This window comes from Arthrobacter sp. B6, from assembly GCF_001663775.1.
Classification (GTDB): domain Bacteria; phylum Actinomycetota; class Actinomycetes; order Actinomycetales; family Micrococcaceae; genus Arthrobacter.
Genome location: NZ_KV467169.1, coordinates 393877 through 451547, shown reverse-complemented (window position 1 = coordinate 451547; position 57671 = coordinate 393877). Strand labels below are relative to the sequence as shown.

At 65.0% G+C, this 57671-nt stretch carries 56 protein-coding genes, 1 tRNA gene and 1 riboswitch (2 of these 58 only partly in view); of the genes, 44 read left to right on the top strand and 13 right to left on the bottom strand.

The features are described from left to right. The 3 genes in view from AU175_RS16750 to rsmD are tightly spaced (at most 45 nt apart) and all read left to right on the top strand, a layout consistent with a single transcriptional unit that may run on beyond the window. Positions 1 to 441, top strand: partial view of a DAK2 domain-containing protein gene (locus AU175_RS16750; protein WP_066292239.1) — the final stretch only. Its footprint begins 570 nt before the window's first position; 441 of the gene's 1011 nt are visible here — the last part of the coding sequence; its start codon lies beyond the left edge, outside the window; its stop codon occupies positions 439 to 441. After that, entirely contained in the window at positions 431 to 2698 is a 2268-nt protein-coding gene (locus AU175_RS16745; RefSeq protein WP_066292237.1) for an ATP-dependent DNA helicase RecG, read from the top strand. Before AU175_RS16750 ends, AU175_RS16745 begins: the two co-directional genes overlap by 11 nt. Before the next feature lie 45 nt (positions 2699 to 2743). Continuing rightward, positions 2744 to 3370: a 16S rRNA (guanine(966)-N(2))-methyltransferase RsmD gene (gene rsmD / locus AU175_RS16740; RefSeq protein ID WP_066292235.1), complete on the top strand. Its 627-nt coding sequence runs from the start codon at positions 2744 to 2746 to the stop codon at positions 3368 to 3370. Between the two features lie 17 nt (positions 3371 to 3387). Here rsmD and AU175_RS16735 read toward each other — a convergent pair whose 3' ends face one another. Next, positions 3388 to 4176 carry a spermidine synthase gene (locus tag AU175_RS16735; RefSeq protein ID WP_066292233.1) on the bottom strand — a complete coding sequence of 263 codons (789 nt, stop codon included), beginning with the start codon at positions 4174 to 4176 and terminating at the stop codon, positions 3388 to 3390. Beyond that, a complete protein-coding gene (locus tag AU175_RS16730; protein WP_066292228.1) occupies positions 4176 to 5405 on the bottom strand; it encodes an aminotransferase class I/II-fold pyridoxal phosphate-dependent enzyme in 1230 nt (409 codons plus the stop codon). Before AU175_RS16730 ends, AU175_RS16735 begins: the two co-directional genes overlap by 1 nt. Before the next feature lie 43 nt (positions 5406 to 5448). Between AU175_RS16730 and coaD the strand changes: the two genes are divergently transcribed. The 9 genes from coaD to ftsY all read left to right on the top strand — a co-directional run bounded on the left by coaD (position 5449) and on the right by ftsY (position 16083). After that, positions 5449 to 5949, top strand: coding sequence for a pantetheine-phosphate adenylyltransferase (coaD, locus tag AU175_RS16725; RefSeq protein WP_066292225.1), 501 nt, complete (start codon positions 5449 to 5451; stop codon positions 5947 to 5949). A gap of 123 nt (positions 5950 to 6072) precedes the next feature. Beyond that, positions 6073 to 6597 carry a YceD family protein gene (locus AU175_RS21470; protein WP_082979262.1) on the top strand — a complete coding sequence of 175 codons (525 nt, stop codon included), beginning with the start codon at positions 6073 to 6075 and terminating at the stop codon, positions 6595 to 6597. A gap of 36 nt (positions 6598 to 6633) precedes the next feature. Then, positions 6634 to 6837: a 50S ribosomal protein L32 gene (rpmF, locus tag AU175_RS16710; protein ID WP_009356569.1), complete on the top strand. Its 204-nt coding sequence runs from the start codon at positions 6634 to 6636 to the stop codon at positions 6835 to 6837. A gap of 21 nt (positions 6838 to 6858) precedes the next feature. Beyond that, complete coding sequence (gene rnc / locus AU175_RS16705) at positions 6859 to 7587, top strand: ribonuclease III (protein ID WP_066292217.1); 729 nt, start codon at positions 6859 to 6861, stop codon at positions 7585 to 7587. Between the two features lie 8 nt (positions 7588 to 7595). Continuing rightward, complete coding sequence (gene mutM, locus AU175_RS16700; RefSeq protein ID WP_066292215.1) at positions 7596 to 8546, top strand: bifunctional DNA-formamidopyrimidine glycosylase/DNA-(apurinic or apyrimidinic site) lyase; 951 nt, start codon at positions 7596 to 7598, stop codon at positions 8544 to 8546. 132 nt (positions 8547 to 8678) lie between these two features. Continuing rightward, positions 8679 to 9965, top strand: coding sequence for an MFS transporter (locus AU175_RS16695; protein WP_231938636.1), 1287 nt, complete (start codon positions 8679 to 8681; stop codon positions 9963 to 9965). A 65-nt stretch (positions 9966 to 10030) separates the two neighbouring features. Continuing rightward, entirely contained in the window at positions 10031 to 11110 is a 1080-nt protein-coding gene (locus AU175_RS16690) for a hypothetical protein (RefSeq protein ID WP_331711957.1), read from the top strand. 106 nt (positions 11111 to 11216) lie between these two features. Beyond that, positions 11217 to 14804 carry a chromosome segregation protein SMC gene (smc, locus tag AU175_RS16685; protein ID WP_066292211.1) on the top strand — a complete coding sequence of 1196 codons (3588 nt, stop codon included), beginning with the start codon at positions 11217 to 11219 and terminating at the stop codon, positions 14802 to 14804. A gap of 67 nt (positions 14805 to 14871) precedes the next feature. After that, positions 14872 to 16083 (top strand): signal recognition particle-docking protein FtsY, encoded by a 1212-nt coding sequence (ftsY, locus tag AU175_RS16680; RefSeq protein ID WP_066292209.1) that lies wholly within the window; start codon positions 14872 to 14874, stop codon positions 16081 to 16083. A gap of 60 nt (positions 16084 to 16143) precedes the next feature. On the opposite strand, the gene AU175_RS16675 is transcribed toward ftsY, so the two are convergent. After that, entirely contained in the window at positions 16144 to 17385 is a 1242-nt protein-coding gene (locus tag AU175_RS16675; RefSeq protein ID WP_066292207.1) for an MFS transporter, read from the bottom strand. A 226-nt stretch (positions 17386 to 17611) separates the two neighbouring features. Between AU175_RS16675 and AU175_RS16670 the strand changes: the two genes are divergently transcribed. Continuing rightward, positions 17612 to 18970 (top strand): ammonium transporter, encoded by a 1359-nt coding sequence (locus tag AU175_RS16670; RefSeq protein WP_066292205.1) that lies wholly within the window; start codon positions 17612 to 17614, stop codon positions 18968 to 18970. Continuing rightward, positions 18967 to 19305 (top strand): P-II family nitrogen regulator, encoded by a 339-nt coding sequence (locus tag AU175_RS16665; RefSeq protein ID WP_066292201.1) that lies wholly within the window; start codon positions 18967 to 18969, stop codon positions 19303 to 19305. The genes AU175_RS16670 and AU175_RS16665 overlap by 4 nt, the downstream gene beginning before the upstream one ends. A 75-nt stretch (positions 19306 to 19380) precedes the next feature. On the opposite strand, the gene AU175_RS16660 is transcribed toward AU175_RS16665, so the two are convergent. Further along, positions 19381 to 20784: a glucose-6-phosphate dehydrogenase gene (locus AU175_RS16660; RefSeq protein WP_066292197.1), complete on the bottom strand. Its 1404-nt coding sequence runs from the start codon at positions 20782 to 20784 to the stop codon at positions 19381 to 19383. A 144-nt stretch (positions 20785 to 20928) separates the two neighbouring features. On the opposite strand from AU175_RS16660, the gene ffh reads away from it, so the two are divergent. Further along, on the top strand, positions 20929 to 22500 hold the full coding sequence (ffh, locus tag AU175_RS16655; protein ID WP_066292194.1) for a signal recognition particle protein: 1572 nt from the start codon (positions 20929 to 20931) through the stop codon (positions 22498 to 22500). A gap of 116 nt (positions 22501 to 22616) precedes the next feature. Next, the gene (locus tag AU175_RS16650; RefSeq protein WP_066292193.1) at positions 22617 to 23348 is read left to right on the top strand and encodes an alpha/beta hydrolase; all 732 of its coding nucleotides are present in this window, start codon (positions 22617 to 22619) and stop codon (positions 23346 to 23348) included. 70 nt (positions 23349 to 23418) lie between these two features. Here AU175_RS16650 and thiC read toward each other — a convergent pair whose 3' ends face one another. Then, complete coding sequence (thiC, locus tag AU175_RS16645; RefSeq protein WP_066292187.1) at positions 23419 to 25227, bottom strand: phosphomethylpyrimidine synthase ThiC; 1809 nt, start codon at positions 25225 to 25227, stop codon at positions 23419 to 23421. Next, positions 25222 to 25329: riboswitch (TPP riboswitch) on the bottom strand. It overlaps the preceding gene by 6 nt. Before the next feature lie 74 nt (positions 25330 to 25403). Here thiC and AU175_RS16640 point away from each other — a divergent pair. From AU175_RS16640 to AU175_RS16560, 17 genes are all read left to right on the top strand, one after another. Next, positions 25404 to 26486 carry an amidohydrolase family protein gene (locus AU175_RS16640; protein WP_066292185.1) on the top strand — a complete coding sequence of 361 codons (1083 nt, stop codon included), beginning with the start codon at positions 25404 to 25406 and terminating at the stop codon, positions 26484 to 26486. A gap of 107 nt (positions 26487 to 26593) precedes the next feature. Continuing rightward, complete coding sequence (locus AU175_RS16635; RefSeq protein ID WP_066292175.1) at positions 26594 to 27469, top strand: VOC family protein; 876 nt, start codon at positions 26594 to 26596, stop codon at positions 27467 to 27469. Positions 27470 to 27586: 117 nt separating this feature from the next. Next, a complete protein-coding gene (locus tag AU175_RS16630; protein WP_197497164.1) occupies positions 27587 to 28024 on the top strand; it encodes a hypothetical protein in 438 nt (145 codons plus the stop codon). 205 nt (positions 28025 to 28229) lie between these two features. Next, positions 28230 to 28643: a 30S ribosomal protein S16 gene (gene rpsP / locus AU175_RS16625; protein WP_066292171.1), complete on the top strand. Its 414-nt coding sequence runs from the start codon at positions 28230 to 28232 to the stop codon at positions 28641 to 28643. A gap of 1 nt (position 28644) precedes the next feature. Next, complete coding sequence (locus tag AU175_RS16620; RefSeq protein ID WP_066292169.1) at positions 28645 to 28887, top strand: RNA-binding protein; 243 nt, start codon at positions 28645 to 28647, stop codon at positions 28885 to 28887. Between the two features lie 110 nt (positions 28888 to 28997). Beyond that, a complete protein-coding gene (rimM, locus tag AU175_RS16615) occupies positions 28998 to 29543 on the top strand; it encodes a ribosome maturation factor RimM (RefSeq protein WP_197497163.1) in 546 nt (181 codons plus the stop codon). After that, complete coding sequence (trmD, locus tag AU175_RS16610) at positions 29544 to 30344, top strand: tRNA (guanosine(37)-N1)-methyltransferase TrmD (protein WP_066292162.1); 801 nt, start codon at positions 29544 to 29546, stop codon at positions 30342 to 30344. 251 nt (positions 30345 to 30595) lie between these two features. Then, positions 30596 to 30955, top strand: a complete 360-nt coding sequence (rplS, locus tag AU175_RS16605; protein ID WP_066292160.1) for a 50S ribosomal protein L19 — start codon at positions 30596 to 30598, stop codon at positions 30953 to 30955. 84 nt (positions 30956 to 31039) lie between these two features. Then, entirely contained in the window at positions 31040 to 31717 is a 678-nt protein-coding gene (gene lepB, locus AU175_RS16600; RefSeq protein WP_066292156.1) for a signal peptidase I, read from the top strand. Further along, positions 31718 to 32578 carry a signal peptidase I gene (lepB, locus tag AU175_RS16595; protein WP_066292154.1) on the top strand — a complete coding sequence of 287 codons (861 nt, stop codon included), beginning with the start codon at positions 31718 to 31720 and terminating at the stop codon, positions 32576 to 32578. It abuts the gene before it with no gap. A 2-nt stretch (positions 32579 to 32580) separates the two neighbouring features. Then, positions 32581 to 33318 carry a ribonuclease HII gene (locus AU175_RS16590; protein WP_066292148.1) on the top strand — a complete coding sequence of 246 codons (738 nt, stop codon included), beginning with the start codon at positions 32581 to 32583 and terminating at the stop codon, positions 33316 to 33318. Between the two features lie 54 nt (positions 33319 to 33372). Next, a complete protein-coding gene (locus tag AU175_RS16585) occupies positions 33373 to 33699 on the top strand; it encodes a DUF2469 domain-containing protein (protein ID WP_056335405.1) in 327 nt (108 codons plus the stop codon). A gap of 134 nt (positions 33700 to 33833) precedes the next feature. Continuing rightward, the gene (locus AU175_RS16580; protein WP_066292147.1) at positions 33834 to 34190 is read left to right on the top strand and encodes a YraN family protein; all 357 of its coding nucleotides are present in this window, start codon (positions 33834 to 33836) and stop codon (positions 34188 to 34190) included. After that, positions 34191 to 35735: a YifB family Mg chelatase-like AAA ATPase gene (locus tag AU175_RS16575; RefSeq protein WP_066292145.1), complete on the top strand. Its 1545-nt coding sequence runs from the start codon at positions 34191 to 34193 to the stop codon at positions 35733 to 35735. Positions 35736 to 35745: 10 nt separating this feature from the next. Next, positions 35746 to 36930, top strand: coding sequence for a DNA-processing protein DprA (gene dprA, locus AU175_RS16570; protein ID WP_066292142.1), 1185 nt, complete (start codon positions 35746 to 35748; stop codon positions 36928 to 36930). Between the two features lie 49 nt (positions 36931 to 36979). Further along, complete coding sequence (locus AU175_RS16565) at positions 36980 to 37906, top strand: tyrosine recombinase XerC (RefSeq protein ID WP_066292140.1); 927 nt, start codon at positions 36980 to 36982, stop codon at positions 37904 to 37906. Positions 37907 to 38191: 285 nt separating this feature from the next. After that, positions 38192 to 38695: a DUF3145 domain-containing protein gene (locus AU175_RS16560; protein WP_066292139.1), complete on the top strand. Its 504-nt coding sequence runs from the start codon at positions 38192 to 38194 to the stop codon at positions 38693 to 38695. Between the two features lie 103 nt (positions 38696 to 38798). Here the strand turns inward: AU175_RS16560 and AU175_RS16555 are convergent, their stop codons facing one another. From AU175_RS16555 to aceE, 6 genes are all read right to left on the bottom strand, one after another. Then, a complete protein-coding gene (locus AU175_RS16555) occupies positions 38799 to 40034 on the bottom strand; it encodes a beta-ketoacyl-[acyl-carrier-protein] synthase family protein (protein ID WP_066292137.1) in 1236 nt (411 codons plus the stop codon). A gap of 162 nt (positions 40035 to 40196) precedes the next feature. After that, a complete protein-coding gene (locus tag AU175_RS16550) occupies positions 40197 to 40442 on the bottom strand; it encodes an acyl carrier protein (protein WP_066292130.1) in 246 nt (81 codons plus the stop codon). 81 nt (positions 40443 to 40523) lie between these two features. Then, complete coding sequence (locus AU175_RS16545; protein ID WP_066292128.1) at positions 40524 to 41585, bottom strand: beta-ketoacyl-ACP synthase III; 1062 nt, start codon at positions 41583 to 41585, stop codon at positions 40524 to 40526. Further along, complete coding sequence (locus AU175_RS16540) at positions 41582 to 42511, bottom strand: ACP S-malonyltransferase (RefSeq protein ID WP_197497162.1); 930 nt, start codon at positions 42509 to 42511, stop codon at positions 41582 to 41584. Before AU175_RS16540 ends, AU175_RS16545 begins: the two co-directional genes overlap by 4 nt. Positions 42512 to 42599: 88 nt before the next feature. Next, positions 42600 to 43844, bottom strand: a complete 1245-nt coding sequence (locus AU175_RS16535; RefSeq protein ID WP_066292122.1) for a PucR family transcriptional regulator — start codon at positions 43842 to 43844, stop codon at positions 42600 to 42602. Positions 43845 to 44079: 235 nt separating this feature from the next. Then, entirely contained in the window at positions 44080 to 46848 is a 2769-nt protein-coding gene (aceE, locus tag AU175_RS16530; RefSeq protein WP_197497161.1) for a pyruvate dehydrogenase (acetyl-transferring), homodimeric type, read from the bottom strand. Between the two features lie 397 nt (positions 46849 to 47245). Between aceE and AU175_RS16525 the strand changes: the two genes are divergently transcribed. From AU175_RS16525 to AU175_RS16495, 7 genes are all read left to right on the top strand, one after another. Next, the gene (locus AU175_RS16525; RefSeq protein ID WP_066292120.1) at positions 47246 to 47665 is read left to right on the top strand and encodes a DUF3052 domain-containing protein; all 420 of its coding nucleotides are present in this window, start codon (positions 47246 to 47248) and stop codon (positions 47663 to 47665) included. Beyond that, complete coding sequence (locus AU175_RS16520) at positions 47662 to 48180, top strand: peroxiredoxin (protein WP_442855333.1); 519 nt, start codon at positions 47662 to 47664, stop codon at positions 48178 to 48180. The genes AU175_RS16525 and AU175_RS16520 overlap by 4 nt, the downstream gene beginning before the upstream one ends. 6 nt (positions 48181 to 48186) lie before the next feature. Continuing rightward, positions 48187 to 49107 carry an NAD-dependent protein deacetylase gene (locus AU175_RS16515; RefSeq protein ID WP_066292117.1) on the top strand — a complete coding sequence of 307 codons (921 nt, stop codon included), beginning with the start codon at positions 48187 to 48189 and terminating at the stop codon, positions 49105 to 49107. A gap of 89 nt (positions 49108 to 49196) precedes the next feature. Then, positions 49197 to 49272, top strand: a tRNA-Val gene (locus AU175_RS16510). Between the two features lie 121 nt (positions 49273 to 49393). Next, on the top strand, positions 49394 to 49684 hold the full coding sequence (locus AU175_RS16505) for a hypothetical protein (RefSeq protein WP_066292110.1): 291 nt from the start codon (positions 49394 to 49396) through the stop codon (positions 49682 to 49684). 300 nt (positions 49685 to 49984) lie between these two features. Continuing rightward, positions 49985 to 50782 (top strand): IclR family transcriptional regulator, encoded by a 798-nt coding sequence (locus tag AU175_RS16500; RefSeq protein ID WP_066292108.1) that lies wholly within the window; start codon positions 49985 to 49987, stop codon positions 50780 to 50782. Between the two features lie 162 nt (positions 50783 to 50944). After that, positions 50945 to 52294, top strand: coding sequence for an MFS transporter (locus AU175_RS16495; RefSeq protein WP_066292105.1), 1350 nt, complete (start codon positions 50945 to 50947; stop codon positions 52292 to 52294). A 356-nt stretch (positions 52295 to 52650) separates the two neighbouring features. Here AU175_RS16495 and AU175_RS16490 read toward each other — a convergent pair whose 3' ends face one another. Further along, positions 52651 to 53715 (bottom strand): D-2-hydroxyacid dehydrogenase, encoded by a 1065-nt coding sequence (locus tag AU175_RS16490; protein ID WP_066292103.1) that lies wholly within the window; start codon positions 53713 to 53715, stop codon positions 52651 to 52653. Positions 53716 to 53785: 70 nt separating this feature from the next. Here AU175_RS16490 and AU175_RS16485 point away from each other — a divergent pair, with 70 nt between their 5' ends. The 3 genes from AU175_RS16485 to AU175_RS16475 are packed head-to-tail and all read left to right on the top strand — an operon-like array spanning position 53786 to position 56591. Then, on the top strand, positions 53786 to 54709 hold the full coding sequence (locus AU175_RS16485; RefSeq protein ID WP_082979260.1) for an NAD(P)-dependent oxidoreductase: 924 nt from the start codon (positions 53786 to 53788) through the stop codon (positions 54707 to 54709). A 2-nt stretch (positions 54710 to 54711) separates the two neighbouring features. Then, positions 54712 to 55482, top strand: a complete 771-nt coding sequence (locus tag AU175_RS16480; RefSeq protein ID WP_066292098.1) for an SDR family oxidoreductase — start codon at positions 54712 to 54714, stop codon at positions 55480 to 55482. Beyond that, a complete protein-coding gene (locus AU175_RS16475; RefSeq protein ID WP_082979259.1) occupies positions 55482 to 56591 on the top strand; it encodes an L-idonate 5-dehydrogenase in 1110 nt (369 codons plus the stop codon). The genes AU175_RS16480 and AU175_RS16475 overlap by 1 nt, the downstream gene beginning before the upstream one ends. A gap of 63 nt (positions 56592 to 56654) precedes the next feature. Here the strand turns inward: AU175_RS16475 and AU175_RS16470 are convergent, their stop codons facing one another. Then, positions 56655 to 57383, bottom strand: coding sequence for a FadR/GntR family transcriptional regulator (locus AU175_RS16470; RefSeq protein ID WP_066294325.1), 729 nt, complete (start codon positions 57381 to 57383; stop codon positions 56655 to 56657). 243 nt (positions 57384 to 57626) lie between these two features. Here AU175_RS16470 and gndA point away from each other — a divergent pair, with 243 nt between their 5' ends. After that, positions 57627 to 57671: the 5' end (the start) of an NADP-dependent phosphogluconate dehydrogenase gene (gene gndA, locus AU175_RS16465; RefSeq protein ID WP_066292096.1), read on the top strand. The gene runs 1392 nt beyond the window's last position; 45 of the gene's 1437 nt are visible here — the first part of the coding sequence; it begins with the start codon at positions 57627 to 57629; the stop codon falls past the right edge of the window.

Here is a 57671-nt window from a genome sequence, read left to right as displayed (position 1 = left end):
CACGTCGTAGACGCAGGTGGTGTGGGCATGCTCCTCATTCTGGACTGCCTCCGGTCCGCCGTCCTGGGGGAGGAACTCCAAAGCGAGCTCCTCGACGGGCTGCACGGCTACGACGTCCAGGACCCGCACATCCACACGAGCATGCCTGACGACGACGGTGTTGAGGTAATGTGCACCATCAGCCTGTCCCCCCTTAACGCCGCCACCCTGCGGCAGCGCCTGGATGAGATCGGGGAATCCGTCATCATGAGCCAAGTGGGCAGTGCGGCGGAGGCAGACGGCAATTACCGCTGGCGCGTCCACGTCCACGTACCGGACGCCGAACCTGCCGTCCGGCTCATCCGTTCCCTGGGTGAACCCACACAGATCACGGTCAGTGAGCTCGCCCTGCCCCGCGAGAGCAAAGCCGACCCGGTGAACTCCAGTGGGCATGAGCTCTGAACTCGACCTGGGCCTGGAACGATTGGTCGGCAAGCGTTCCGCCGGCGTCATTCAAAAACACCTTGGCCTGACCACCGTCGGCGCACTGCTGAATTACTTTCCACGCCGATACCTGGACCGGGGTGAACTGACGCCCATCAGCGAGGTCCCCCTGGATGAGGATGTCACCCTTATTGCCAGGGTCGTGTCCAACAGCACCCGTTCCATGAAGGCACGCCGCGGCACCATCACCGACGTCGTCATCTCGGACGACGACGGGACGCCGGGGCTCCGGATGGTGGGTGGCAGCGACTATCGCGGCAAAGTCCCGGGTACGCTCAAAGTCAGTTTCTTCAACGGTTACCGCGCCAAGGCGGAGCTCCTGCAGGGACGGCGGGCCCTGTTCTCCGGGAAGGTCACACGCTATGGTGGGCTGCTGGGACTCACCAACCCGGACTTCCTCCTGCTGGACGAGGATCCTTTCACACAGGGAAAGGATCCGGAGGCACTCGCCCAGATGCCCATCCCGGTGTACCCGGCTACAGGCAAACTCACCAGCTGGGCCATCCAGAAGGTTGTCGCCGCGCTGCTCGAAACAGCCGACCTCGACGCGTTGCCGGACCCGATTCCGCCAGCTGTTGCGGCACGTGAAAAGTTCCTGCCGGTCGCTGATGCGTACCGGCTGATCCACTCACCGGAGTCGACGGCGGACTGGCAGCGGGCACGGGACCGGTTCCGCTACCAGGAGGCGTTGGTCCTGCAATCAGCGCTGGCCAGGCGGCGTGCGCAGCTGGCGGCCGAGGAGGCCACCGCGCGGCGACCCATACCGGACGGCCTGTTGGCCGCCTTCGACCGGCAACTCCCGTTCACGCTGACTGCCGGCCAGGCGGCCATCGGCAAGACGCTGTCCACCGAGCTCGCCCAGGACGGCCCCATGAACCGGCTGCTGCAGGGCGAAGTGGGTTCGGGAAAAACGGTCGTGGCGCTCCGGGCCATGCTGCAGGTAGTGGACGCCGGGGGCCAGGCCGCCCTCCTGGCACCCACTGAAGTCCTGGCCGCCCAGCACTTCGAATCCATCAGGCGGACCCTGGGTCCCCTGTCCCGGGACGGGCTGCTTGGAGGACTAGGCGACGACGCCGTCCAGGTAACCCTCCTCACCGGGTCCATGCCCACAGCGGCCCGCAAGCAGGCATTGCTGGACGCCGCCTCCGGAACAGCCGGAATCGTGATCGGCACCCACGCCCTGCTCAGCGGCAATGTGTCCTTCTACGACCTTGGCCTGATCGTGGTGGACGAGCAGCACAGGTTCGGCGTCGAGCAGCGCGATGCCCTGCGGTCGAAGGCAAACAAGCCCCCGCATCTGCTGGTCATGACAGCCACGCCCATTCCCCGGACGGTAGCAATGACTGTCTTCGGAGACCTTGAAACGTCCGTGCTTGATGAGCTGCCCGCGGGCAGGGCCCCCATCTCCACGCACGTCGTGGGCCTGGCCGAGAATCCTGGCTGGGCCGGCCGCATCTGGTCCCGTTCCCGGGAGGAGATCGACGCCGGACACCAGGTCTACGTCGTTTGCCCAAAGATCGGAACGGACGACGACGGCGACTTCAGTCCCGGGGAAACGGAACCCACCGCGGCGGACCTGGAAGAGGATGGCCCGGCCCGAGAACTCGCATCGGTAACAGCCGTCGTCGAGAATCTCCGGCAGGAGCCGGCACTGGCCGGCGTGCCGTTGGCTCCCCTTCACGGCCGCCAGGACCCCTCTGTAAAGTCATCAGCCATGGCTGAATTCACGGCCAACCGGACAAGGCTCCTAGTCTCCACAACGGTGATCGAGGTGGGCGTCGATGTCCACAATGCGACGCTCATGGTCATCCTCGACGCCGACCGTTTCGGTATTTCCCAACTCCACCAGCTTCGTGGGCGCGTTGGCCGCGGCGGCTTTCCCGGTACCTGTCTGCTCGTGACCACCCTGGAGCCGGGCCATCCGAGCCGGCGCAGGCTGGACGCCGTGGCCTCCACCACCGATGGGTTTGAGCTGTCGCAGGAGGACCTGAAGCTGCGGCGCGAAGGGGACATCCTGGGCGCCTCGCAGTCCGGCGGCCGGTCCACGCTGAAACTCCTCAGGGTGCTGGAGCATGAGGATGTCATAGCCAGAGCACGTGACGACGCCCAAAAAATTGTGGGTTCGGACCCATCGCTGCTGCACCATCCCCAACTGGCCGAAGCCATCGACGAATACCTTAACCCCGAGAAGGAGGCGTTCCTTGAACGCGGATAACGCGGCGCAAGCCGGCAAAAGGGCGCGGCGCGGGGGGTGCCGGAAATGAGCCGGATCATTGCCGGGGCCGCCGGGGGCACACCCCTGCTCAGTGTGCCCGGATCACTGACGCGGCCCACCACGGACCGGGTGAAGGAAGCCCTGTTTTCGCGGTTGGACGCCTTCGACGTCATCTCCGGCGCACGGGTCCTTGACCTCTACGCCGGCTCCGGGTCGCTCGGTGTGGAGAGCGGCAGCAGGGGTGCGGGATCCGTTGACCTCGTCGAATCCGACGCCAAGGCCAGCGGCGTGTGCCAGCGCAATGCAGACCTGGTCAACGGCGTCGTGGGCCGCAAAGTGGTCACCGTGCACCGCTCCAAGGTGGAGTCCTTCCTCGAACGTGCCACCCTCGACGACAACTGGGACCTGGTCTTCCTGGACCCGCCGTATCCGCTCGATGAATTAGCCCTGTCGGCGGCGCTGGCCAAGCTCAACCCCCACCTGGCGCCGGGCGCCGTGGTGGTGGTCGAACGGTCGTCGCGATCGTCGGAACCGGCATGGCCGGAGGGCATGGAGCGTTTTGCCGAGAAGAAGTACGGGGAGACGCGGCTTTGGTTTGCAGAGCCGTCCGTTCCGGACGCGATACAGACCGATGAGGCTCCCGACGAGCACGCGGACGCCGGCGGTAACTGAAACTCCGGCGCTGAGAGTCACCCTGCCAGGCTGTCCAGGTCAACGCCTGCCAGCACCCTGGCAGGGTGCGGTCCCCGGGCCGTCAGCTCCACTGACCATCCAGGGGGCCACGGGAACTGTGTTCCGGCGAGGATGATGTTGCCTGGATAACGCCCGGCGAACATCCCGGCTTCCGCGAAGGCGGCGACGTCCTCCATTGCCCGGCGCAGCGCAGCGGCCTGGCTGCGCACCAGGGTGAGTCCTGGTTCATCCCCGACGTTCACTATCAGAAGCCCGTTCGCTGTGAGGCGGCCGCGGGCCTCCTGGTAGAACTCCGTGCAGGCGATGTGGGCAGGAGCTTCGGGTCCAGAGAAAATGTCCAGGATCACGACGTCGAACTGCAGTTCCGGATCCAGCGCGGCGAGGGAGTCACGGGCGTCGCCGATCACCGGTCGCAGGTCCGTCCCGTCGGGCAAGGGCAGCTGTTGAAGCACAAAGTCCAGCAGCTCCCGCTCCAGCTCAACGGCGTACTGGACGGAGCCTGGCCGTGTGGCCTGGACGTAGCGGGCCAGGGTCAGGGCACCGGCCCCAAGATGGAGCGCCCTGATCGGCTGCCCTTCCGGAGCTGCGAGGTCCACCAGGTGACCGATGCGGCGCAAGTACTCGTAGAAGATTTCCTCTGGATGCGCCACATTGACGTGGGACTGTTCGGCACCGCCGATGCTCAGGATATAGGCGCCATCGATATGGTGGTCGGCCTCGATGGAGGCATGTTGACCCGTGGTACGCAAGAACCTGGTTGCCGTGTGCCGGCCGTCCGGCGGCATCAGAGCTTTCCGCGGAGTCCGGCCAGCCGCCCGGCGGCCTCTTCGAGGACTTCCACTTTCTTGCAGAACGCGAACCGGAGCAGGCTGCGCGTCCGTTCGGCTCCGTGGGGGTGGCAGAAGACCGGAACAGGGATTGCGGCCACTCCTACGAGTGCGGGAAGCCGACGGGCAAGCTCCACTGAGTCATTGATGCCCAGTGGCGCGGTGTCCACGTTCACGAAGTAGGTGCCCTGCGGAGTGAAGACGTCGAACCCTGCCGCGCGGAGCCCTTCACTGAGGATGTCGCGCTTATGGCGTAGCGTGGCCGAGATTCCCGCGTAGAAATCATCCGGGAGGGCGAGAGCCGTGGCGATGGCTGCCTGGAACGGCGTGCCCGAACTGTACGTCAGAAACTGCTTCACAGTACGGATGGCGGCCACCAGGTGCTCTGGACCGGTCAACCAGCCAATTTTCCAGCCAGTGAAAGAAAAAGTCTTGCCGGCCGAGGAAATGGTGACGGTTCGCTCCGCTGCCCCGGGCAGGGTGGCCACCGGAATGTGGCGCGCGCCAAACGTAAGGTGCTCATACACCTCGTCAGTGATGATCAGGCAGTTGTGCCTCGTCGCAAGGTCGACGACGCGCTGGAGCACCTCCCGCGGGAAGACAGCACCCGTGGGATTGTGCGGATTGTTGAGCAGCACAACCCTCGTGCGGCTGCTAAAGGCGGATTCGAGGGCAGCCATATCGGGAAGGAAATCAGGGGCGAGCAGTTGAGCGGTGACATGGGTGGCTCCGGTCAGCCCGATCATGGCGCCGTAGGAGTCATAAAAGGGCTCGAACGTAAGGACCTCATCGCCGGGACCGGTCAGGGCGAGCAGCGAAGCGGCGATGCCTTCCGTGGCTCCCGTCGTGATGATGATTTCGGTCTGCGGGTCCGGGACCAGGCCATAGAACCGTTCCTGATGCGCCGCCACCGCCTCACGAAGTTCCGGGATGCCCTTGCCCGGAGCATACTGGTTGGCTCCGGCGGCGATGGCTGCCTGTGCTGCCGCCCCGATCTCCGCCGGGCCGTCCTCATCCGGGAACCCCTGGCCCAGGTTGATAGCGCCGGTCTGCAGTGCCAGCGTCGTCATCTCTTCAAAAATCGTGACCCCCAGTCCGCCGTCCTGTCCGAGCAAGTTGGCCCCGAGGGCCGCGCGCTGCCACGGGGCAGGCGCAGTGGGCGTGAAAAGGTCCCGTGGTGGATGCATTCAGTCATGGTATCCCGGCGTCCGGATGCGGTAGGTTCGGACCATGAGACGCGCTGTCTGCCCAGGATCCTTCGACCCCATCCACAACGGCCATCTCGAGGTTATCGCGCGGGCGGCCGGCCTCTTTGATGAGGTCATCGTGGCGGTGTCCACCAACTACGCGAAGAAATACCGGTTTAGCCTGGGGGACCGGATCGACATGGCACGGGAAACCCTCGCGTCCCTTAAAGGGATTGTTGTTGAACCTGTCGGGGAAGGGCTGCTGGCTGAATATTGCCGCCAGCGGGGAGTGTCCGCGATAGTCAAGGGGCTCCGGTCCTCGTCGGATTTTGACTATGAACTGCCTATGGCCACCATGAACCGCCAACTCAGCGGTGTGGAAACAGTCTTCCTGCCCGCCGAAGCCCATTACCTGCATTTGTCCTCCACCCTGATCAAGGAAGTGGCGGGCCTGGGCGGCAATGTCTCGGACTATGTGCCCCGGTCAGTCCAAAAAAGGATGCTGGCTGGCGAGTCTTCGCCCGATCAGCCGCCAAGAGGGTAGGCTAGTCCGGTACTCGGCGGCCTTCGGTGGCCTGGTTTGAGTCCATACGGGTCTTCAGGCTAAGATGGTACGTCGGTCATATGTTCAACAGGAGTTCTCATTAAGCGAGATGCTAGTTCGCCCTTGGCGTTCGACGTCAAGGACCTCGGGCGCAGCCCGGGAAGCATGCGGACACTGACGGAACATGTACCCGCACCAGGTGATCTTGGTGTGGCGCTCATTGGCGTTCAGGAAGGCTCGGATATCGAGCTGGATCTGAGGCTTGAGGCCGTACACGAAGGAATTCTGGTATCAGGAACCGCAGTCGCTGCAGTAACGGGCGAATGCGGCCGATGCCTGGATCCCCTTGCGTATGACCTTGAGGTCAATGTGCAAGAACTTTTCTTCTATGAAGGCGTCCTGCTTTCGGATGAAGAAGACGATGAAGAGCAACGTCGAGTCGAGCACGATCTGATCGATCTTGAACCGGTGTTGCGGGACGCAGTTGTAACCATGCTGCCGTTCCAGCCGGTGTGCCGGGAAGACTGCCAGGGCCTTTGTTCCGAATGCGGAGCTCGCCTGGAAGACGAGCCGGGGCACCACCACGAGGTCTTGGATCCTCGCTGGGCTGCCCTAGCTGATATGGCTAAGCCTGACCGGCAAAATTGATTTGTACGTGTTTGTCTAGAGAGAAATGAGTTAGCCGTGGCTGTTCCCAAGCGGAAAATGTCTCGCTCGAATACCCGCGCCCGCCGCTCCCAGTGGAAGGCAACTGCCCCCCACCTGGTGAAGACCGTAGAGAACGGCCAGGTCACCTACAGCCTGCCTCACCAGGCAAAGGTCGTTACCGACTCGGCTGGCACTGCGCTGTTCCTTGAGTACAAGGGCCGCAAGGTCGCAGACGTCTAATTGGCCACTCAGGCTGAGATGATGTCTTCAACTGAAGAGCTTCTGAAGCGTCTCGGTGTCTCCATTGACGCCGGGACGCTTCGTCTTGCTCTGACACACCGTTCCTACGCCTACGAAAACGGCGGAATCCCCACCAACGAGCGGCTGGAATTCCTGGGTGACTCCATCCTGGGCTTTTCCGTGACGGATGCCCTGTACCGGGACAACCCGTCGCTGCCCGAAGGGGACCTTGCGAAACGACGCTCCGCCGTCGTCAGCACGCGCGCCCTCGCCGGCATCGGCCGAAGCCTCGGCATTGGCGACTACATTTACCTGGGCCAGGGCGAAAAGCTTACCGAAGGCAAAAACAAGGCCTCCATCCTGGCGGACACCATGGAAGCACTTATTGGTGCCACCTACGTGTCCAACGACATCGAGACCGCCCGCCAGCTGGTCATGCGCCTGATCGGTCCGCTCCTGAAGGACGCAGCTGCCCTTGGCGCGGGAACAGACTGGAAGACCAGCATCCAGGAATTGGCAGCCAGCAGGCAGCTCGGCAGCATCCACTACCTGGTGGAAGGATCCGGCCCGGACCACGCCCGCACATTTACGGCTGTCCTGGAGATCGGCGGCAACGCCTACGGCAATGGCTCCGGCCACTCCAAGAAGGAAGCCGAGCAGGAAGCCGCCGCGGATGCATGGCGTGTGCTCTCCGGAGCTCCCCGTCCGGCGGCTGCGGATGATTCCGCGGACTCCGCTGCCTCCGTCTAGGCTGCCCTGTGCCGGAACTCCCGGAAGTGGAAGTAGTCCGTCGCGGACTGGTCAGGTGGGTCCGCGGCCGCACCATCACCTCAGTTGACGTCCTGGACCCCCGGTCCATCCGCCGCCATGCGCTTGGCACGCAGGATTTCGTCGGCAACCTGGAAGGTGCCACCGTGGCGGACGTCGTCCGACGTGGCAAGTTCCTCTGGATGCCGCTGCTTGACACAACGCATGGTGCCGCGGCCCCGCCGCCCGTCGCCCTCATGGCCCACTTGGGCATGAGCGGCCAGCTGCTGATGCAGGACACCAACGCTCCGGACGAAAAACACCTCAAAGTCAGGCTTCGGCTGAGTCCGGGCGACGGCATGCCGGAACAGCTCCGTTTTGTGGACCAGCGGATCTTCGGCGGCCTGTTTGTCACCGACATGGTACCCACGGACGACGGCGGCCCGGGCGGCCTCGCTGAATCCCCCCTTCCGCTGATCGCTGAAGAGGCATCGCACATTGCCCGCGACCCCCTTGACCCGGCGTTCTCCTTCGAAAATTTCTTCAGCCGGCTCCGCAAGCGCAAGACAGGGCTTAAGCGGGCCCTTTTGGACCAGGGCCTGGTTTCCGGGATCGGCAACATCTACGCGGACGAGGCCCTGTGGCGGGCGAAACTGCATTACGCCAAACCCACCGACAAGCTGCGGCGAGCCGACGCGGCAGGGCTAGTGGACTGCGCCCGTGAGGTCATGCTGGACGCCCTGGCCGCCGGCGGGACCAGCTTCGATTCGCTGTACGTCAACGTCAACGGCGCTTCCGGCTACTTCGACCGCTCCCTGAACGCCTACGGGAGGGAAGGGCAGCCCTGCGGGCGGTGTGCCGCCGTCGGAATTAATTCCCCGATCCGACGGGAGCAGTTTATGAACCGCTCGTCCTACACCTGCCCGGTGTGCCAGCCTCGGCCGCGGAACGGGCGCTGGTAGCAGGCAAGGAAAGTCTGCGGATTCTGCGGTTCCGCAATGTGGATTCCGTTGGCAGACTGGGGCCATAAGAAGCGGCGGGGTGCCTTTGGCGGCCGCCGCGGCCCCATACCGTCAGCAGGAACGAGGCAGCCCTTGTACCTTTCGATGTCGGACCGCACCGGCGGCCAGAAGGACTCTCAAGCCGAGATGCCCGCCGCCGCTGCAACGGCCTTCCGGCTGTCCCCGGTGATCATCTGGCTCGGCATCGTCAGCATGATGACGGATATCTCCTCGGAATCCGTGGCAGCCATCCTGCCGCTCTACGTCACCGGATTCCTGGGACTGTCCACCATCGCATTCGGGATCATCGACGGCATCAACCAGGGCGCCAGCGCCATCGTGCGGATTGCCGCCGGCTGGGTCTCGGACCGCACGGGGCAGCCCAAACGCGTCGCTGTTGCCGGCTATGGACTTTCGATGGTTGCCCGGGTCGGATTCCTCTTCGCGGGCGGGTTCTGGGCCATCGCCGGAATCGTGACCGGCGACAGGATCGGAAAAGGCATCCGCACAGCCCCGCGCGATGCAATGATCTCGGAAGCGGCGCAGCCAGAACACCTTGCCAGATCCTTCGGTGTCCACCGCATGCTGGACAGTATCGGTGCAGCCACCGGGCCACTGCTTGCGTTCCTGGTGCTGGTGATGATCCCCAACGGCTTCAGCACCGTATTCATCGTTTCGCTGGCGTTCTCGGTCATCGGCGTGGCTGTGCTGGTGCTGATTGTCCCTGGCCGCCGGCGGGGAACCGTCAACCCGGACGCGGCGGCCCGCCGCCCGCGCTTCCGGTGGTCCCAACTGCGGTGGGCCACCGTAAAGGAGCAGGGGCTGTCCCGGCTCCTGCTCACAGCCGGTCTCCTGGGCCTTCTGACGATCGGCGACGGGTTCATTTACCTGATCCTCCACGACCGGGGTTCGTTCGCAGTCCAGTGGTTCCCGCTCCTCTATGTGGGAACCAATGTTGTTTTCCTGCTGTTCGCCATTCCCATCGGAAAGCTGGCGGACCGGTGGGGACGGATCCCCGTATTCCTCGCCGGCCACCTTGCGCTGCTGGCCTGTTACGTCCTCGCAGCAATGCCCTTCGGCGGCCTCGGTGCCACGCTCGGTTGCCTGCTCCTGCTAGGGATCTTCTACGCGGCGACCGACGGTGTTCTCGCTGCCATCGTCAGCAGGTTGACTCGAGCGGAGCACCTGGCGACGGCGCTTGGCACCGCGCAGACCGTTGTGGCCCTGTCCCGGATGGCGGCAGCCACGGGCTTCGGGGTTTTGTGGTTCATGCTCGGGCCGGTCACTGCCATGGTTTGCGTCGCCGGATTGCTGGCCGCAGCCCTGATCGTGGGCGCAGCCCTGCTGGGCGGGGCCCGCCGCTGGACGGCGGCACCGTGAGCCGGAGGAAGGCGCCACAGCCGGTGCAGCGGACACGGCAGCCCGCAGGGAGCGGATCCGTAGCCATGCTCCCGGAATCCAACCCGGTTTCGCTGCCGACGGCCCTGGCCACAGAGTTGCCGGACTCCGGCATGCGACGGCGGTGGCTTATCCTGCTCGCAATAGTCGTGCTTGTGGCGGCGGGGTCGGCCGTGTACGCAGTGTCGGCCTTCCAGTCGGCAAGAAGCAGCCAGGAAGCGGATTCGCCCGTTGACACGGTCGCGGCGGACGCCCTGCCCGCCGCCCCGTTTGTGATGTTCCGGAATACGGCACCCGGTCAGGGTTTCGGGCAGGCTGCAACCGTACTGCTGGCTGATCCAACAGGTCAGCGGGCACTCAGCGGCCACGCCTGTGACCGCGTGTATGCGGTCGTCAACCGCGTGAGCTGCCTGCGCACAAAAAACGAGATCCCCATCAATTTTGAGGCCACTGTCTACAACGCCTCCCTGGACACCGACGAATCGTGGGCCCTGGGAGGAATTCCCAGCCGCACGCGGATCAGCGCCGACGGGTCACTGCTGGCAAGCACGGTGTTTGTGTCGGGGCACTCGTATGCCACTGCAGGGTTCTCCACAGAGACGATCATCCGCGGCCGGGACGGCACCGACCACGGGAACCTCGAGGAATTCGCCCTCATTTCCGGAGGGGGGCGGATCAAAGCTACGGACCGCAACATCTGGGGCGTGACCTTCGTCCCGGGGCAGCCCGACGCGTTCTACGCCACGGCCTCGTCACAAGGAAACATCTGGTTGGTACGGGGGAGCCTGAAGGACAGGACACTGACGGTGACCGCCTCGGGGATCGAGTGTCCTTCAATCTCGCCGGACGGCACCCGGATCGCCTACAAGAAGAGTGTCACCGGGACACTGGCGGGCCACCGCAACATAGCGGTTCTAAACATCGCCTCCGGCACGGAAACGGTGCTTACTGAACAGCGTGATATAGATGACCAGTTGGAGTGGCTCGACGCCAGTACAGTTGTCTACGGTGTTCCGCGCGATGAGTCCGGCCAGGACAGCGACATCTGGTCACTCGCCATCGATCCGGCGGCGCAGCCCTCGCTCTTCATCGAACACGCCTGGTCTCCGGCGGTGGTGCGGCAGTAGCCATCACAGCAGGGGAACTCCTGCAAATCCGTGGAAACCCGCAGTGACGCAGTAGATTTGGGGCAGCAGAGCAGCCGCTTCAGCCACTCAGGAGACCAGGAACACCTTGCACCTCAAAAGCCTTACCGTCCGGGGGTTCAAGTCGTTCGCGTCAGCCACGACCTTCGACTTTGAACCCGGAGTCACGGCAGTGGTGGGACCGAACGGTTCCGGCAAGTCCAATGTTGTGGACGCCCTCTCCTGGGTGATGGGGGAACAGGGTGCGAAGACGCTTCGCGGCGGCAAAATGGAGGACGTCATTTTCGCCGGGACCTCCGGGCGTGCGCCCCTGGGGCGGGCCCATGTTTCCCTGACGATTGACAACGCTGACGGGGCGCTGCCGATCGAGTACAGCGAGGTCACCATTTCGCGGACGCTCTTCCGCACCGGGGGATCCGAGTACGCCATCAATGGGGCCAGTTGCCGCCTGCTTGACATCCAGGAGCTGCTCTCCGATTCCGGTCTGGGCCGGGAAATGCATGTCATTGTGGGCCAGGGGCAGCTGGACAAGGTCCTGCATGCCACCCCGGAGGAACGCCGCGGCTTCATCGAGGAGGCCGCCGGAATCCTGAAACACCGCCGCCGCAAGGAAAAAACCGTCCGCAAGCTGGAGGCGATGCAAGCAAACCTCCAGCGCCTGAGCGACCTGACCGGTGAGATCCGGCGGCAGCTCACCCCGCTCGGCAAGCAGGCCGACGTGGCTCGCCGTGCGCAGAGGGTGCAGTTTGATGTCCGGGACGCCCGTGCGCGGCTGCTGGCCGATGACCTGGTCCGCCAGCAGGCGGCCCTCGACAAGGACGTGGCGGATGAGGAAGCACTGAAGGCCCGCCGTGCCGCCGTGGAGCAAGGGCTGGAGTCCGGGCGCCGGAAGCAGGCGGCCATGGAACAGCTCGCTGCGGAGGCCACACCGCTGCTCAATGCGGCGCGGGATAGCTGGTACCGGCTGTCTGCAGCCCGGGAACGCCTCCGCTCCCTGGGGTCGCTGGCCCAGGAACGCGGCCGGCTGCTCGGCGCGGTGGACGCTGAACCGTACTCCGGGAGGGATCCCGAACAGCTCGAACGGCAGGCTGCCCGCGTCCGGGATGAGCTGACGGAACTCGAGCGCCACATGCTGGACAGGCGCAGCGCACTGGAGTCAGCGACGGCAGCCAAAGCCGGGGCGGAGAGCGCCGCAGCTGCCGAAGAGAAGCGCCTCACCGCCGTCCTCCGTGCCGCCGCGGACCGGCGGGAAGGCCTCGCTCGGCTGGCCGGCCAGGTTGGTGCCGCAAGGTCGCGCGTGGAATCCGCGCAAGCGGAGCTCGGCAGGCTCCGGGAGTCCCTCGCCGCAGGGCAGGAACGCCGCAGCAAGGCCCAGGCCGAGTTCACCGCCCTGGAGACCCAGGTGGCGGGGGTCGAGGAAGGCGAAGAAAGCCTTGACGCCGACTACGAGGACGCCATCGCCGACCTCGACGCTGTCCGCGAACAGATTTCCGCCCTCACGGCCGCAGAGGCGGAGTCCGTCCGCGAACGTGACGCCCTGGTTGCCCGGCGGGATGCCCTCCAGCTCGGACTCAACCGCAAGGACGGCACGGCGCATGCGCTCAACTCCGGGCTGGACGGCCTTGTGGGAACCCTGGCCTCGAACCTCACCATCAGCCCCGGCTACGAGACCGCGATAGCGGCCGCACTCGGCGACGCGTCCGAGGCCATTGTGGTCCGCGACCCCGCAGTGGCCGCCGCCGTGATGCAGTTCCTTAAGGATGACGACGGCGGGCGCGCCTCCCTGCTGCTGGCGTCAGCATCTGCGCTATCGGACGCAGCCGCCCCGGCGGGTGCGCTGCCGGCGGGAGCGCGGTGGGCCACCGACCTGACCTCCGCCGCGGACGTCAGCAGCCCGGCCGTAACCGCGCTCCTGTCGGGCATTGCTGTTGTGGAGGACCTGAAGAGCGCCGGTCAGCTGGTTGCCGAAAGGCCGGACCTGACAGCCGTGACCAAAGGCGGCGACGTCTTCACTGTGCTGACAGTTACAGGCGGCTCCGCGAAGGCGCCGTCACTGCTTGAGGTGCAGGCCGCCGTCGACGACGCCGAGGCCCGGCTCGCCGCTGTCATAGCTGATCTGGAACGGAACCGGTTCGCCATGGCCGGCGCCGAGGCCCGGCGCGCGGAGGCCCAGGTGAGGGCCGAGGCCGCCTTGGACCGCCTGCATGAATCGGACGCCCGGCTGGCCGCAGTCGCCGAGCGGCTTGGGCATCTGAACTCCATCCTGCGCAGCGCCGTGGGCGAGAGCGACAGGCTTGCTGCTTCCCTTGCCAAGGCCGAGGCCAATGTGGCCGCCGAGGAAGAAGCGCTCGCCGCCATCACTGAACGTCTGGCGTCGGCGCAGCAGGCACCGGTCGAAGAGGAACCCTCCACAGAACAGCGCGACGCCCTGGCCCTGGCAGCGTCGCAGGCCCGCTCAGCGGAAATGGAAGCCAGGCTGTCGCTCCGCAGCACGGAAGAGCAGTTGGCGGCCACCCGTAACCGGGCGGTATCGCTGGAGCGGGCAGCGGCGGCTGAACGCAGGGCACGCGAAGAAGCCGCTGAACGGGCCCGACGCCGCCGGATCCAGGCCAAACGCGCGGCGGCTGTGCAGGCAGGCGTGGAGCTGGCCCTGCGTTTCATCGACGTGTCGGTGGAGCTGGCCCGGCACGAACGCGACCTCGCCGAGGAGAACCGCGAGCAGCGGGACCGCGCCCTGCTGGAGATCAGGGCCGCCAACGATGCACTGGCACGCGAACTGGCGGAACTGACGGATTCGGTCCACCGCGACGAACTGGCGCGAGCCCAGCAACGGGCACGGATCGAGGCCCTCGAAACACGGTCCATCGAGGAACTCGGCATCACCCCGGACCTGCTGGTGGCCGACTTCGGCCCGGACGTTCCCATACCCGTTTTGGATGATGAAACCCACGACAAATGGGCGGCCCTCAGGACACCGGTAGATGACAACGGCGCCCCAATTCCCGAAGGCAGGCGCTATGTCCGGGAGGAGCAGGAGAAACGGCTCCGGAAGGCCGAAAGGGACCTGTCCGCCTTGGGAAAGGTCAACCCGCTGGCGTTGGAGGAGTTCGCGGCGCTGGAAGAACGGCACCAGTTCCTCAGCACCCAGCTTGAGGACCTCAAATCCAGCCGCAAGGACCTGCTGGACATCATCAAGGAAGTGGACGACCGCGTTCAGCGGGTCTTCGCCGAGGCTTTTGAAGACACCCAGGCCCAGTTCATCCGCGTCTTCGCCCGCCTTTTTCCAGGCGGTGAGGGCCGCCTGGTCCTGACAGACCCCTCCGACATGCTCACCACAGGCATCGAAGTGGAGGCGCGCCCGGCCGGAAAAAAGATCAAGCGGCTGTCGCTGCTTTCAGGCGGGGAGCGGTCACTCACCGCCGTCGCGCTGCTCGTGGCAATCTTCAAGGCCCGACCCTCGCCCTTCTACGTGATGGACGAGGTGGAGGCGGCCCTTGACGACACCAACCTGGGCAGGCTCATCACCATCTTCGAGGAACTCCGGGAGTCCAGCCAGCTGATCGTGATCACGCACCAAAAGCGGACCATGGAGGTGGCTGATGCCCTGTACGGCGTCACCATGCGGGGCGACGGCGTCTCCACCGTCATCAGCCAGCGCCTGGGCGCCGAGGTGTAGCCCGGACCAGCCGCCGGCCGCACGTGTGCGTGACACCAGTGCGAAACGCGTGTGAGAAGCTAGGGGAGTGAATGACATCCTCCCAATTATTCTGTCCATTGTTGCTGCCCTGGCGGTTGTTGGCGGGCTGATCCCGGTCCTGTTGAAGACGCGGAAGAACATCACCCAGTACCCGGGCACCCGGGACGCCAACGATCCCGAGACACCGAAAAGTGCAGGCGGAACGCTCCTTGAGGACGCCCCCGTGGCTCCGGCGGAACGGACCGCACCTGCCGGCGCAGACCTTGACGGGCTGGAAACCACCGACGTCCCAGACGACGTGGCCGGCCTTGAAACCATCCAGGTCGAGACCCCGCTTCCCGTTGCCGGCCGGCTGACCCGCCTGCGTGAACGCCTGGTCCGCTCGAACAACGTCCTGGGCAAGGGCCTGCTGGCCCTCCTCTCCAGCGACAAGATTGACGAAAATGTCTGGGACGAAGTCGAGGAAACCCTCCTTCTGGCAGACCTGGGAACCGAACCCACAATGCAGCTTGTGGATGCCTTGCGGGAACGCGTCAAGATCCTTGGCACCCGCACCCCGGAACAGGTCAAGGCGCTGCTGCGCGAGGAACTCATTAAGCTGGTGGACCCCGCCATGGACCGCAGCCTGAACACCACCCGGCACGCTGACAGGCCCGCCGTGGTGATGGTGGTTGGCGTTAACGGTGTGGGCAAGACCACCACGGTGGGCAAGCTTGCGCGCGTGCTCGTCGCAGAGGACAAAGACGTGCTGCTGGGCGCAGCAGACACCTTCCGTGCAGCGGCCGCGGAGCAGTTGGCCACCTGGGGCCAGCGCGTCGGAGTTCCCACGGTGAAGTCCGACGTCGACGGCGCGGATCCTGCGTCCGTCGCCTATGAGGCGGTTAAGGCAGGCATTGACCAGGAAGTCGACGTCGTGATGATCGACACCGCCGGGCGGCTGCAGAACAAAGTCGGCCTGATGGACGAGCTTGGCAAGGTCAAGCGTGTTATCGAAAAGCTTGCCGAGGTTGATGAGGTGCTGCTCGTACTGGATGCCACCACCGGGCAGAACGGGCTCAACCAGGCCCGGGTCTTCGCCGAGGTGGTCAACATCACCGGCATCGTCCTGACCAAACTGGACGGCACCGCCAAGGGTGGGATCGTCGTCGCAATCCAGAAATCGCTCGGTGTACCCGTTAAGCTCATCGGCCTCGGCGAGGGCGCTGACGACCTCGCCCCCTTCGAAGCCGAGGGATTCGTCGACGCGCTGCTGAACTGACCCCGTTTAAATCCAGGGGTGAGATCCCGCCGCTCAGCCCAGGCTGGAGCGCCCGGGATCTCACCCCTCAGTGCGTTTAAGCGGCTCACGCGTGACGGACCAGCTGGCCGCCGCCAAGACCAGGACAGCTCCCGTGACGCCGAACGCCCAGCCGTAGCCCAGCCTGTCGGCGAGCACACCTGCCAGGATAGGGCCCGCAATGGCGCCGATATCCGCCGTCATCTGGTAGACGGCCAGGACCTTGCCGCCTGAGCGGCCGCTTCCGATCACATCGGCGACCGCGGCCTGCTGCGCCGGCCCCAGCAACCCGGAACCGATGCCGGCCAGTGTGGATGCGATGAGGAACCAGCCCAGTTCGGATGTGAAGCCAATGGCTGCAGTGGCGGCGCCTGTAATGAGGAGGCCTGTCACCATCATGGGCTTGCGGCCCAAGGAATCGGCCAGGCGGCCGGAGAAGGTCAGGGCCGCTGCATTGCCCGCGGCGAAGACCGCCAGGGCAAGTCCCGCCGCCTCCGGGCCCGCCCCGAGTGCTGCCACGGCAAAGAGGGGAACCGTCGCCATCCTGACCCCGAACGTTGCCCACCCGTTCGCAAAGCTGGACACCAGCGAGGACCGGTAGGCCCCGACGCCCAGGGCATCAGCCAGGCGCATGTCAGGATTGCTGCCCTGCCCGTGGCTGCCCTCCCTGCGCTCGTGGCTTAGCTGTGTCTGGACGACGGCGGCCGCGATAACCAGGGCCGCGGCATACGCCAGGAAGGGCACCCGCAGGCCAAAGCCTGCCAGCAGGCCGCCGACAATCGGGCCGCAAACATTCCCCACCAGGAACGCCGAGGCGTAGGCGCCGGACACGCGGCCGCGGCTCTCCGGCGGTGCCAGGCGGATCACCAGTGCCATGGACGCCACCGTAAACATAACCGAGCCGATGCCGCCCAGGCCGCGGAACAGGAGCAACTGCCAGTAGCCCTGCGCGAAGGCGCACGCCGCGGTGGACACGGCCACGATGAGGAGCCCCGAAACGTAGACCGGGCGTTCACCCCACCGGGAGATCAGGGCGCCTCCGGCCGGGGCGAAGACCAGGCGCATCAAGGCAAAGATGGCCACGATCACCGCAGCCTCGGTGTTGCCGACGCCGAAGGTCGTGGCGAACTGAGGCAATACAGGCGCAACAAGCCCGAATCCGAGGGCAATCAGGAACGCCGCGGCCAGCATCACCTTGATGTCGCGCGGAAGTTTTTCCTGCCGCGGCCACCGCAGGCCGGGAATCCGCGAAGCGGCGCCACTCACAGGGGGTCTTGACGTCATGGTGCCGGTGTCCTAGCGCTTTCGGTGACGGGTTGCTTGCGAGAGGGATGAAACATAACCGTAACAAGCCGGATATGCACCATTTACTTCCTAGAGGTTGTTGTAACAAACGCGCAATCTAAATCCTCCGTGGGCGAAACACAGCCGGATCAAACTCTTTACAGGACGCAAAAGGCGTTGGCAGGCGGAGAGATCCGCAGTATCGATCTGAGAGAGGACGTGCACCATGGAACTTACCGCAGGTCACGTATGGCTCATGGTGGCGGCAGCACTCGTGCTGTTTATGACACCGGGTCTGGCATTTTTTTACGGCGGCATGACGCGCGCCAAGGCCGCACTGAACATGATGATGATGAGCTTCATCTCCATCGGCATCGTGAGCGTTGTGTGGGTACTCTGGGGTTACTCCATGACCGGCGGGGAAGGCTTCCTGCAGATTGTCGGAAACCCCTTCGCGAACTTCGGTCTTGAGGGCGTCAACACTCCGGACGCGCCGGAAGGCCTTATCCTCGTCGGCTACGGGGCAACCTTCGCCATCATCACCGTTGCCCTGATCAGCGGAGCCATCGCGGACCGCGCTAAGTTCGGCGCCTGGTCAGTCTTCGTCCCCGTGTGGGTCACCCTTGTTTACTGCCCGCTTGCCTACATGGTCTGGGGTGGCGGCCTCTTTGGTGAGGAAGGTGCGATCGGCCAGGCGCTCGGCCCGGCCATCGACTTTGCCGGCGGCACCGTGGTTCACATCAACGCCGGTGTGGCCGCGTTGATCCTCGTCCTGATCATCGGCAACCGCAGGGGATTCGGCAAAGACCCGAACCACCGCCCGCACAACATTCCGTTCGTGATGCTCGGGGCTGCCATTCTGTGGTTCGGCTGGTTCGGATTCAACGGCGGTCTGGCCGCTACCGCTGAGCAGGGCGGCCTGATCTGGGTCAACACCCTCGCAGCACCTGCCGCAGCCATGATCGGCTGGCTCATCACCGAACGCATCCGCGACGGCCACCCCACATCCCTTGGTGCCGCCTCCGGCGTCGTTGCCGGCCTGGTTGCCATCACACCGGCCTGCGCCAACGTCAGCCCCGTCGGTGCACTCGGCCTCGGCATCGTAGCCGGCGTCGCATCCGCCCTCGCCGTCGGACTCAAGTTCCGCTGGGGCTTCGATGACTCCCTGGATGTTGTCGGTGTCCACCTCGTTTCGGGCATCATCGGCACCGTGGCGCTGGGCTTCATCGCCCTCCCCGCCGACGGCGTGGGCGGCGGCCTCTTCTACGGCGGCGGCATGACCCAGATGTGGGCACAGCTGGCAGCGGCCGGCATCGCCATCGCCTACTCCGCAATCCTCACCGCGATCATCGCGTTCGCCATCCACAAGACCATGGGCTTCCGGGTCTCGGATGAGCAGGAAGTTGTTGGTGTTGACCTCAGCCTGCACGCCGAGACCGCCTACGAGTTCGGTGTGGGGGGCCACGGAGGCAGCTTCCAGCCCCTTCACGACCTGATCACCGGCAAGGGTACTCCGGAGGAGGGCGCAGGCGCCGATTCCAAGAAGGCAGAATCAGCAACGGGCAAGGAAAGCGTGGGGGCATGAAACTGATCACAGCAATCGTCAGGCCGGAGAAGCTCGAATCAATCCGGGAAGGCCTGGAAGCCTATGGTGTCCAGGGACTGACGGTCAGCGCGGCAAGCGGCTACGGCCGGCAACGCGGCTACACGGAGGTGTACCGGGGAGCTGAGTACAACGTGGACCTCCTGCCGAAGATCAGGGTTGAGGTGCTGGCCACCGACGAACAGGCCGACGACATCCTCGACGTCATCATTGCAAGTTCCAACACAGGGCGTGCAGGTGACGGCAAGGTCTGGACCGTGGACGTTTTCGAAGCAGTCAGGGTTCGAACCGGGGAACGCGGCATCGCCGCCATCTAGCCACCCGGCAGACAACCAAAAGCGAAGAGCGGGCAGGAACCTGGAAAGGTTACCTGCCCGCTCTTGTTTGTCCTCCTACCTCGCCGGCTCCGACCCGGACCAGCCGGCAGGACCCGACGACCCGGCGTCGTACTCTTCCAGCGGCGCCGTACCCTGCGACCATGCGTTGAGGACCGGTTCCACAATCCGCCAGCAGTCCTCGGCAGTGTCCCCGCGGACGGACAGGAGCGGGTCGCCGTTCAGCACCCCCTCCAGTACTTCTCCGTAGGGAAGCAGTTCGGAGGCGTTCAGTCCGGCGTGGAGCGTGGCACGGTCGAGCCTGAAGATGTCACCGGGGCCGTTCACGTCAACGTCCAGGTCCAGGGTGTCCGGTCCAAAGCCGATCCGCAGGCGGTTGGGCGCGTCCAGTCCCATGAATCCGGCCGGCAGGTGGGGAACCGGCCGGAACGTCACCACGGCTTCCTTGCGTTTCACGCCAAGGGCCTTGCCTGAGCGAAGGATGAAAGGGACGCCCCGCCAGCGCCAGTTGTCGATCTTCACCGTGACTTCTGCGAGAGTCTCCGTTCCCCGGGCAGGATCAACGCCTTCTTCCTTCGCATAGTCCGGAACCTGCCTGCCGGCGAGCGCTCCGGCGGAATACCGCGCCCGACGGGTGGACTGGGCGTACGGTGCCTTGATGCTGCTGGCGCGCAGCACAGTGGAGACGGCGTCGCGCAGGTCGCGTTCGCCGATGGTGGCCGGCGGTTCGAGGGCCATCAGGGCCATGATCTGCAGGAGGTGGCTTTGGACCATGTCCCGGAGCGCGCCGGCAGTGTCGTAGTAGCGCGCCCGCCCTTCGAGTGCGAGGTCCTCGTCAAAGATGATCTCTACCTTCTCCACATGCTGGCGGTTCCAGACCGGTTCCAGGAAGTTGTTGGCGAAGCGCAGGCCCAGGATGTTGAAAACCGTAGCCTTGCCCAGGAAATGGTCCACCCGGTGGATGTGGTCTTCGGGTACCAGCGCCGTGAGCGTCCGGTTGAGGGAGCGGGCTGATTCCTCGCCCGAGCCGAACGGCTTTTCCATGACCAGGCGCGTCCCGGCCGGTACCTGGCCAGGCTTTAGGGTTTCACAGGCCCGCTGGCTGACCTGCGGGGGAAGGGCGAAGTAGACGGCGGCCGGCGCATCCAGGGCAGCCAGTAACGAGGCAAGCGTCCCGTCGGCTGTGACGTCCAGCTGATGGTAGGCTGTCCCGGCCTCCATGGCCGCCAAAGCCTTGCGTCCGGCCTCGTCGGCGGACTCGGAGGCTGCGGCGAAGGCGTCGTGGACCCGCGCCTGCCATTGATCCGGAGTCCAGGCATCAGAGCCGGCCCCCACGAGTTTGAGGCCTTCCGCGCGGCCTTTCGCCACGAGCCGGGCGAGTCCGGGCAGCAGCAGTCGGCCGGTGAGATCGCCGGAAGCACCAAGAATGAGCAGGGTTTTCACAGTCGTTTGGCTCGTCACCTAAGCCAGCATGCCATCTTGAAGGTCCGTCTTGGTACCCTAGATAGTCGAGTCCCGTCGTCGAAGCAGTTGGAAACAACAGCCGAGGCGCTGGTGTGCCGAAGGGCCGCCATCCGTACATCCACTGAAAGAAGTGCACGGCGCGTGTTCAATTCACTCTCTGACCGGTTGACAGCAACCTTCAAGAATCTTCGCGGCAAGGGCCGCCTCACCGAGGCCGATGTCGATGCCACTGTCCGGGAGATCCGCCGCGCCCTGCTGGACGCCGACGTTGCCGTGCCGGTGGTCCGCGAATTCACCGCCCGCGTCCGCGAGCGGGCCCTCGGTGAAGAGGTCTCCGGTGCACTGAATCCAAGCCAGCAGATCGTCAAGATCGTCAACGAGGAACTGGTTGAGATCCTCGGCGGCGAGACCCGCCGGATTCGCCTGGCCAAGACCGGCCCCACCATCATCATGCTCGCCGGCCTTCAGGGCGCCGGTAAGACCACCCTCGCCGGCAAGCTTTCCAAATGGCTCAAAGCACAGGGCCACAGCCCCATCCTGGTGGCCTGCGACCTTCAGCGGCCCAACGCCGTCACCCAGCTACAGGTCGTGGGTAAGCGCGCCGGGGTTCCGGTATTCGCACCCCACCCCGGCGCCACCCATGAACTGGAGCACCCCGCGGGCGATCCCGTAGCCGTGGCCCGCGCCGGTGTTGAGGAAGCCCGCCAAAAGCTCCACGACGTCGTGATCGTGGACACCGCCGGCCGCCTCGGCGTCGACGCCGACATGATGGAACAGGCACGGCAGATCCGCAGGGCGATCGTGCCCAACGAAGTGCTGTTCGTCATCGACTCCATGATCGGGCAGGACGCCGTGAACACGGCGCTGGCCTTTGATGAAGGCGTCAACTTCACCGGCATCGTGCTGTCAAAGCTCGACGGCGATGCCCGCGGCGGTGCCGCCCTGTCCGTTGCGTCGGTGACCGGCAAGCCTGTGATGTTTGCGTCCACGGGCGAAGGCGTGGACGACTTTGAGCTGTTCCACCCGGACCGGATGGCATCGCGCATCCTGGACATGGGCGATGTGCTGACCCTCATCGAGCAGGCGGAAAAGAACTGGGACAAGGATGAAGCCGCCCGGATGGCGAAGAAATTCGCCGACCAGGAAGACTTCACGCTCGACGACTTCCTGGCGCAGATGCAGCAGATCCGCAACATGGGCTCCATGAAGAAGATGCTCATGATGATGCCGGGCGCGCAGAACATCCGCCAGCAGCTGGAGCAGTTCGACGAGCGGGAGATCGACCGTGTCGAGGCGATCGTCCGGTCCATGACGCCGCATGAGCGGGTTGCGCCCAAGATCATTAATGGCTCCCGGCGGGCACGCATCGCCCGCGGCTCGGGTGTCCACGTCTCCGAAGTCAACGGGCTGCTGGAGCGGTTCGCCCAGGCGCAGAAGATGATGAAGAAGATGGCCCAGGGCGGTATGCCCGGAATGCCAGGCATGCCCGGTGCCGGCGGCGGGGCCCGCAAAAACGCCAAGAACGCCCCCAAGAAGAAGGCCAAGTCCGGAAACCCGGCCAAGGCTGCGCAGGAGCTTAGGGACGCCGAGGCACGGCGCGCCGGAGCGGCCAAGGCACTGCCCACGGGGGCGGCCTTCGGCCAGCAGTCCGGTGAGTTCGATCCTTCGCAGCTCAACCTGCCCAAGGGCTTCGACAAGTTCCTCGGCAAGTAATCACATCGCCCAACTGGCTCGCACTCAATGCTCTCCAACGCGCGTGTCAGTGCGTTAAGTGCGGGTCAGTTGGGTCAGTCCAGCTTGATGTCGGGGCCGTGGAATAGGGTTGGGTCATGTTCAAGCAACGGGTAGTGTTCGTGCACGGCGCCGGAAGCTTCGGCGCGGCGGCCTGGCCCCGGCAGCACGGCATGGCACTGAGCTACGACGCCCTGTTCCTTCGGCGGCACGGATTCGATCCCGTTGCTGAACCGGTGGAATCGTCCTTCGCCGAGGACACCGCCATCGTCCTGAGGTCCCTTGCCGACGACGGCCGGGGCGCCGCGGGTGGCCACGTTGTGGCGCATTCGCAGGGGGCGATCTCGGCAATGATGGCCGCCGTCGAACGCCCCGACCTGGTGTATTCGCTGACACTCGTGGAGCCGGCCTGCCTGTCGCTGACCGCGGAACTGCCGGCGACGGCGGCGCACCGGGAACTGATGCTGCCGCTCTTTGATGTCCGCCACCAACTCGGTGACGAGGATTTCCAGCGGGAGTTCGTCCGCCGCGTCTACGCGGCGGACCTCCAGGAGCCGGCCACACAGGAGGAAAAACGGGCCGCGCGGCGGCTCCGGCTTCAGGCTCCCCCCTGGGAGGCGCCGCTGCAGATCGTTCCCGGTGTCCCCACCCTGGTCCTGACAGGCGGTTGGGAACCCCTCTACGAAGAGATCGCCGGCTACCTCAGGGAAACAGGCGCCCTGCACCGCCACGCCGCGGGAGGCCACCGCCCCCAGGATTCCCCCGAAGGCGACCGCTACATCCGCTCATTCATAGCCGACATCAGCCGGCGGCAGCTCAGGGCGTCCTGACCCACGTACTTTGTTGAGGTGCGTCCGTCCGGCCAGCCCCCAAATGCCGGCCGGACGGAGCCTCAGCCCGCTAGCGGCGGGCGGCTTCGGGTACCTCAAGGTCAGGCAGGTAGACCTTTCCTCCTGCCGCAAGGAACTCCTCGCTCTTTTCGCGCATCCCGGCCGCCATCTCCGCCAGTGCAGCCTGTGATTCGGCCGAGCCATACTCGTCCCGGATGTCCTGGCTGATCCTCATGGAGCAGAACTTGGGGCCGCACATTGAACAGAAGTGGGCCGTTTTGGCCGGCTCGGCGGGCAACGTCTCATCATGGAAGGCTTCAGCCGTTACCGGATCCAGGGACAGTGCGAACTGGTCGCGCCAGCGGAACTCGAACCGCGCCTTGGACAGGGCGTCATCCCGCTCATGGGCTCCCGGGTGGCCCTTGGCCAGGTCGGCGGCGTGGGCGGCGATTTTATAGGTGATCACACCGGTCTTGACGTCGTCCTTGTTGGGCAGGCCCAGGTGCTCCTTGGGCGTTACATAGCAGAGCATGGCGGTGCCGTAGCGGGCGATTTCCGTGGCCCCAATGGCGGAGGTGATGTGGTCGTAGCCCGGGGCTATATCCGTGACCAGCGGTCCGAGCGTGTAGAAAGGGGCTCCCTTGCACAGTTCCTGCTGGCGTTCTACGTTCTCGCGGACCAGGTGGAACGGCACGTGGCCGGGACCCTCCACCATCACCTGTACGTCGAACTCCCAGGCCCGCTGGGTCAGTTCAGCCAGCGTGTCGAGCTCGGCGAACTGGGCGGCGTCGTTTGCGTCCGCCGTCGCTCCCGGGCGCAGTCCGTCGCCGAGCGAGAAGGCGACGTCGTACTTGGCGAAAATCTCGCACAGTTCGTCGAAGTGCGTGTAGAGGAAGTTCTCCTGGTGGTGCGCCAGGCACCAGCCGGCCATGATGGAGCCGCCGCGGGAGACGATGCCGGTGACACGGTTGGCCGTCAGCGGCACATAGCGCAGCAGGACTCCGGCGTGGATGGTCATGTAGTCCACGCCTTGCTCACACTGCTCAATCACGGTGTCGCGGAAGATTTCCCACGTCAGCTTGTTGGCCTCGCCGTTGACCTTCTCCAGCGCCTGGTAGATGGGCACAGTGCCGATGGGCACGGGCGAGTTGCGGATGATCCACTCACGGGTGGTGTGGATGTCATCCCCCGTGGACAGGTCCATGACGGTGTCCGCGCCCCACTGGGTGGCCCACTGGAGTTTGTCGACTTCCTCGGCAATGGAGCTGGTCACGGCCGAGTTGCCGATGTTGGCGTTGATCTTCACCAGGAACGCCTTGCCGATGATCATCGGCTCGGATTCCGGGTGGTTGATGTTGTTGGGGATGATCGCACGTCCGGCCGCTACCTCGCTGCGTACCAGCTCCACGGCGCAGTTTTCGCGAAGGGCCACAAACTGCATCTCCGGAGTGATGACACCCTGCTTCGCGTAGTGCATCTGGGTGACGGTCCGGCCTTCGACGGCGCGCCGTGGCACCGGCTGTGCACCCTTCCACTCCGCGGAGGCGGCGCCACGGCGCACGGCCGACTTGCCGTCGTCGAGCAGGTTCCGTTCCCGGCCGCTGTAGGGCTCCGTATCACCGCGGGCAGCGATCCACTCCGAGCGGAACGGGTCCAGGCCCACTACCGGGTTGCTTCCCGGGCCGGCGGTGCGGTAGGTCCGGAAAGGACCGTTCGCCTCACCGTTGGGTGACGGCTCGAGCGCGATCTCGGTCACGGGAACCCGGATTCCTGTGGCTTCATCGGTGATGAACGCCAACGAGTGGGACTTCAGTGACACAGTCTCAGAGGCACCAGCCCCATTTTGGGCAGGTGTCAGCTGTGTTTCTTGTGTACTCAATGAATACTCACTTCCTTCGCCGGCATTACCCGGACAGGTTCAACGGTCGCAGGCTGCGTCAGCCCGATCTCAGCCCCTGCAAGGGCCCCCGTGTGGTCTAGACGAAGCTACCACAGGTCAGTGCGGGCCCGTCCCGGCCGTGACGTCGCAGGCGTCAGGCGGATTAGGCTGGTGCCATGGCCGGAATCATCGAATTCACCGGAACTGTGCTCACCGGGCCGGATGAGGAACGGCAGGGCCTGTGGTCGGTCGGCGGCCGCCTCACGTTCCGCCGTCCCGCCGCCGCGCCGGATGTTGTGCTTGACGGCTGGGTGCTGCCCGGGTTCGTCGATGCCCACTGCCATATCGGCCTGGGACCGGCCGGCGCCGTGCCGGATGACGTGGTTGAAGAACAGGCCCGTACGGATCGCGACGCCGGCACCCTCCTGGTCCGCGACGCCGGCGCGGTAAGTGATACCCGGTGGCTGCAGCAGCGCGATGACATGCCCAGGCTCATCCGCGCCGGGCGCCATATCGCCCGCTCCCGGCGCTATCTGCGGGACTTCGCCGTTGAGGTGGAGCCTGGGGGACTGGTTGAGGCGGTGCGGAAGCAGGCCCGGGCCGGCGACGGCTGGGTCAAACTCGTGGGGGACTGGATCGACCGGGACGCCGGTGATTTGGCGCCGTCGTTTCCCGACGCCGTCGTCCTGGACGCCGTGCGCGCTGCGCATGACGAGGGTGCACGCGTGACCGCCCACTGCTTTGGTGAAGACACGCTGGACCAGATGCTCGATGCCGGCATCGACTGCATCGAGCACGCCACCGGGCTGCTGCCGCGGCACCTTCCGCGGCTGGCCGGGCAGGGTGTTCCCATTGTGCCGACGCTCATCAACATCGACACGTTCCCCGGCATCGCCCGCCAGGCTGAAACGAAATTCCCGCGTTATGCCGCCCACATGCGCGCGCTGTGGGAGCGCAGGGCCGAACGGGTGCTGGAAGCTTTTGAGGCCGGCGTAAGGATCTTCGCGGGGACGGATGCGGGAAGCGTCATCCGGCATGGACGGATCGCGCATGAAATCCTCTCGCTGCACCAGGCAGGCCTTCCAGCGGCGGCGGCGCTCGACGCAGCCTGCTGGGGAGCGCGGGAGTGGCTGGGGGCGGAGGGGCTGTCCGAAGGCGCCAGCGCTGACGTGGTGGTGTGCCGGGCGGACCCTCGGAGCGTGCCCTCCACCATTGTGTCGCTCAAGGACGTTGTGCTGCGGGGAGAAGTGATCGGCTGACGGCTGAAGATCACATCCGGCACCGCTGGGAATAAATTGAAGCTTCAAGTAATTTAGAGGAGTAGAGGCCGACGAAATCCGACGGCCACCGGACCGGGAGTTTTCCAATGACTGCAGAATCCATCAGCCAGGACCTTCTACCTGCCGAGCTCACGATGGGCACGGTGATGCTGAAGGTGGGCGACATGAAGCTCATGACCGACTACTACCAGCGCGCGCTCGGGCTCGACGTCGTGGCCGAACAGGACGGCGGCCTGTACCTGGGCCGGCTTGGAAGGCCGCTGGTCCATTTGGCTGCCGCTCCCGGGTTGAACCTCCCGGGCAGGGGGGAAGCCGGTCTGTTCCATACTGCCCTGCTCTTTGAAGACCAGGCATCGTTGGCGGCCACCGTAGCCACCGCGGCGCAATATGAGCCACGCGCCTTCACCGGCAGTGCGGACCACTTGGTCAGTGAAGCCTTCTACTTCAATGATCCCGAAGGCAACGGCATTGAGCTGTACTGGGACCGGCCGCGCAAAAACTGGTCCTGGAACGGGACGGAAGTTGTCATGGACAGCCTGGCGCTGCCTCCCCAGCGCTACCTGGATCAGCATCTCACCCAGGAGTCCGTCGAGGGTCAGCGCGGGACGGCGGCGGGAGTGGGGCACGTCCACCTCCAGGTCGGCGATGTCCACACCGCCCAGGATTTCTACGTCGGCATCCTGGGGTTTGAGAAGACCGCCGGCTGGCACGGCCAGGCGCTTTTTGTGTCGGCCGGGCGCTACCACCACCACATGGCCATGAATGTCTGGAACAGCCGGGGCGCCGGCCCCCGGCAGGATACGCTCGGCCTGGGCGAGGTGCTTATTGAAGTGCCCTCCGGTGACGACGTCGGAGCGCTTGCCGACCGGCTGAAAGTCGCCGGAGTCTCCAGTCACCACACCGGAGCGGAGCTGCGCTTCGAGGATCCCTGGCGCAACCGCATCCGGGTCGCCGCCCGCTAAGCCGGGTGCGGCGGCCCCAAGTGCGCCAGGCCGTGTACTAGGCTGATTCCGAACGGCCGGGGCAGCTGTTCCGCTGCCTGCCAGGGCCGCACCGTCGACGGAATGAGGGCGATTCCCATGGGCTTCACCGAAATCTTTGTTTCAACCCACGAGGCCGCGCTTAAGCGTGCCGGTATCCTGGACGATGGCGGTTCCCCCGCAACTGCCGGTCTTCGGATTCCCGGCATCAGCGACTTCGAAATCGAACAGCTCGGGGACCTCGCCGGCGCAGCTGTGCATGCCGGCGGTGCGGACTACGAGCTGGCCATGGTGGACGTGGCCAGCGATTCGCTGCTCGGTGTTCCACCCGCGATGGTCCGTGCGCTCGCGGAGCTGCTCAGCTATGAGACCGAGGGCGACGGCGATGTGCTGGACGACGTCGCTGAAAAATGGGCTGCCCAGGACGATATGCCCTTCGGCGCGGCCGAGGCCAGGAAATACGTGCAGCAGCTGGCGGAGCTGGCGAGCGGAATTGACGATTCCGACCGCACGGGGCTGTACGTCTGGTCGTCCTGAGCTACGTGGCTGCGCCGCCGCGGGCCGGAGGGACCGTCCCAAGTCGAAATCCGGACGCTGATCTGGCACAATAAACAGGTACTCGATCTGCGTGGCCCCTCTCTCCGCGTCTGGATCCTGTCCTTCGAACCCTCAAGTATGGCCCGCCCCACGGGTGCAGAACGCCGGGTTCACCCCCTTTTCTGAAACAGGAGTGACCACAAAAGTGGCCGTAAAGATTCGCCTTAAGCGCTTTGGCAAGATGCGCGCACCGTACTACCGCATCGTCGTTGCAGACTCACGCACCAAGCGTGATGGCCGTGCAATCGAAGAGATCGGTAAGTACCACCCCACCGAAGAGCCCTCATACATCGAGGTTGACTCCGACCGTGCCCAGTACTGGCTGTCCGTCGGCGCCCAGCCGTCCGAGCAGGTTGCCGCGATCCTCAAGATCACCGGTGACTGGCAGAAGTTCAAGGGCCTCCCGGGCCAGGAAGGCACCCTGAAGACCAAGGCTCCGAAGGCTGCCTTCGTTGCCCCGGAAAAGGGTTCCGTGATCATCCCGGAAGCGATCACCAAGAAGTCCAAGCAGTCTGACGCGCCGGCCGAAGCCGAAGCAGAGACCACCGAGGCTGAGTAGATTGCTGGCTGAAGCGCTCGAACACCTGGTCCGCGGAATCGTTGATTCCCCGGAGGACGTCAAGGTCACCTCGAAGAACAACCGCCGCGGGGACACCCTCGAAGTGCGCGTTCATCAGGACGACCTCGGACGGGTGATCGGCCGCCAGGGCCGCACGGCACGCGCACTGCGCACCGTTGTGGCGGCACTGGCTGACGGCGAGCCGGTCAGGGTCGACGTCGTCGATACCGACCGCCGCCGCTAAAGCGCTCGGCAACACCAGTTTTGCTTCCGGCCCTTCCACCAACGGTGGAGGGGCCGGAGTGCTTTCACCACATCGCCCAACCCCCAGCACAACCACGAACAGAGGAACAGATGCAGCTTCAGGTGGCACGAATCGGCAAACCGCATGGAATCCGCGGGGAAGTGACGGTGCAGGTCCTGACAGACGCCCCGGCGGACCGGTTTGTTCCGGGCACCGAGTTTGTGGTGGAGCCGGCCTCGGCCGGGCCCCTGACTGTTGAAAGTGCGCGCTGGAACAAGGACATCCTCCTGCTTGCCTTCGAAGGAATCGAAACCCGCAACCAGGCTGAGACGCTCCGCGGCGCGAAGCTCTTCATCGAAACTGAGGAACTGGACGAGGACGACGACGAAGGCTGGTACGAGCACGAGCTGGTTGGACTGGAGGCCCGGGTGGGCTCGCAGGTGGTGGGCAAGATCGCAGCCCTGCACACCATGCCCGTCCAGGACCTGCTGGTGGTCGAAGCCCCGGACGGCAAGGAAATCCTGATCCCGTTCGTGGAGCAGATCGTTCCCGAGGTCAACGTCGCCCAAGGGTTTGTCCTGCTGACTCCGCCCGATGGCCTTTTTGACATCAACGCCGACGACGCCGGTGCGGCCGGGCCGGGGGACAACGCCTAGATGCGAATCGACGTCGTCAGCATCTTCCCGGAATACCTGGCGCCCCTGGAGCTGTCCCTCATCGGCAAGGCCCGCCAGGACGGTCTGCTGCACCTGAACGTACACGACCTCCGTGACTTCACCACGGACAAGCACCGCTCCGTGGACGACACACCCTACGGCGGGGGCGCCGGCATGGTGATGAAGGCTGAGCCCTGGGCGCAGGCCCTGGCCTCGGTGGCCGCAGCCGGCGAAGGCAAAGCGGCCAGGCCCGTGCTGATCGTCCCGTCGCCCGCGGGGGAGCGCTTTAGCCAGGCGCTGGCCTACGAGCTGGCCGAGGAGGAGCAGCTCGTTTTCGCCTGCGGACGCTACGAGGGCATTGATGAGCGCGTCCTGGAATGGGCGGAGGAGCACTTTAGCGTGCGGCCCGTGAGCCTGGGTGACTACGTCCTGAACGGCGGCGAAGTGGCCGTGCTTGCCATGGTGGAGGCCATCGGACGGCTGTTGCCCGGTGTTGTTGGCAATCCCGACTCCCTCGTGGAGGAGTCACACTCGGATGGGCTGCTTGAATACCCGGTCTACACGAAGCCCTCCGTCTGGCGCGGCCGGGAGGTGCCGCCGGTGCTGCTAAGCGGCAACCACGGGAAGATCGCGCAGTGGCGCCGCCATGAGCAGTTCCGGCGGACGGCTGAACGCCGTCCGGATCTGCTCGAAACGTTCGACGCGGGGAAGCTGCCCCGTGCGGACCGGACCGCTCTCGCCGAACTGGGGTACGACGTCGTCGACGGCCAGCTGCGGACCCGCACCGACGCGCCTGACTGACTGGGTGCACTCTGCCGGCGCCGATTGGCTGTAAGCGTCCTGATGTGGCAAAATTAGTCCTTGTGTCTGCTGGGTCCGCACCTGCCACAGGGGGAGCGCAACCAACAGCGGGACACCCCGGTGCCGCCAATCAGTGACGGAACCGGACCACAATACTTTCGACGGCAATTTCCGGATCGCGCAAGCGCCTCCGGGCTTGGCCGCCGTGACCCAAAGTGAATGACCTGTGGCGTTCACCCAGGAGTGGAATTATGCATATTCTCGATTCCGTAGATGCAGCCTCGCTGCGCAGCGACGTTCCTGCCTTCCGCGCGGGTGACACCCTCAAGGTGCACGTGAACATCATCGAAGGCAAGAACTCCCGTATCCAGGTATTCCAGGGCTTCGTCCTTGGCCGCCAGGGCGACGGCATCCGCGAAACCTTCACGGTCCGCAAGGTCTCCTTCGGCGTCGGCGTTGAGCGTACCTTCCCGGTGCACTCCCCGATCATCGACAAGATCGAGCTCGTCAGCAAGGGCGACGTCCGTCGCGCCAAGCTGTACTACATGCGCGCCCTGCGCGGTAAGGCCGCGAAGATCAAGGAAAAGCGCGACTTCACCACCGCCAAGTAAGTCCCCCGGACCTACGAGGCAGGGCCACAGCCGGACCAGGCCAGCGCCGGAGCCATTCGCAACAGCGCCCCAGGATACGGATTCATGGACCAGACAAAACGCCAGCCCAGGAGAATGGGCTGGCGTTTTGTGTTCCTGGCACTTTTACTCGCTGTCGGCATCAGCGGACTCGTCCGGTCGCTGTGGCTGGATGTCTACTACATTCCCTCAGAATCCATGGAACCGCTCCTGCAGGACGGGGACCGCATCCTGGTCTCCAGGACGGACTTCAACGCTGACCCCGTCCGCCGGGGCGACATTGTGGTTTTTGACGGACGGGGCACTTTCGCCCCGCTGAACAGCGGAAAGGGTCCGCTGGCCGACACCGCAGCGGCGGCCGCCCAATGGCTTGGGGTGGCCGGGAGCGACACAACCTACGTCAAGAGAGTCATCGGCCTTCCCGGAGACACTGTGGTCTGTTGTGACGCTGACGGGAAGGTCACTGTCAACGGGGCGCCGCTGGACGAGCCGTACGTCTTCCCGGGGGATGCAGCCAGCACGCAGCCATTTACCGCAGTCGTGCCGGACGGCCGGCTGTGGCTGCTCGGGGACCACCGGTCCCTGTCCGCCGATTCCCGGAGCCTGCTCGGCGCACCGGGCGGTGGAATGGTGCCGCTGGACAGGGTGATCGGCAGGCCGGTCCAGATTGTCTGGCCGCTTGATAGATTTGCTTCAGTATCACGGCCGCAGCAGGCAGGAACAACAACAGAGGACGGACAGTAGATGCCCGAGAACCACGCCCGGATCCCTGATCCTGGCCATGACGGCGGACCGCATGCCCCCGCCGCGCGCGCTGCTGCCGAAACGGACGCCGCTGCCGCCGCTCCGGAGTCCCCGATCACCGCCGGGGAAGGGGCACCGGCCAGCCCGGCCGCCGGGAAGCACTCTGCCGCTCCCCGGGCGGAGCCTTCCGCTCCGAGTCCCCTTCTCGCGTGGTTGAAGGAAGTCGCCACGGTGGTGGTGATCGCAGTGGTGCTGTCATTCCTGATCAAAACGTTCCTGTTCCGCGCGTTCTACATTCCATCGGAATCCATGGTCAACACGCTCGACGTCAACGACCGCATCTTCGTCAACCTGCTGGTACCCGAACCATTCGCGCTGGAACGAGGCGATGTGGTGGTCTTCCGGGACACCCAGGGCTGGCTGGCCGCCGCGCCTGAGAAGACCGAAGGTCCGTTCACCTGGGTCCAGGACGGCCTGACGTTCGTGGGCCTGCTGCCGGACAACTCGCAGCAGCATCTCGTCAAGCGTGTCATTGGCCTCCCCGGGGACCACGTGATCTGCTGCGACGCCGGCGGTAAACTGACCATCAACGGATCCCCGATCGATGAGGGCTACGTCAACGGCGCCGAAGTCCCGCAGATCCGGACCTTTGATGTCGTTGTACCAGAGGGAAAGGTCTGGGTTATGGGTGACAACCGCAACCACTCGGCTGATTCCCGCTCCCACATGGAAGCCAACGGCGGCTTCATCAACCTGGCCGATATCGAGGGCAAGGCAGCTGTCATCGCGTGGCCGCTGAACCGGATCACCGTCCTCGACAACTACCCGGACGCCTTCAAGAACGTGCCCGCCGGAGGCTGACGATGTCCGCAGCATCACCGCTCGCTCCACCCAAGACTGCCGCGCGCCCCGCTACTGGCCCCCGTTCCAAAGCCCCCACCCTGCGCCACGAACGCACTTTCAAAGCCTTCGGGGCCAGGTATCTCGCCGGCGTCGACGAAGTGGGGCGCGGTGCCCTGGCCGGCCCGGTGAGCGTTGGGATCGCCGTCGTGGACCTTCTGGCCCAAAAACCGCTTGCCGGCGTGCGGGACAGCAAACTGCTTAGCCCGGCAGAACGGGAACGCCTGGAACCGCTGGTACGCAAATGGAGCGTGGCTTCGGCTGTGGGGCACGCCTCCGCCGCGGAGATCGACGCGCTGGGCATCATTGCCGCGCTGCGCTTGGCCGGCACCCGCGCCTGGCTGGAAGTCCTGGCCACGGGGATCACCCCCGACGTCGTCCTCCTGGACGGCAGCCACAACTGGCTCTCGCCGGCGGGGCAGCCGTCCCTGTTCGATGAGGCGCCCAGTGGCCCCGGCTGCGACGCTCCCGTCCACACCCGGGTGAAGGCGGACATGCAGTGCCTGAGCGTTGCGGCCGCCAGCGTGATTGCCAAGGTCGAACGCGACCAGCAGATGCGCCAGCTGCACGCAGAGTTCCCTGATTTTGGTTGGGATATTAACAAGGGATACGCCACGTCCCTGCACCGAGACGTGCTCCGTACCGCCGGCCCCACGCCGTACCACCGGGTGAGCTGGCGGCTGCTGGGCGGAGAACTCTGAGTCCAGCCGTTCGCCGTGACGCCAGCGCTGTGCTGAATGGTGCAAGATGGAAGCATGAGTGCCGAGGATCTTGAAAACTATGAAACCGACATGGAGCTTCAGCTCTACCGTGAATACCGGGATGTCGTCGGGCTGTTCAGCTACGTTGTCGAGACCGAACGGCGTTTCTACCTTGCCAACCACGTGGATCTCCAGGCGCGCAGCGCCGACGGCGAGGTCTACTTTGACCTGACACTGCAGGACGCGTGGGTGTGGGACGTCTACCGCTCCGCCCGGTTCGTCAAGAGCGTCCGTGTCCTGACGTTCAAGGACGTCAACGTCGAGGAGCTTCCGCGCAACGAGGAACTGGCGTTGCCCAAGGACGTTGACCTCGGCAACTGACCCCCTGCCTGGGGCCTGCCTGGGCACACCACTTGTCCCCAACATCCCCGGCAACCGGCCGGGTTACCCACATAGGCGAATAGCTCCCTGTCCTCCGCGGTCCTGCTCCAGCAGGCTGAATCGCGGAGGTACACATGAAATCCAAAGACCTGTTGGGCCGGCGCGGCGAGGACTTCGCCGCCGATTATCTTGAATCACTGGGCATGCTGGTGGTGGAGCGCAACTGGCGCTGCACCGAGGGTGAAATCGATATTGTTGCCCTCGACGGCGACGCCTTGGTCATTGCCGAGGTGAAGACCCGCCGTTCCCTTGACTACGGACATCCCTTTGAAGCCGTGGGCGCCGCGAAGCTGGCGCGGCTCCACAGGCTGGGTTCAGCCTGGTGCCGGGACCGCGAACTTCGGATGCCGCTGCGGCGCGTCGATGTCATCGCCGTGGTGGACGACGGCATAGGCGGACCCGTGGTGGAGCACCTCAAAGGGGTGGGGTAAATGGCTTTGGGCCGGACCTACTCCGTAGCCCTCGTGGGGTTGAACGGGTACATCGTCGAGGTCGAGGCAGACATAGGACAGACCCTGCCGGCCTTTGTCCTCCTGGGCCTGCCGGATGCTGCCCTCAACGAAGCGAAGGAGCGCATACGTTCTGCCGCCAAGAACTCCGGAATTCCGCTAAGCAGGCGAAAAATCACTGCCAACCTGATCCCGGCGTCGCTCCCCAAACGCGGTTCAGGCTTTGACCTCGCCGTCACCATGGCTGTCCTGCGTGCCGCGAACGACATCAAACCGACCGAGCGTACAGTCTTCATCGCTGAATTGGGGCTGGACGGGCGGCTGAGGCCGGTGCGGGGCATCCTCCCGGCCGTGATGGCTGCCGTGCGGGCCGGTTACCCGGACATCGTCGTGGCACAGGCAAACCTGGCTGAGGCCGCGCTGGTGCCGGACGCCAACGTCAGGGGATACCGGACGCTTGCCAGGCTCGCCCTCGACTTTGGCGCCGATCCGCAGGAACTGGCGCTGGACTTCGAACCAGACGATGAGGCTGACGCGAATGGCACAGAACCAGGTCACGCCGCCGTACCCGACATGGCCGATGTCTCAGGGCAGGGGGACGCGCGGAGGGCGCTGGAAGTGGCAGCCGCCGGCGCCCACCACTTGTTGCTCACCGGACCGCCGGGTGCGGGCAAAACCATGCTGGCGGAGCGCCTGCCCGGCCTCCTCCCGGACCTCGCGGACAACGAGGCCATGGAAGTCACCGCAATACATTCCCTCTGCGGCATGCCCTCCTCAGCAGTCCAGCTCCTCCGCAGGCCGCCCTTTGAAAACCCTCATCATTCCGCCACCGCGGCTGCCATCATCGGAGGCGGGTCGGGACTGCCCCGGCCCGGCGCCGCGTCGCGGGCCCACCGCGGCATCTTGTTCCTTGACGAAGCCCCTGAATACGAACGACGCGTCCTGGACGCCCTGAGGCAGCCACTGGAGAGCGGCGAACTCGTCATCCACCGCTCTGCCGGCACCGCCGCGTACCCGGCAAGGTTCCAATTGGTTCTTGCCGCCAACCCGTGCCCCTGCGGCAAAGCGTCCGGAAAGGGGCTGGACTGCACCTGCACGCCCATGATGCGACGCCGTTACCTCGCCAGGATGTCCGGACCCCTCCTGGACCGCGTGGACATCCAACTGCAGGTGGAGCGTGTTTCGCTGGCGGACTTCGGCCAGGCCGGCGTGGAAGAGGACACCGCTGCGGTGGCGCAGCGTGTGCGTGCCGCCCGCGGCCGGCAAACTGAGCGGCTGCACCCTCTGGGCCTGGAAACCAATTCGCAGGTCCCCGGGCGTATCCTGCGTGGCGAACTCCGGCTCCCGGCGTCTTCAACGCGCATCCTGGACCACGCCCTGGAGCGCGGCGTCCTGACGGCAAGGGGCTATGACAGAGTACTGCGCCTCGCTTGGACACTGGCCGACCTTGCACACCGTGGCAGGCCGGATCCCGATGACATTGGACAGGCCCTTGGCCTCCGGCAGGCCGCTTCGGCCGCGGCATAAGGAACGACGCATGCACAACGAACGGATGGCCCGCGCCTCTTTGTCGCGCCTGATGGAACCGCAGGACGCGGCGGGACTCGCCCTGGTCAAAGCGGCAGGAGCCTCGGACGCACTCCGGATCGCTACGGGGCAGCTGGCCGCTGGACCAGCCCTGGAACAGGAGATCACGGCGCTGTTGGCAGAGAATGGTGCCGGAACCAGCTGGGCCGGGATCGGGGCAGCACTGAAGCGCTGGGCCCCCAGGATCCCGGATCTCGCACCCGAGCGGGACTTGTCCACGATGGCCCGCCTTGGGGGTCGGCTGATTGTCCCGTCTGATGACCTGTGGCCCGCGCAACTTTCGGATCTCGGACTGCAGGAACCCATCTGCCTCTGGTGGCGCGGCCTGGAACAGGAACTCCCGGATGCTGCGCGGTGCGTGGCGCTGGTGGGATCCCGCGACAGCACCAGCTATGGTGCATCCGTTACCGGAGACCTGGCCTACTCGTTGTCACAGCGCGGGTTCACCGTGGTGTCCGGCGGGGCGTACGGCATCGATGCCCACGCCCATCGTGCTGCCTTGGCCGGCGGATCCGGCGCAGTGCCCACCATCGCCGTGATGGCCGGCGGTGTCGACAGGTTTTATCCGTCGGGGAACGAGGACCTCCTCCGGGCGGTCAGCAACCAGGGGGCGGTACTGGCTGAGGTTCCGCCCGGGTCGGCGCCAACGCGTTACAGGTTCCTGCAGCGTAACCGCCTCATCGCGGCCCTGTCCGCCGTGACGGTGGTAGTGGAAGCACGCTGGCGGTCAGGCGCCCTGAACACTGCCCATCACGCAGAAACCCTGGGCCGCGCCGTTGGTGCAGTCCCTGGATCCGTCCACAGCGCGAATTCGGCGGGCTGCCATCGTCTTCTCCGGGACGGCGGCGCCATTTGCGTGACAGATGCCGGCGAGATAGCAGAGCTCGCGTCACCCAGCGGCGAAGCTCTTCCCGAGGCCCGGACGGTTCACGCAGCAGACCATGATGGCCTGACGCTCGAGGATCTGATTCTTCTCGACGCACTCCCGCTCCGGTCCACAAGTTCGGTAGACAAACTTTGTGCCGTTGCAGGGCTCAGCCAGGAATCGGTCCGCGCGGGCCTGGGCAGACTGGGCCTCCTGGGCCTTGCTGTTTCTGAACGGGGCGGATGGAAGCGGGCCAAAGCGTCAGCCTAAACGCTGTGTCCGCAGCGCATCTGTGTACGAATGCTGGGAGAGTAGGAATGTGGAGAATCAGGAACTGCCCCCGGCCCTTGAAAGCGCCGTCACTGCCTTTGGGAACTATCTGGCGGGGGAGCGGGCCAGGTCGGGGCACACTCTGAGGGCCTACCTCTCAGACATTAGGAGCCTCCTGTCGTACGCCGCTTCCGAAGGAGTCACGGAACTGCCGGGCCTTGAACTAGGTACGCTGCGGCGGTGGCTCGGGGCTCAAAGCGAGGCGGGGTCCTCCCGGTCCACCCTCGCCCGGAGATCGGCAACGACGCGGTCCTTTACGGCCTGGGCCGTCCGGGAGGAACTGATCACCGCGGATCCCTCGCTGCGGCTGAAGGCCCCAAAGAAGGAAAAGTCACTGCCCGGTGTCTTGCAGTCGCAGCAACTGACGCGGCTGCTGGCCAGCCTTGAAGAAGCGGCCGCGGAGGGGGCGCCGCTGGCTGTGCGCAACCGGGCGATGGTGGAGCTCCTCTACGCCACAGGCCTGCGTGTGGGTGAGCTGGCCGGAATGGACGTCGATGACTTCAACCCGGACCGCCGGACGCTCCGCGTCATCGGCAAGGGCAACAAGGAAAGAACAGTTCCCTACGGCGTTCCCGCTGCCGTCGCCTTGTATGACTGGCTCCGCAAGGGACGGCCACGACTGGCCACGGAAAAAAGCGGAGCTGCGCTCTTCCTGGGAATCCGCGGCAACCGGGTGGACCAGCGGCAGGTGCGGGAAGTCGTGAAGGGGCTTTTCGACGCACTGGGCGACACGTCGGCAACGGGGCCCCACGCACTGCGGCATTCGGCTGCAACGCACCTGTTGGACGGAGGCGCGGACCTGCGGGCCGTCCAGGAAATCCTGGGGCACAGCAGCCTTGCGACCACGCAGATCTACACCCACGTCTCTGTGGAACGCCTCCGCAAGAGCTACCAGCAGGCCCATCCGAGGGCTTAAATCGCGGCCGTCAGGCCCGCGGCACCCTGACTTCCCCAAACGTGACGCCCGACGAGGAAGTTCGGGAATTGCAGTGGCGTAATTAGGCGGCGTACGGCACAATAAGAGTCAAGTCCGGAAACTTTCAAGTCTCGCTTGAAGCTCGTTGCTTCGCGCGTCACAGCAAGTCCGGACACAGTTACATATTCGGGCAGGGATAAACGCAGCCGACAGGAACACGGCACAGCGCATTTCATTCAGGCAGAGGTCGTTGGGGAAGACGTACCTACAGCTATGGAGGATGGAATGTCTGTTGCAATGACCCGCGGTGTGTTGTTCGTGCACTCGGCCCCTACCGCTCTGTGCCCGCACGTGGAGTGGGCCATTGGATCCGTCGTGGACAAGCGGACGGATCTTGAGTGGACCCCTCAACCTGCCGCGCCCGGAATGTTCCGGGCCGAGCTCTCCTGGACCGGGACTCCCGGAACAGGGGCGAAGCTGGCATCCTCGCTTCGCGGCTGGGCACATCTCCGCTACGAGGTCACTGAAGAGCCCAGCCAGGGTGTCGACGGCGGCCGTTGGTCGCACACCCCCGAACTGGGGATCTTCCACGCCACCACCGACGTGCACGGCAACATCATGGTCTCCGAGGATCGGATCCGGTACGCCTACGAATCCGGCGCAGGAGATCCCTCCGCGGTTTATCACGAGTTGTCCCTCGCCCTCGGAGAAGCGTGGGACGAAGAGCTCGAGCCCTTCCGTCACGCTGCCGAGGGGGCCCCGGTGCGCTGGCTCCACCAGGTCGGCTGAACGTCGCCACAGCGGGGCTGACCGTCGCGGACCACCAGCCGTCCCCATAGCAAAGCAGGGGCCCAGCCAACCGGCTGGGCCCCTGCTTTGCACCACAGTGATGCTAGACGCTGCGTACTGCGATCACGGCGTTGTGGCCACCGAAGCCGAAAGAGTTGCTCAGCGCCACGATGTTCCCTGCAGGAAGGTCACGCGCGGACGTGACGACGTCGAGCGGGATGTCCGGATCCTGGTTTTCGAGGTTGATGGTGACCGGGGCCTTGCGCTCGTAGACGGCGAGCACGGTGAGGACGGCCTCAACGGCGCCGGACGCACCCAGCAGGTGGCCCATCTGCGACTTGGTGGCCGAGACAGCCACGTTGTCGATGTGGTTACCCAGCGCCGCACGAAGCGCCGTGTACTCGGGCTTGTCGCCGACGGGCGTCGACGTCGCGTGTGCGTTGACGTGAACCACGTCCTCGGCCTGGATGCGGCCGTCGAACATTGCAGCCTTCAGTGCACGGGTTGCACCCAGGCCTTCGGGGTCGGGTGCAGTGATGTGGTAGGCGTCGGCGGTCACGGACGTGCCGGCTAGTTCGCCGTAAATGCGTGCTCCACGTGCCAAAGCGTGCTCTTCGGCTTCAAGGACCAGCGCGCCGGCGCCTTCACCCATGACAAAGCCGTCGCGGCCGAGGTCATAAGGACGGGAGGCGCCCTGGGGGTCGTCGTTCCGGCGGGAAAGCGCCTGCATGGAGGCGAACGCGGCGAGGGGCATGGGGTGGATGGCAGCTTCGGCGCCTCCGCACATAACCACGTCGGCCTTGCCGGAGCGGATCAGGTCCAGTCCGAGGTGAAGGGCTTCGGTGCCGGAAGCGCAGGCGGAAACCGGAGTGTGGGCGCCTGCGCGGGCGCCGAGGTCAAGGCTGACGGCTGCCGCGACACCGTTGGGCATCAGCATAGGAACCGTCATCGGCAGGACACGCCGCGGTCCTTTTTCCTTAAGGGTGTCCCATGCGTCCAGCAGGGTCCAGACGCCGCCGATGCCCGTTGCGAAGGCAACCGCAAGGCGGTCCTGGTCGACCTCGGTGATACCCGAGTCGGCCCATGCTTCCCGCGAGGCGACGACGCCGAATTGGGTTGAGGGGTCCATGCGCTTAGCTTCAACACGGCTCAGGACGTCGAGGGCGGGAGTGCTGCAGCGCGCGGCGAAGTGCACGGGGAGTTCATACTTGGCAACCCAGTCGTCCTCCAGGGTGCGGGCACCAGAGACCCCCTTAAGCGCGTTCTTCCACATAGTGGGTACGTCGCCGCCGATGGGCGTGGTGGCACCCAGACCGGTAATGACTACTTTGCGTGTCATGGGATCACTCTCTGTCGGTGGGCAGCCCGGCTCCGGTATTCTCCGGCGGGATCCCGCGTGTGGGGTGTAGGGCAGGTGGCTGCGGATTGAATGCGGCTGGACTGCCAGTCCGGAGTTCCCGGGCCGGCAGTCCAGCCAAGCCGTAAGCCGCTGGCGCTCTGGCTAGGCCTGCGCGCCGGCGATGAAGCTGACGGCGTCGCCAACGGTCTTGAGGTTCTTGACTTCTTCGTCCGGGATGCGCACGCCGAACTTCTCTTCAGCGTTGACCACGATGGTCATCATGGAGATGGAGTCGATGTCCAGGTCCTCGGTGAAAGACTTGTCCAACTCCACGGCCTCGGGCGCGAGGCCGGTCTCTTCGTTGACGATTTCAGCCAAGCCGGACAGGATCTCTTCGTTGCTAGCCATTGATGGCTCCTTTTCTTGTTATTGCCGGCAGTGGCTGCCGGAAACGGATCAGACAGCGGATGCTGTCTGTGTGGGGCGTTACTAAGGAAGGACGACCACCTGGGCGCCGAAGACGAGCCCGGCTCCGAACCCGATCTGCAGCGCAAGACCGCCGCTGAGCCCTGGATTTTCCTGGAGCAGCCGGTGCGTGGCCAGGGGGATGGAAGCGGCCGAGGTGTTGCCGGCGTCGGCGATGTCACGGGCCACGGTGACTGATTCGGGAAGCTTGAGCTTCTTCACCATTTCGTCGATGATCCGCATGTTCGCCTGGTGCGGTATGAACGCCACAAGGTCCTCGGCCTGCACGCCGGCGGCCTCGAGGGCCTGCTGGGCCACCTTTGCCATTTCCCACACGGCCCAGCGGAACACGGTCTGCCCATCCTGGCGCAGCGTCGGCCACAAGTCCTGGGCTTCTTCCAGCAGGGCGAAATCACCGGACTCGTCCGACTGGCGCGCCGCCTGGCTCAGGGCCCGGACGTCGAGCATGGACCGTGTCATGCCAATGGCATCCCACTTGCTGCCGTCTGAGCCCCATACGGATGGGCCAATGCCGGGTGTGTCGGAGGGGCCGATCACTACGGCGCCGGCACCGTCGCCGAGCAGGAACGAGATGGTCCGCTCATGGTTGTCGATAACGTCTGAGAGCTTTTCCGCACCGACAACCAGGACGTACTTGGCCGCGCCCGACCGGACCAGGGCATCACCCTGGGCAATGCCGTAGCAGTAACCGGCGCAGGCAGCGGAGATGTCAAAGGCAGGGGCCGGCGTTGCGCCCAGCCGGTCAGCCAGGCTGGCAGCCGCCGAGGGCGTGGCGTAGGGGTGGGTCACGGTGGAGACGATGACGGCGCCGAGCTGTGAGGGCTCGATGCCAGCCTGCTTGAGAGCCTCCTGCGCCGCCCCTTCAGCCATATCGATGACGCTGACGTCAGCCGGCGCGCGGTGGCGGGTCACAATGCCGGTGCGTTGCCGGATCCATTCGTCCGAGGAATCAATCCACTGGCAGACGTCGTCGTTGGTAACAATGATGTCTGGACGGTATGCGCCGATTCCCAGGATGCGGGTGTTCTCCTGCACTGGGGCCTGTTTCAGCGTGGGAACGCTCATGCGTTGCCCTCCAGTTCTGCGAAGAGTGCCAGTGCGGCGGAGAGGTCCTCCGGCGTCTTGACGGCAACCGTCCTGACTCCCGGCATGCCGCGCTTGGCGAGGCCTGCAAGTGTGCCAGCCGGAGCCAGTTCGATGACTCCGGTGACGCCCTGCTGCACCATCGTATCCATGCAAAGGTCCCAGCGGACAGGACGGGAAACCTGGGCGATCAGGCTGTCGACGCCAGCAGTTCCGCCCAATACGTCCTTGCCGTCAAAGTTGGAGAGCAGCGGCACCTGCGGATCCTGGGGACTCAGAGTGGGCTTGAGCGCCTCCAGGGCACTGACTGCCGGCGCCATGTGGGAGGTGTGGAACGCCCCTGCGACCTTGAGAGGAATAACGCGCGCCTTGGCGGGCGGGTTCTCGGCCAGCGCCTTGAGCTGGTCAAAGGTTCCCGCTGCCACCGTCTGGCCTGCACCGTTGACGTTGGCCGGAGTGGCGCCGGCTGCTTCGATCGCCGCCAGGACCTCCGCGGGGTCGCCGCCCACCACAGCGCTCATGCCTGTGGGGGTCACTGCGGCTGCCGCGGCCATGCTGTTGGCCCGCTCCCGGACAAAAGTCATGGCTTCCTGCTCGGTGAGGACTCCGGCCAGGGCAGAGGCCGTGATTTCGCCTACCGAATGGCCGGCGAGAATCACCGGGAGGGTACTGAGTTCGACGTCGAAGAGGGACTTCGCCGCCACCAGGCCGGCCGCCACAATAAGCGGCTGCGCAACGGCGGTGTCCTTGATGGTCTCCTCGTCAGAGGTGGTCCCGTGGGCCGTCAGGTCGATGCCTGCGATTTCACTCAGGGAGGCCAGCTGGCCTGCTACCGAAGGCAGTTCCAGCCAGGGGGCCAGAAAACCCGGGGTCTGTGAGCCCTGTCCAGGGCAGACTATTGCAAGCACGTATCCAGCTTTCCAAATTACTGTGTGATCCAGCGGTGTTTCTCTGCACCAAGCTCACGGGGTCAGGTTGTAGGAAGTCTACAACGCCTTAGGGCTGATTCCGCGCCGCATGACGTTCCACCGGTGCTTTCGGAGGAGCCGCGAGGCGACCTACCACCAGCGCAGCCTGGAGCACAAACGCCTCCCGCGGGAGGAGCGGATCCCAGCCCGTGACGTCGCAGACCCGCTTCAGCCGGTACCTGACGGTGTTCGCATGAACAAACAGTTCCCGGGCTGTCGCCTCCAGCGAGTGGCCCAGCTCCAGGTAGGTGCCAAGTGTCTCAACCAGCCCATTGGACGCGGCCACGAGGGGTCGGTAGATGTTCTTGACGAGTGAGCGGCGCGCCGCGTCGTCACCGGAGATGACACGCTCGGGGAGCAGGTCGTCGGCGGCTACGGGCCGCGGGGCCGACGGCCATGCCCTGGCTGCGGTCAGGCCGGCAAAGGCCGATTGCGCGGACCCGCTGGCTTCCAGCAAAGAACTCGCCTCGGGGCCGTAGACCACCGGCCCTGGGGCAAACATTTCGCTGAGTTTCAAATACGCCGTTTCACGGTCCTGCACGCCGCCGAGGATAAGGATCAGCCGGTCACCCTGGATCCCTACCAGGGCATCTTCGGCATAGCGCCCTGCCAGGCGCCGCAACTCGCTGACATAGCTGGCGCTGGGTTCTGATGGCGAATTGCCGACCATCACCGTGAATCGCTCCTGCGCTTTCCAGCCCAGGGCGGCAATTCGTGAACGCAGCGCGTCCGTGTTCTCGCCGCGCAGGATGGCGTCAACGATCAGCGCTTCCAGCCTCGTATCCCAGGAGCCACGGGACTCAGCGGCCCTCGCGTAGACATCAGCGGCAGCGAAGGCCACCTCGCGCGAATACCGCAGCACGGCCTCACGGAGCGATGGTTGGTCAGCCTCGGGTGCGATGACTGGAACCTGGTCTTCCACCACTTCAACCACGATCCGGATCAGCTGCAGCGCCTTCTGGAGGCTGATGGAGCGTGTGAGTTCCGTCGGGGCAGTGCCAAAAACATCGGACAGGATCCATGACGGCGAGCTGGGCCGCTCGTACCAGGTGACGAAGGCAGCGATGCCGTTTTGCGCCACCATGCCCAAGGCGGACCGTTCATCAGAGCTGAGCCGGCTGTACCAGGGCAGTGATTTTTCAAGCTGCCGAAGGGTTGTGGTGGACAATTGGCCCACGCTTGCCCGGAGCTTTTTCAGGGTTTCGGATTTCTCCGGAGTCATGCTGCGCGAGGACGGCTTGCGCTTCACGGGCGGGGAAGTTGGCTCTGGCATCCTTTGAGCATACGGTGCGCGCCCCGCAAGCTCCATTTGTGCAAAGGCTACAACGGCGGTGGTTCTGCGTCACAGTCCCGTCCATAGCTCCCTCTGGCGCAGGAACGACGACGGCGGCCCTCACCTTTCGGTGGGGACCGCCGTCGTCGTTCTCCCGCTGAAAGTTTTTGTCCAGATAGGGTGCCTTCGTTGCCCCCTGCGGGGCATTATCTGGACAAAAACTCAGGAGGGTGGATCAGGAGTCGCCGCCCGCGTTGCCGGTGGAACCGGCATTAACGTTGTGCAGGCGGTACTTCTCAATGGCCTTCATCGGCGACTGGGCGTCCACTTCGCCGCGGCGCGCAAGCATCTCCAGCGAACGGACCACGATGGAGTGGATGTCGTTCTTGAAGAACCGGCGTGCTGCTGCGCGGGTGTCGGAGAAGCCGAAGCCGTCCGCGCCGAGCGAGGCGAACTCGTTCGGCAGGAACTGCCGGATCTGGTCCGGGACGGCCTTCATGTAGTCCGAGACGGCCACGATCGGTCCCGTGGCACCGGCGAGCTGCTGGGTGACAAACGGAACGCGGGCGGGCTGGCCCGGGTTCAGGAACGCCTCTTCCTCGGCGGCCATGCCGTCGCGGCGGAGCTCGTTCCAGGACGTGACGGACCAGACATCCGCGGAGACGCCCCAGTCCTCGGCCAGGAGCCGCTGGGCTTCCAGCGCCCACGGCACCGAAACTCCGGAGGCAAGGAGCTGGGTCCGGGGACCGTCGATCTTTGCCGGAGCAAGCAGGTAAATGCCCTTCAGCACGCCCTCGACGTCAAGCTCCTCGGGTTCGGCGGGCTGGGTGATCGGTTCGTTGTACACCGTCAGGTAGTACATCAGGTTCCGGTCGGCTGAGTCCGGCCCGTACATCCGTTCGATTCCGTCGCGGATGATGTGGCCCATTTCGTAGCCGTAGGCGGGGTCGTAGGTGACCACTGCCGGGTTGGTGGCGGCGAGGATGGGGGAGTGGCCGTCGGCGTGCTGGAGTCCTTCGCCGGTGAGGGTGGTCCGTCCTGCGGTGGCGCCGATGATGAAGCCGCGGGTCATTTGGTCCGCTGCTGCCCAGAAGGCGTCGCCGGTGCGCTGGAAGCCGAACATGGAGTAGAACACGTAGACCGGGATCAGGGGCACGCCGTGGGTGGCGTAGGCGGTGCCGGCGGCGGTGAAGGCTGCGACGGCGCCGGCTTCGTTGATGCCGGGGTGGATCAGCTGGCCCTGCGCGGATTCCTTGTAGGCCAGGACCAGGTCCCGGTCCACGGACAGGTAGTTCTGGCCCTTGGGGTTGTAGATCTTCGCAGTGGGGAAGAACGCGTCCATGCCGAACGTTCGCGCCTCATCCGGAATGATCGGGGCGATGTGCTTGCCGAAGTTCTTGTCCCGCATCAGGTCCTTGAGCAGGCGCACAAACGCCATGGTGGTGGCCGCCTGCTGCTTTCCGGAGCCGCGCTTGGCCACCTCGTAGGTCTTGGCGTCCGGCAGCGCGATGTCAGCGTGCTTTGCGCGGCGCTCCGGAACAGACCCGCCGAGGGCGGCGCGCCGTTCCATCATGTACTTGATTTCCGGCGCTTCAATGCCCGGGTGGAAGTACGGCGGCTGGTACGGGTCCTTCTCCAGCTGCTCGTCTGTGACCGGAATGCGCAGATGATCCCTGAACTTCTTGAGGTCGTCGAGGGTGAGTTTTTTCATCTGGTGGGTGGCGTTGCGGCCTTCGAAGTGGGGTCCGAGTCCGTAGCCCTTGACGGTTTTGGCGAGGATGACGGTGGGTTTGCCCTTGAATTCGGTGGCTGCCTTGTACGCGGCGTAGACCTTGCGGTAGTCGTGGCCGCCGCGTTTGAGGTTCCAGATCTGGTCATCGGTGAGGTCCGCGACGAGGTCTTTGGTGGCCGGGTCCTTGCCGAAGAAGTGTTCGCGGACGAACCCGCCGGATTCGGCCTTGTAGGTCTGGTAGTCCCCGTCGGGGGTTTCGTTCATGATCTTCACCAGCGACCCGTCGGTGTCCTTGGTGAGCAGCTCATCCCATTCCCGGCCCCAGACGACCTTGATCACGTTCCAGCCCGCGCCGCGGAAGAACGCTTCGAGTTCCTGCATGATCTTTCCGTTGCCGCGCACCGGCCCGTCCAGGCGCTGGAGGTTGCAGTTGATCACGAAGTTCAGGTTGTCCAGGTTCTCGTTCGCGGCGAGCTGGAGCAGGCCGCGGGACTCGGGCTCGTCCATTTCGCCGTCGCCCAGGAACGCCCAGACCTGCTGGTCCGAGGTGTCTTTCAGGCCCCGGTTGTGCAGATACCGGTTGGACTGGGCCTGGTAGATCGCGTTCATCGGCCCGATGCCCATGGACACGGTGGGGAATTCCCAGAACCCGGGCATCAGCCTTGGGTGCGGGTAAGAGGACAGGGCATGGCCGGCGCGGGACTTTTCCTGCCGGAACCCGTCCAGGTCCTCCTCGGTCAGCCGGCCTTCCATGAACGCACGGGCGTACATGCCCGGGGACGCGTGGCCCTGGAAGAAGACCTGGTCACCGCCGCCGGGGTGGTCCTTGCCGCGGAAGAAGTGGTTGAAGCCCACCTCGTACAAGGTCGCGGCGCCGGCGTAGGTGGAGATGTGCCCGCCCACGCCGATGTTGGGCCGCTGGGACCGGTGCACCATCACCGCGGCGTTCCAGCGCATGTACGCCCGGTACCGGCGCTCGAACTCCTCGTTACCCGGGAACTCGGCTTCCTGGTCCACCGGAATCGTGTTCACGTAATCAGTGGTGGTCACCATCGGCACCCCGACGCTCTGCGCACCGGCACGCTGCAACAGGCTCCGCATGATGTATTGGGCACGCTCCGTGCCCTGTTCCCTGATCAGCGAATCCAGGGACTCAACCCACTCGGCGGTCTCTTCCGGATCACGATCAGGCAGCTGGTTAGTCAACCCGCTGAGGATATGGGAGGTATCTTCTCCTGCAGCCACGTCCAACCTCTCTTTGCGCGCATTCATCGGCGCTCCCAGGCCGGGCAGGGTGGCTGTCCGGCGTGATGCGACGTGTGCGACGTATCGGTTACAACAGCCCGGTCATGTGCGCCGGGCAGGGTCCTATCACGCCTATGTCTGCATAGAGTTCCAGGGCGGTCGCCCCGCAGGCATAGTTGTCACCGATCACTCTAGCTGTGACTTCAGCGCGATGCGTAGCCGCGCCTTCGGCACCGGTCTTGTATTTCGCGGTCATACTGGTTGTGTGACGAAAAGCCGCTGCGACGCGGGTTGCCGTGCCGGATGTGACGCAGAATATGGCGGATCGCGGCACCGGCAGCTTGAAGCGCAGGCACAAAGGGTGTTGGCTTGGAGTAATGGAAATCACTATGCGCACTGCATGTATTAGGCATTGGAGGAACACGTGAGCGAGGCCGACGCCGCCACTTCGGTAAATGTGGCGGAAAAATTGGGTTTCAAAAACGGGGATCTGATTCAGGAGTTCGGTTACGACGACGACGTCGATTTCGACTTGCGTGACGATATAGAGGACCTGACCGGGTCCGAACTTCTGGATGAGGACGACCACGACGTCGTTGACGCTGTCATCTTCTGGTGGCGGGACGGTGACGGGGACCTGGTCGATACGCTTATGGATTCGCTGACTACCCTGAGCGAGAACGGTGTTGTCTGGGTACTGACTCCGAAGTCCGGGCGGCCGGGTTACGTCTCTCCCGCCGACGTTCAGGAAGCCGCCCCCACTGCGGGGCTGCACCTGACCACATCCGCCGGTGTATCCAAGGACTGGAGCGCAACCCGGTTGGTGAGCAGGAAGAATAAGTGACGTCGGGGCTTTCCCTTGGCGGACTGACAGTCGAGGCGGGCGTCGAAACGCAGGTTCCCGCCGTCGGCGAGTCCGCCCCGGACTTTGAGCTCGCGAACCAGTATGGCGAGCCGGTCCGGCTGTCGTCCTTCCGCGGACAGAACGTTGTCCTGGTCTTCTATCCTTTCGCATTCTCCGGCATTTGCACGGGGGAACTGTGCGAGATCCGCGACAATCTGGTTGCCTTCGACGACGCCAACGCCACTGTCCTGGCCATCTCCGTAGACAGCAAGTTCAGCCTGCGGGCCTATGCCGAGCAGGAAGGCTACAGCTTCGACTTGCTGGCCGACTTCTGGCCTCACGGGTCCGTGGCCGGACAATATGGGGTCTTTGATGCGGGAAGCGGAATGGCGCGGCGCGGGACCTTCATCATCGATGCGGCAGGCATTGTCCGCTACGTGGTGGTGAATCCCCGCGGCCAGGCACGCGACCTTGCCGCCTACCGTGATGCCCTGGCGGGTCTGGGCAAGGCCTGACGCCTGATGGAGCGGCGCAGGCACGGTGTGGGGCTCACAGGCTTTGCCAGCATGCCGGTTGCCGGCCCCGCCGCTCTGGCTGCAGCTGAGCTCGACGTCCTTGACCGGATCCGTGACCTTCTCGCCGGCAAGCCCATTGCCCTCCTTACCGGAGCCGGGCTGAGCACTGATTCGGGGATTCCCGACTACCGCGGCCCGGATTCAGCGCCGAGGTCACCCATGACCTACCAGGAGTTTGTGGGGGACCCGGCCAACCGCCAACGGTACTGGGCCCGGAACCATATTGGCTGGTCCCACCTTCGGCAGGCCCATCCCAACGAGGGGCACCGCGCGGCTGCGGAGCTGGAGCGCCGTGGCCTGCTCACCGGCCTCATCACCCAGAATGTGGACCGCCTGCACCAGGAAGCGGGCAGCTTCAACGTAGTGGACCTTCATGGCCGTTTCGACCAGGTTGTCTGTCTGGAGTGCCGCCGCACATATTCGCGGCGCCTGCTTGCCGGAATGCTGGAGGAGCTCAACCCAGGTTTCCTCGAAGCCGCCAGCGCCACCGGCCTGGTGGAGATGGCTCCGGACGCGGACTCGACGGTTGAGGACCAGGCGCTGATTGGCGGCTTTGTTGTCGCTGTCTGCCCGGCCTGCGGCGGGACACTGAAGCCGGATTTTGTGTACTTCGGCGAGAACGTGCCCAAAGAACGGGTTGAACGGTCCTACTCCATGGTGGACGAGGCCGGTGCCCTGTTGGTTGCGGGGTCTTCCCTCACTGTGATGAGCGGGTTGAGATTCGTCCGTCATGCCGCCAAGGAGGGGAAGCCCGTGGTCATTATCAATCGTGGGGATACCCGAGGCGATGACCGGGCCACCATTAAGCTGGATGCCGGCGTCAGTGAAGCCCTGGCCTGGCTCTCGGTCGAGCTGCCGGGCCTGTGACAGGCCCTGCCGATTGGCTTTTGCTCCTGCAGTTCAGGTAGAGTCTATGTTCGTTGGTTGAAGTGTGGAGACGCGTCAATCGGCACTTTGGGTCTTTAGCTCAGCTGGTAGAGCGCCACGTTTACACCGTGGATGTCATCGGTTCGATCCCGGTAGGACCCACCAATTGAAACCCCGTTCGTCCAGGTGTTATGCCGGGAGGAACGGGGTTTTTCGTTTGTGGCAGCCCTCTGTTGACGTGCCGGCGGCTGGCCCTAATGTCGGTGCTGTTGCCTAGTCTTTCCCCATGGAGCATGTGGTGCTGAAAACCGGGTTGAATGGGCAGGCTTCGGCAGTGGTTGTCCGCGGCCGTGAGTGGACGGTGGGAGCTGAGCCGGTTCGGTGGTTTGAGCGCGTGAACTGGTGGGAAGCCCGACGCCGGATGCCCAGGGGTCTCAGCCGGATGGACGTGGAGGTCCTGCAGATACAGGTACGGCTGGGCAACAATACGGCCTCCGCGCTGACAACCATGTTGCTGGAACGGGACGGCCTCGGTGGAGGGTGGCGTCTCAGGGAATCCGTGGCGGACGTGGCATGACCGCCGGGCCCGGCGCGAACGTGACAGCGCCCACCCCCCGGGAGCCAGGGAACGCCTGAAACCGGGCATTGGAAAACCCTCCACCGCGACTATTGGGGGATGCCGCGGTGGAGGGTCTGAGATGAATATACCGTGAACTTCAGGAAACAAAAACTCCACATGCGTGGCACTCGAAATGTTGCATTCGATTTCGACCCAGCCCAAGAGTAGATCCCCTACGCAGCCATTATGATGGTTACTGTTCAGTGGAATGAACGTGCGACTGCAGAGCGGCAGTGCCGCCCGACTATAAGGATAATCATGGCCGATCCCCGTACCTCCCGCTCCTCTGACGGCCTGGGGAGCGCCTCACCGGCGCCGGCGGTCACCAGGGCGGCCGCCGTGATGGAGGCCCTTGCCGCTTCCCCCTCGGGGAGGCTGACATTGAGCGATCTTGCCCGTGAGCTGGGCATCCCTAAGTCATCAACATCCAACCTGCTCCTGGCCCTCGAAGAAGCGCGGCTCATCAGCCGCCAGGGAACGGACTTCACCTTGGGCCGCAAGCTCGTGGAACTTGGCGCTGCCTACCTCAGTCGGCTGGATGAAGTGCAGGAGTTCTACCGATACTGCGAACAGGCGCCCACGCTTTCCGGGGAAACGGTCCGCATTGCCATGCTTGACGGATCAAACGTCATCTACCTGGCCCGTTATGAGGGCCATCCTGCTGTCCGGCTCACGTCCAACATCGGCGACAAGATGCCGGTTTCGCTATGCGCGGTAGGCAAAGTGCTGATCGCACGTCTTCACGACCATGACATCGAAGCCATGTTCCCGGATGATCTCAGGCTTCCGGTGATGACTCCGAAGTCGCTGAGTACGGGAGCCCAGCTCAAGGCGCAAATAAAGACAATCCGTGAAAAGGGTTACGCCTTCGAAGATGAGGAATCCACCACGGGAGTGGTCTGCCTGGCCGTGGCAGTGCCTACACGCGGTGCCCACGGCCCCAGCCTTGGCCTCTCCGTCACGGCCCTGAAAGCAACGTACTCGGACGAGCAAGGATCGCGAATGGTTAAGGAGCTGCAGGAGCTGGCGCATTCCCTGGGCAATCCCATGGGCTGATGCAGGCCTCCGGAAAGGCCATGACCGAAGTTAACCGTCCGCATGATCTATTGCACCGCGTTCAACTTGCTGTACTGTGTTCAACATAGTGATCCGCACAGCAGGTGTCGTCGCTAACCCACCAGGCCAACGGGGGCTTGGTGTGTGCTTAAGGGAGTTCATGTGACAACTCGTACTACATCGCCGCAGACTGACGTGGACGGCGCCGCCGTCGATCCGGAGCAGCTGCGAAGGGCAACTCTTGCCAGCTCTGTAGGCTCTGCACTTGAGTACTACGATTTCTACATTTATGGGCTGGCGTCAGCCCTTATTTTTGGACCTCTCTTCTTTTCGCCGCTGGGCGAAAGCGGTGCGGTCATCGCTTCCTTTGCCACCTACGGCGTGGGTTTTGCCGCCCGGCCGTTTGGCGGTGTGGTGTTCGGCTACATCGGAGACCGCTTCGGCCGGAAGATGGTGCTCATCCTTACCATCGGCCTGATGGGTATGGCCAGTTTCGCCATCGGCCTCCTGCCCACCTTCGAGCAGGCAGGAATGATCGGCGCCGTCATGCTGGTGGCCTTGCGCATCCTCCAGGGCCTGGGTGCCGGTGCCGAACAGGCAGGCGCCACAACGCTGATCTCCGAGGTTGCCCCGCGCCGCCGTCGTGGTTTCTTTGCAGCGCTGCCCTTTGTCGGCATCCAACTGGGCACCTTGCTCGGAGCCGGGACCTTCGCGCTGATGGCAATGGCGGATAAGGAGGTCCTGCAGGGCTGGCTGTGGCGGGTGCCCTTCCTGGCCAGCGTCATCCTTATCGTCATCGCCGTCTTCATCAGGCTCCGCCTCAAGGAGACTCCGGTCTTCCAGGAGCTCGAAAAGCACAAGGCCGTGGTCAAGAACCCCGTCGGCCAGATCTGGAAGCACTCCAAAAAGAACGTGCTTATCGGCATTGGCCTGCGAATGGGTGAAAATGGAAATTCCTCGATCTACTCGGCGCTGCTGGTGTCGTTTATCAGCCTGCCGGCCGGCATTTTTCCGGGCGACAAGTTTATTGGCCCGACAGGCCTCCTGATTGCCGCCGGAGCCGCAGCCATCATGGTGGTCACCTTCGGCGCCCTGTCCGACCGGTTCGGCCGGGTTCCCGTCTACCGCTACGGCGCCCTCTTCCAGGCCGTCATCGCACTGCCGGCGTTCTATCTCGTGACGTTGGGCAATGTCACGCTGGTCTGGACAGTCATGGTGGTGGGCATCGCCCTGGGCGTGCAGTCCATGCTCGGCCCGCAGTGCGCGCTGTTGCCGGAACTTTTCGGTTCCCAGCACCGGTTCACTGGCGTGGCCCTGAGCCGCGAGCTCTCTGCCGTCCTCGCCGGCGGCTTCGCCCCGATGATCGGCGTCGCACTGCTCGCAGCCACCAACCACTCGTGGCTCGTTCCTGCGCTGTACTCGCTGATCCTGGCGTCGATTTCCTTCGCCACCACGTTCTTCACGCCTGAGACCAACGGCCGCGACCTGGTTGTCGTGGAGGATGCACGCTAGGCGGCCACGCAGCCAGAGCAGGCGGCCTCCCGGAGACGGGAGACCGCCTGCTTGCGTGCCCAGGTTTCTGGCAGCTGGCGCACTGACGAGTTCAGGGCGATGTGTCGGCCCCAACAGAGAAGCGGACAACTCCCGGAACGTCACCGCGCCTCTGTCTTTCCGAACTCGCCAGCAACGCCGGATGGTCCTACCCCGTAGGGGCACTGTGGCATGCGTCCAAGCGCGGGATTCATGATCACGCGGTGTAGGTGACCATGAGAGTTTGCGGGCACACAAAGAGCCCCGGCCGGGGTCCTGTCTCCAGGAAGTCCTGCCGGGGCTCGTTGTTAGAGGCTGGCGGTAAGGGAAAACGGGTTTTAGTAGAAGTGGACCGTATCAACGAGGTGGGGAAGGTCGCCGCCGTCGAGGAAGGTGCGGAGGTTGCTGCAGAAACGGTCGGCGATCAGGCGGTTTTCCGCCGCGCTGAGCGCCGAGGTGTGCGGCGACACCATGACCCTGGGGTGGTTCCACAGCGGGCTCTCCGGGGGGAGGGGTTCCACGGCGAAGACGTCCAGGCAGGCGTAGGACACCTGGCCGTTGTCCAGTGCTTCCAGCAGGGCTTCCTCGTCCACCACGGTGCCGCGCCCCACGTTGACGAACACCGTTCCCGGCTTCATTGCCGAAAAAACCTCCCGGTTAAACAGCCGTTCCGTGAACGCAGTCCCGGGCAGGGTGTTCACCACGGCGTCCGCGGAGGCCAGCAGTCCGGCCAGTCCGTCGTTGTCCGCCACCCGTTCGATTCCTTCGATCGGCTCCACGGTACGTTTCGTGCCGCTGACCTTCATGCCCAGGGCACGGGCGATCCGGGCGGTTTCGAGGCCGATCTCTCCCAGCCCCGTAATCACAAGGGTGGATCCGCTGACCAGCCGGGTGGGGGTCCGCAGCTCGGGCCACACCTTGGCTGCCTGGTCCTGCGCAAGTTCGGCGCTGCGCTTGAAACCGTTGAGGATTCCCAGCGCCGCGAATTCAGCCAGAGGCAGGGCGTGGACGCCGGCCGATGTGGTCACCTTGAACTTCTGCAGGGTTTGCTGGTCCAGGCCGGAGGCTTTGACGGCCCCGCCTGCTCCGGCAGCCATGGCGTGGACCCACTGGAGCCGGGGATTTTCACGCGCAATGCGGGCAAGGCCCGCAGGGCTTTCATTGGGTAGGCCGAAGAGAACCTGCGCCCGGTTGAGCGTGGACCAATAGCGCGCTTCCTGCTCAGGCGTCCGGCGGAAATCGGGATCGCCCGAGTGGTCTGCCGGGAAACGCTCCGGCGGCAGCAGGTTGGGTTCGTAGAGGACGGTGACAGAAGGGTCTACGGCGCGGATGCTGTCCACGAGCTCAGCTTCGAGCGGGACGGCGATGGCGACGATTGTTTCAGGCATCATAGTGTTCATCATACTGAATAGCGGCTAGGATATTGAACAGAATTCTTTTCATTAACCACAACGATGTGAGGCGGCGCCAAGCGTGGAAGACAAAATTGCAGGCTTTGTAGGCCTGGGACTCATGGGCAAGCCCATGGCCGCGGGTCTCCTGCGAAGCGGCTGGGATGTCGTGCTTTGGAACCGCTCGTCCGGTGCCCTTGCGGACCTGGAAAAGCTCGGCGGCCGACGGACGGAGGACGTCGCCGATATGCGCGACCTGCCGGTGATCGTCTTTATGCTGCCGGACCTGCCATTTATCAAAGAGGTTGCGGCCGGGCTCCTGGAAAGCTGGCATACTCTGCCCCCGCAGGATGGAACCGTCGTGGTGGTCATGAGCAGCGTTTCGCCCTCGGGCGTCCAGGAGTTTGGCCGTGAGGTGGAGCGGGCAAGCCACGGGCGCGCCTCCGTGATGGACGCTCCGGTCAGTGGCGGAACGGTGGGAGCGGAGGACGGCACCCTGGCGATCATGGCCGGCGGCACCGACGCTGACTTCCGCAGGCTTGAGCCACTCTTCTGGGCCATGGGAACCACCGTGCGTCACATGGGAGCACTGGGAGCCGGGTCGCTCGCCAAGGCCTGCAACCAGCTCATCGTCGGAACCACGACGGCGGCACTCGCCGAAGCAGCGGAACTCGCCGAACGCTCCGGGATGGATGCCGGAGCACTCTTCGAGGTCCTTGCCGGCGGCCTCGCGGGTAGCCGCATCCTGGAGGTTGTGGGACCGCGGCTTGTCCGTAAGGACTATTCGCCCACCGGACCGGCGAAGTTCATGCACAAGGACCTTTCCTTTGTCCTCGACTCAGCCGGAAGGGCTGGTGTGGCGGTGCCAATGGCGACTGCTGCCGCGGAGCTCTATGCGGAACTCAAACGCCAGGGCCTTGGCGACCGCGATATTGCAGTGGTCCGCCAAACAATTTCACAAGTCAGCGATGCACAATGGGGCAGCGTAATGGAAGGGACAGTCTGAGCGTGAGTTCACTTTTTGATTTGACCGGGCGGGTTGCGCTGGTGACGGGTTCGAGCCGGGGGATTGGCAATGCGCTGGCGCGGGCTTTGGCCGACGCGGGTGCGACGGTGGTGTTGAACGGTGTCAACCCGGGGCGGCTTAAGGCGGCTGAGGCGGTGATGGCTGCGGAGTTCGCGCCGGGCCGGGTGCACAGCATCGCGTTTGATGTTACGTCCGACGCCGAGGCGGCGCGGGGTGTGTCGTGGGTGGAGGCGCATGTTGGTCCGTTGGAGATTCTGGTGAACAACGCCGGGATCCAGCACAGGGTGCCCATGCTGGACCTTGACGTCGCCGACTGGGACCGGGTGATCACGACGGACCTGACGAGCGCGTTTTTGGTGGGCCGCGAGGCGGCGCGGCATATGATTCCGCGGGGGCACGGCAAGATCGTCAACATCTGTTCGGTGCAGACGGATCTGGCCCGCCCGACGATCGCGCCGTATGTCGCGGCGAAGGGCGGGCTGCGGAACCTGACGCGGGCCATGACGGCGGAGTGGGCGGGATCGGGACTGCAGATTAATGGGATCGCGCCGGGGTACATCCATACGGAGATGACGCAGAACCTGGTGGATGATGAGCAGTTCAATTCCTGGATCCTGGGCCGGACCCCGGCGAACCGTTGGGGCACGGTGCAGGACCTGGCCGGCCCGGCGGTGTGGCTGGCTTCCAGCGGCTCGGACTTCGTGAACGGCCAGACGATCTTTATCGACGGCGGAATGACGGTGGTGGTCTGATGACGGAGAATACTGTCCTGCCCGGGTCGGAAGTCCCAGAGTCAGCCGTCCCCGGGGCGGTCCTGCCGGTTTCGGGCCTGGCGGTGGTGGCGCACGCTGCCGGTGACCTGCGCATCGAGGACTTCCCTTTGACTCCACCAGCCCCGGACCAGGCTGTGGTTGAGGTAGCCTATGGCGGCATTTGCGGCTCGGACCTGCACTACTGGCTCCATGGTGCGGCGGGGGAGTCCGTCCTGAAGGCGCCGCTGGTGCTCGGACACGAAATCGTGGGCGTCGTGGTCCGTGCCGCGGCGGACGGCACAGGTCCCGCCGCGGAAACGCCGGTGGCTGTGCATCCGGCGACGCCCGGCCCTGGCGCCGGGGACGTCCGGTACCCGGCGGACCGGCCCAACCTCTCGCCGGGCTGCACCTATCTGGGCAGCGCTGCCCGCTTCCCGCATACCGACGGGGCGTTCGCCCGGTACGTGAACCTGCCCACCCGGATGCTGCGGGTCCTGCCCGCGGGCCTGGATCTGCGGACCGCGGCACTGATCGAGCCTGCCTCGGTGGCCTGGCACGCGGTGGCCCGGGCCGGGGACGTTCAGGGCAAGACGGCACTGGTGATCGGGTCCGGGCCCATCGGCGCGCTGGTGGTCGCGGTCCTGAAACGGGCCGGCGCGGCCCGGATCACCGCCGTGGACATGCACACCAAACCGCTGGAGATCGCCCAAGCGGTCGGGGCGGACGAGGTGATCACCGCCGGTGATGCGGGCGCGATCGCGGCGGTGCAGGCCGACGTCGTGATTGAATCCTCCGGCAACCATCACGGGCTGGCCTCCGCGATCCAGGGCGCGGCCCGCGGCGGGACGGTGGTCATGGTCGGGCTCCTGCCATCGGGGCCCCAGCCGGTCCTGATCTCGCTGGCCATCACCCGCGAACTCGACCTCAAAGGCTCCTTCCGCTTCAACGACGAGATCGACGACGTCATCACGGCGCTGGCCGACGGCTCGCTCCAGATCGACCCCGTCATCACCCACGACTTTCCGCTGGCCCAGGCCCTCGAAGCCTTCGACGTCGCGCGGAACTCGGCAGAATCAGGAAAAGTACTCCTCAGCTTCGGCCCCAACTAGAAAAGTCCAGCGCGAACGTACACTTGAGGCCCTGCCCGCAGGGCCTCAAGTGTACGTTCGCGCTCAGTCCCGGCGGACGGGGATGAAAACCCTCGGCTGGTCCGTCCAGGTTTTGGACATCCGCGACATGGTGCGGCGCATGATCCTCTCCGACGCCGCCCTGGCTGCGGGGGCGTCCCCGGCGGCCACCGCTTCGGCGAGATCAACATGCCACTGCAGTGCCGCCTCATGGGGGTGGTCCGGCATCAGACCGTGTACGGTCCGGCCCGTCAGCGTTTCGGCCACCTGGCCCATGAGGTTTGCAAACATTTCGTTTCCGGACCCGGAGAGGAGAACAGAATGGAAGGCGATGTCCAGTTCCAGGAACCGCGGGACGTCCCCGGCGTGGCCGGCGTCGCGCAGGTCATGGGCAATGTCCACCAGTTCCCGGCGAAGGCGGGCCGGCGCATTGAGGGCGGCCAGCTCTGCAGCCGCCGGCTCGACGGCGGAACGCAGCTCGGCAAGTGACCGCAGCTGTGCGCCCCTGCCGTTGCTGGACAGCCGCCAGCGGATCACCTGGGAGTCGAAAGGATTCCAGCTGCTGGACGGAAGGACGCGGATACCCACGCGCTTGGTGGTTTCAACAAGTCCCAGGGACTGCAGCACGCGCACTGCCTCGCGGATCACCGAACGGGAGACCTTGAGCTCGTCCTCCAGCTGCTCTGCCAGCATGATGTGGCCAGCGGGAAGATCGCCGGCCACAATACGGGTGCCAAGATTCTCAATGGCACGGTGGTGCAGGCTGGTCGACATGAAGATAAGCCTAATGCGATTCTTGGCCCTGGTGCTGCCAGCAAGGATTGCCACGGCCCCCCCTGGGGAACGGCGTCCGACACCGGCAGAAGCACGCGGCATTCCACAAAGTGGGCGCCACTTTCCCGAAGCCGTCGGAATATATATGCTTTATTCGGATCCCTTGGTTCGTAACTGCTCGCTCCGCAGCCCATGCGGGGCCACCTTGCACATCCATTGCACAGAAATGAATTGGAGTTTTTGATGTCAGCACACATCGGTGTCACCGGCCTTGCGGTGATGGGAGCC

Coding starts and splice junctions, on each gene's coding strand:
- AU175_RS16745 (WP_066292237.1), top strand. CDS start 431: ATGAGCTCTGAACTCGACCTGGGCCTGGAACGATTGGTCGGCAAGCGT.
- rsmD (WP_066292235.1), top strand. CDS start 2,744: ATGAGCCGGATCATTGCCGGGGCCGCCGGGGGCACACCCCTGCTCAGT.
- AU175_RS16735 (WP_066292233.1), bottom strand. CDS start 4,176: ATGCCGCCGGACGGCCGGCACACGGCAACCAGGTTCTTGCGTACCACG.
- AU175_RS16730 (WP_066292228.1), bottom strand. CDS start 5,405: ATGCATCCACCACGGGACCTTTTCACGCCCACTGCGCCTGCCCCGTGG.
- coaD (WP_066292225.1), top strand. CDS start 5,449: ATGAGACGCGCTGTCTGCCCAGGATCCTTCGACCCCATCCACAACGGC.
- rnc (WP_066292217.1), top strand. CDS start 6,859: ATGTCTTCAACTGAAGAGCTTCTGAAGCGTCTCGGTGTCTCCATTGAC.
- AU175_RS16690 (WP_331711957.1), top strand. CDS start 10,031: ATGCTCCCGGAATCCAACCCGGTTTCGCTGCCGACGGCCCTGGCCACA.
- AU175_RS16675 (WP_066292207.1), bottom strand. CDS start 17,385: ATGACGTCAAGACCCCCTGTGAGTGGCGCCGCTTCGCGGATTCCCGGC.
- AU175_RS16670 (WP_066292205.1), top strand. CDS start 17,612: ATGGAACTTACCGCAGGTCACGTATGGCTCATGGTGGCGGCAGCACTC.
- AU175_RS16665 (WP_066292201.1), top strand. CDS start 18,967: ATGAAACTGATCACAGCAATCGTCAGGCCGGAGAAGCTCGAATCAATC.
- AU175_RS16650 (WP_066292193.1), top strand. CDS start 22,617: ATGTTCAAGCAACGGGTAGTGTTCGTGCACGGCGCCGGAAGCTTCGGC.
- AU175_RS16640 (WP_066292185.1), top strand. CDS start 25,404: ATGGCCGGAATCATCGAATTCACCGGAACTGTGCTCACCGGGCCGGAT.
- AU175_RS16635 (WP_066292175.1), top strand. CDS start 26,594: ATGACTGCAGAATCCATCAGCCAGGACCTTCTACCTGCCGAGCTCACG.
- AU175_RS16630 (WP_197497164.1), top strand. CDS start 27,587: ATGGGCTTCACCGAAATCTTTGTTTCAACCCACGAGGCCGCGCTTAAG.
- rimM (WP_197497163.1), top strand. CDS start 28,998: ATGCAGCTTCAGGTGGCACGAATCGGCAAACCGCATGGAATCCGCGGG.
- trmD (WP_066292162.1), top strand. CDS start 29,544: ATGCGAATCGACGTCGTCAGCATCTTCCCGGAATACCTGGCGCCCCTG.
- rplS (WP_066292160.1), top strand. CDS start 30,596: ATGCATATTCTCGATTCCGTAGATGCAGCCTCGCTGCGCAGCGACGTT.
- lepB (WP_066292156.1), top strand. CDS start 31,040: ATGGACCAGACAAAACGCCAGCCCAGGAGAATGGGCTGGCGTTTTGTG.
- lepB (WP_066292154.1), top strand. CDS start 31,718: ATGCCCGAGAACCACGCCCGGATCCCTGATCCTGGCCATGACGGCGGA.
- AU175_RS16590 (WP_066292148.1), top strand. CDS start 32,581: ATGTCCGCAGCATCACCGCTCGCTCCACCCAAGACTGCCGCGCGCCCC.
- AU175_RS16585 (WP_056335405.1), top strand. CDS start 33,373: ATGAGTGCCGAGGATCTTGAAAACTATGAAACCGACATGGAGCTTCAG.
- AU175_RS16580 (WP_066292147.1), top strand. CDS start 33,834: ATGAAATCCAAAGACCTGTTGGGCCGGCGCGGCGAGGACTTCGCCGCC.
- AU175_RS16575 (WP_066292145.1), top strand. CDS start 34,191: ATGGCTTTGGGCCGGACCTACTCCGTAGCCCTCGTGGGGTTGAACGGG.
- dprA (WP_066292142.1), top strand. CDS start 35,746: ATGCACAACGAACGGATGGCCCGCGCCTCTTTGTCGCGCCTGATGGAA.
- AU175_RS16560 (WP_066292139.1), top strand. CDS start 38,192: ATGTCTGTTGCAATGACCCGCGGTGTGTTGTTCGTGCACTCGGCCCCT.
- AU175_RS16555 (WP_066292137.1), bottom strand. CDS start 40,034: ATGACACGCAAAGTAGTCATTACCGGTCTGGGTGCCACCACGCCCATC.
- AU175_RS16550 (WP_066292130.1), bottom strand. CDS start 40,442: ATGGCTAGCAACGAAGAGATCCTGTCCGGCTTGGCTGAAATCGTCAAC.
- AU175_RS16545 (WP_066292128.1), bottom strand. CDS start 41,585: ATGAGCGTTCCCACGCTGAAACAGGCCCCAGTGCAGGAGAACACCCGC.
- AU175_RS16535 (WP_066292122.1), bottom strand. CDS start 43,844: ATGCCAGAGCCAACTTCCCCGCCCGTGAAGCGCAAGCCGTCCTCGCGC.
- aceE (WP_197497161.1), bottom strand. CDS start 46,848: ATGAATGCGCGCAAAGAGAGGTTGGACGTGGCTGCAGGAGAAGATACC.
- AU175_RS16515 (WP_066292117.1), top strand. CDS start 48,187: ATGGAGCGGCGCAGGCACGGTGTGGGGCTCACAGGCTTTGCCAGCATG.
- AU175_RS16505 (WP_066292110.1), top strand. CDS start 49,394: ATGGAGCATGTGGTGCTGAAAACCGGGTTGAATGGGCAGGCTTCGGCA.
- AU175_RS16500 (WP_066292108.1), top strand. CDS start 49,985: ATGGCCGATCCCCGTACCTCCCGCTCCTCTGACGGCCTGGGGAGCGCC.
- AU175_RS16490 (WP_066292103.1), bottom strand. CDS start 53,715: ATGATGAACACTATGATGCCTGAAACAATCGTCGCCATCGCCGTCCCG.
- AU175_RS16475 (WP_082979259.1), top strand. CDS start 55,482: ATGACGGAGAATACTGTCCTGCCCGGGTCGGAAGTCCCAGAGTCAGCC.
- AU175_RS16470 (WP_066294325.1), bottom strand. CDS start 57,383: ATGTCGACCAGCCTGCACCACCGTGCCATTGAGAATCTTGGCACCCGT.